The 56,708-nt window shown below is 56.2% G+C and carries 52 protein-coding genes and 2 pseudogenes (2 of these 54 only partly in view); 23 read left to right on the top strand and 31 right to left on the bottom strand.

The window, feature by feature from the left end; translation table 11 throughout:
• The 5 genes from ald to IQ241_RS04360 all read right to left on the bottom strand — a co-directional run.
• Positions 1-464, bottom strand: the beginning of a protein-coding gene (gene ald / locus IQ241_RS04380) for an alanine dehydrogenase (RefSeq protein ID WP_193905193.1). 619 nt of this gene lie to the left of the window's left edge; 464 of the gene's 1,083 nt are visible here — the first part of the coding sequence; the start codon lies at positions 462-464; its stop codon lies beyond the left edge, outside the window.
• A 165-nt stretch (positions 465-629) separates the two neighbouring features.
• On the bottom strand, positions 630-1,718 hold the full coding sequence (gene mutY, locus IQ241_RS04375; protein ID WP_390622416.1) for an A/G-specific adenine glycosylase: 1,089 nt from the start codon (positions 1,716-1,718) through the stop codon (positions 630-632).
• A gap of 128 nt (positions 1,719-1,846) precedes the next feature.
• Positions 1,847-2,140: a DUF760 domain-containing protein gene (locus IQ241_RS04370; RefSeq protein ID WP_228021369.1), complete on the bottom strand. Its 294-nt coding sequence runs from the start codon at positions 2,138-2,140 to the stop codon at positions 1,847-1,849.
• Positions 2,141-2,335: 195 nt separating this feature from the next.
• Positions 2,336-2,578 (bottom strand): 2Fe-2S iron-sulfur cluster-binding protein, encoded by a 243-nt coding sequence (locus tag IQ241_RS04365; RefSeq protein WP_193905191.1) that lies wholly within the window; start codon positions 2,576-2,578, stop codon positions 2,336-2,338.
• A 67-nt stretch (positions 2,579-2,645) separates the two neighbouring features.
• Positions 2,646-2,924: a DUF2470 domain-containing protein gene (locus IQ241_RS04360; RefSeq protein WP_193905190.1), complete on the bottom strand. Its 279-nt coding sequence runs from the start codon at positions 2,922-2,924 to the stop codon at positions 2,646-2,648.
• Positions 2,925-2,993: 69 nt separating this feature from the next.
• Between IQ241_RS04360 and IQ241_RS04355 the strand changes: the two genes are divergently transcribed.
• Complete coding sequence (locus tag IQ241_RS04355; RefSeq protein WP_228021368.1) at positions 2,994-3,404, top strand: hypothetical protein; 411 nt, start codon at positions 2,994-2,996, stop codon at positions 3,402-3,404.
• Between the two features lie 17 nt (positions 3,405-3,421).
• Here IQ241_RS04355 and IQ241_RS04350 read toward each other — a convergent pair whose 3' ends face one another.
• Entirely contained in the window at positions 3,422-4,012 is a 591-nt protein-coding gene (locus tag IQ241_RS04350; RefSeq protein WP_193905189.1) for a pentapeptide repeat-containing protein, read from the bottom strand.
• Positions 4,013-4,295: 283 nt separating this feature from the next.
• On the opposite strand from IQ241_RS04350, the gene IQ241_RS04345 reads away from it, so the two are divergent.
• A complete protein-coding gene (locus IQ241_RS04345) occupies positions 4,296-5,537 on the top strand; it encodes a DUF3747 domain-containing protein (RefSeq protein WP_193905188.1) in 1,242 nt (413 codons plus the stop codon).
• Between the two features lie 89 nt (positions 5,538-5,626).
• Here IQ241_RS04345 and IQ241_RS04340 read toward each other — a convergent pair whose 3' ends face one another.
• Positions 5,627-6,523, bottom strand: a complete 897-nt coding sequence (locus IQ241_RS04340; protein WP_193905187.1) for a methyltransferase domain-containing protein — start codon at positions 6,521-6,523, stop codon at positions 5,627-5,629.
• 145 nt (positions 6,524-6,668) lie between these two features.
• On the opposite strand from IQ241_RS04340, the gene IQ241_RS04335 reads away from it, so the two are divergent.
• Entirely contained in the window at positions 6,669-8,003 is a 1,335-nt protein-coding gene (locus IQ241_RS04335) for a TrkH family potassium uptake protein (protein ID WP_193905186.1), read from the top strand.
• A 41-nt stretch (positions 8,004-8,044) separates the two neighbouring features.
• Here the strand turns inward: IQ241_RS04335 and IQ241_RS04330 are convergent, their stop codons facing one another.
• Together IQ241_RS04330 and gyrB are read right to left on the bottom strand one after the other, a co-directional pair.
• Positions 8,045-8,764 (bottom strand): biliverdin-producing heme oxygenase, encoded by a 720-nt coding sequence (locus IQ241_RS04330; protein ID WP_193905185.1) that lies wholly within the window; start codon positions 8,762-8,764, stop codon positions 8,045-8,047.
• Positions 8,765-9,244: 480 nt separating this feature from the next.
• On the bottom strand, positions 9,245-11,182 hold the full coding sequence (gene gyrB / locus IQ241_RS04325) for a DNA topoisomerase (ATP-hydrolyzing) subunit B (protein WP_193905184.1): 1,938 nt from the start codon (positions 11,180-11,182) through the stop codon (positions 9,245-9,247).
• Between the two features lie 172 nt (positions 11,183-11,354).
• On the opposite strand from gyrB, the gene miaA reads away from it, so the two are divergent.
• A complete protein-coding gene (miaA, locus tag IQ241_RS04320) occupies positions 11,355-12,287 on the top strand; it encodes a tRNA (adenosine(37)-N6)-dimethylallyltransferase MiaA (RefSeq protein WP_193905183.1) in 933 nt (310 codons plus the stop codon).
• Between the two features lie 45 nt (positions 12,288-12,332).
• Here the strand turns inward: miaA and IQ241_RS04315 are convergent, their stop codons facing one another.
• The 6 genes from IQ241_RS04315 to IQ241_RS04290 all read right to left on the bottom strand — a co-directional run bounded on the left by IQ241_RS04315 (position 12,333) and on the right by IQ241_RS04290 (position 16,995).
• Positions 12,333-13,166: a carbon dioxide-concentrating mechanism protein CcmK gene (locus IQ241_RS04315; protein ID WP_193905182.1), complete on the bottom strand. Its 834-nt coding sequence runs from the start codon at positions 13,164-13,166 to the stop codon at positions 12,333-12,335.
• An 87-nt stretch (positions 13,167-13,253) separates the two neighbouring features.
• Positions 13,254-13,826 (bottom strand): LbetaH domain-containing protein, encoded by a 573-nt coding sequence (locus tag IQ241_RS04310; protein ID WP_193905181.1) that lies wholly within the window; start codon positions 13,824-13,826, stop codon positions 13,254-13,256.
• A gap of 9 nt (positions 13,827-13,835) precedes the next feature.
• Complete coding sequence (locus IQ241_RS04305; RefSeq protein ID WP_322743573.1) at positions 13,836-15,878, bottom strand: ribulose bisphosphate carboxylase small subunit; 2,043 nt, start codon at positions 15,876-15,878, stop codon at positions 13,836-13,838.
• A 28-nt stretch (positions 15,879-15,906) separates the two neighbouring features.
• Complete coding sequence (locus IQ241_RS04300) at positions 15,907-16,209, bottom strand: EutN/CcmL family microcompartment protein (protein ID WP_193905179.1); 303 nt, start codon at positions 16,207-16,209, stop codon at positions 15,907-15,909.
• An 8-nt stretch (positions 16,210-16,217) separates the two neighbouring features.
• Positions 16,218-16,556, bottom strand: coding sequence for a carbon dioxide-concentrating mechanism protein CcmK (locus IQ241_RS04295; protein ID WP_006454499.1), 339 nt, complete (start codon positions 16,554-16,556; stop codon positions 16,218-16,220).
• A gap of 130 nt (positions 16,557-16,686) precedes the next feature.
• Positions 16,687-16,995 (bottom strand): carbon dioxide-concentrating mechanism protein CcmK, encoded by a 309-nt coding sequence (locus IQ241_RS04290; RefSeq protein ID WP_039726333.1) that lies wholly within the window; start codon positions 16,993-16,995, stop codon positions 16,687-16,689.
• 350 nt (positions 16,996-17,345) lie between these two features.
• Here IQ241_RS04290 and IQ241_RS04285 point away from each other — a divergent pair, with 350 nt between their 5' ends.
• The 4 genes from IQ241_RS04285 to IQ241_RS04270 all read left to right on the top strand — a co-directional run bounded on the left by IQ241_RS04285 (position 17,346) and on the right by IQ241_RS04270 (position 24,360).
• On the top strand, positions 17,346-19,181 hold the full coding sequence (locus IQ241_RS04285; protein WP_193905178.1) for an NAD(P)H-quinone oxidoreductase subunit F: 1,836 nt from the start codon (positions 17,346-17,348) through the stop codon (positions 19,179-19,181).
• 10 nt (positions 19,182-19,191) lie between these two features.
• Positions 19,192-20,733, top strand: coding sequence for an NADH-quinone oxidoreductase subunit M (locus tag IQ241_RS04280; protein ID WP_193905177.1), 1,542 nt, complete (start codon positions 19,192-19,194; stop codon positions 20,731-20,733).
• On the top strand, positions 20,730-21,854 hold the full coding sequence (locus tag IQ241_RS04275) for a CO2 hydration protein (protein WP_193905176.1): 1,125 nt from the start codon (positions 20,730-20,732) through the stop codon (positions 21,852-21,854). Before IQ241_RS04280 ends, IQ241_RS04275 begins: the two co-directional genes overlap by 4 nt.
• 79 nt (positions 21,855-21,933) lie before the next feature.
• Positions 21,934-24,360, top strand: coding sequence for a heavy metal translocating P-type ATPase (locus IQ241_RS04270; protein WP_193905175.1), 2,427 nt, complete (start codon positions 21,934-21,936; stop codon positions 24,358-24,360).
• On the opposite strand, the gene IQ241_RS04265 is transcribed toward IQ241_RS04270, so the two are convergent.
• The 3 genes from IQ241_RS04265 to rsmH all read right to left on the bottom strand — a co-directional run bounded on the left by IQ241_RS04265 (position 24,348) and on the right by rsmH (position 27,533).
• On the bottom strand, positions 24,348-24,785 hold the full coding sequence (locus tag IQ241_RS04265) for an ATP-binding protein (RefSeq protein ID WP_193905174.1): 438 nt from the start codon (positions 24,783-24,785) through the stop codon (positions 24,348-24,350). The genes IQ241_RS04270 and IQ241_RS04265 overlap by 13 nt on opposite strands.
• Positions 24,782-26,488, bottom strand: coding sequence for a SpoIIE family protein phosphatase (locus tag IQ241_RS04260; protein ID WP_193905173.1), 1,707 nt, complete (start codon positions 26,486-26,488; stop codon positions 24,782-24,784). The genes IQ241_RS04265 and IQ241_RS04260 overlap by 4 nt, the downstream gene beginning before the upstream one ends.
• A gap of 139 nt (positions 26,489-26,627) precedes the next feature.
• Positions 26,628-27,533 (bottom strand): 16S rRNA (cytosine(1402)-N(4))-methyltransferase RsmH, encoded by a 906-nt coding sequence (rsmH, locus tag IQ241_RS04255; RefSeq protein ID WP_193905172.1) that lies wholly within the window; start codon positions 27,531-27,533, stop codon positions 26,628-26,630.
• A 77-nt stretch (positions 27,534-27,610) separates the two neighbouring features.
• Between rsmH and IQ241_RS04250 the strand changes: the two genes are divergently transcribed.
• Positions 27,611-28,795 (top strand): NAD(P)H-quinone oxidoreductase subunit H, encoded by a 1,185-nt coding sequence (locus IQ241_RS04250; protein ID WP_193905171.1) that lies wholly within the window; start codon positions 27,611-27,613, stop codon positions 28,793-28,795.
• Between the two features lie 77 nt (positions 28,796-28,872).
• Here the strand turns inward: IQ241_RS04250 and IQ241_RS04245 are convergent, their stop codons facing one another.
• Positions 28,873-29,967: a Gfo/Idh/MocA family protein gene (locus IQ241_RS04245; RefSeq protein ID WP_193905170.1), complete on the bottom strand. Its 1,095-nt coding sequence runs from the start codon at positions 29,965-29,967 to the stop codon at positions 28,873-28,875.
• Between the two features lie 124 nt (positions 29,968-30,091).
• On the opposite strand from IQ241_RS04245, the gene IQ241_RS04240 reads away from it, so the two are divergent.
• The 6 genes from IQ241_RS04240 to IQ241_RS04215 all read left to right on the top strand — a co-directional run bounded on the left by IQ241_RS04240 (position 30,092) and on the right by IQ241_RS04215 (position 36,677).
• Positions 30,092-31,432, top strand: a complete 1,341-nt coding sequence (locus IQ241_RS04240; protein ID WP_193905169.1) for an efflux RND transporter periplasmic adaptor subunit — start codon at positions 30,092-30,094, stop codon at positions 31,430-31,432.
• Positions 31,433-32,543: 1,111 nt separating this feature from the next.
• On the top strand, positions 32,544-33,065 hold the full coding sequence (locus IQ241_RS04235) for a hypothetical protein (protein WP_193905168.1): 522 nt from the start codon (positions 32,544-32,546) through the stop codon (positions 33,063-33,065).
• A 151-nt stretch (positions 33,066-33,216) separates the two neighbouring features.
• Positions 33,217-33,996: a DUF4058 family protein gene (locus IQ241_RS04230; RefSeq protein ID WP_193905167.1), complete on the top strand. Its 780-nt coding sequence runs from the start codon at positions 33,217-33,219 to the stop codon at positions 33,994-33,996.
• A 29-nt stretch (positions 33,997-34,025) separates the two neighbouring features.
• A complete protein-coding gene (locus IQ241_RS04225; protein WP_193905166.1) occupies positions 34,026-35,237 on the top strand; it encodes an ABC transporter permease in 1,212 nt (403 codons plus the stop codon).
• A 3-nt stretch (positions 35,238-35,240) separates the two neighbouring features.
• Positions 35,241-35,957 (top strand): ABC transporter ATP-binding protein, encoded by a 717-nt coding sequence (locus IQ241_RS04220; protein ID WP_193905165.1) that lies wholly within the window; start codon positions 35,241-35,243, stop codon positions 35,955-35,957.
• A 54-nt stretch (positions 35,958-36,011) separates the two neighbouring features.
• Positions 36,012-36,677, top strand: a complete 666-nt coding sequence (locus tag IQ241_RS04215) for a MarC family protein (protein ID WP_193905164.1) — start codon at positions 36,012-36,014, stop codon at positions 36,675-36,677.
• Positions 36,678-36,710: 33 nt separating this feature from the next.
• On the opposite strand, the gene IQ241_RS04210 is transcribed toward IQ241_RS04215, so the two are convergent.
• The 3 genes from IQ241_RS04210 to IQ241_RS04200 all read right to left on the bottom strand — a co-directional run bounded on the left by IQ241_RS04210 (position 36,711) and on the right by IQ241_RS04200 (position 40,099).
• Positions 36,711-37,208 carry a hypothetical protein gene (locus IQ241_RS04210; RefSeq protein WP_193905163.1) on the bottom strand — a complete coding sequence of 166 codons (498 nt, stop codon included), beginning with the start codon at positions 37,206-37,208 and terminating at the stop codon, positions 36,711-36,713.
• Positions 37,209-37,435: 227 nt separating this feature from the next.
• Entirely contained in the window at positions 37,436-39,322 is a 1,887-nt protein-coding gene (locus IQ241_RS04205; protein ID WP_193905162.1) for a DUF3747 domain-containing protein, read from the bottom strand.
• 396 nt (positions 39,323-39,718) lie between these two features.
• Complete coding sequence (locus IQ241_RS04200; RefSeq protein ID WP_193905161.1) at positions 39,719-40,099, bottom strand: DUF2834 domain-containing protein; 381 nt, start codon at positions 40,097-40,099, stop codon at positions 39,719-39,721.
• Positions 40,100-40,197: 98 nt separating this feature from the next.
• On the opposite strand from IQ241_RS04200, the gene IQ241_RS04195 reads away from it, so the two are divergent.
• From IQ241_RS04195 to IQ241_RS26135, 5 genes are all read left to right on the top strand, one after another.
• Positions 40,198-41,034, top strand: a complete 837-nt coding sequence (locus IQ241_RS04195) for a helix-turn-helix domain-containing protein (protein ID WP_193905160.1) — start codon at positions 40,198-40,200, stop codon at positions 41,032-41,034.
• Positions 41,035-41,141: 107 nt separating this feature from the next.
• Positions 41,142-43,073, top strand: a complete 1,932-nt coding sequence (locus IQ241_RS04190; protein ID WP_193905159.1) for an HAD-IIIC family phosphatase — start codon at positions 41,142-41,144, stop codon at positions 43,071-43,073.
• The gene (locus IQ241_RS04185) at positions 43,070-43,315 is read left to right on the top strand and encodes an acyl carrier protein (RefSeq protein ID WP_193905158.1); all 246 of its coding nucleotides are present in this window, start codon (positions 43,070-43,072) and stop codon (positions 43,313-43,315) included. Before IQ241_RS04190 ends, IQ241_RS04185 begins: the two co-directional genes overlap by 4 nt.
• Positions 43,316-43,367: 52 nt before the next feature.
• Entirely contained in the window at positions 43,368-45,017 is a 1,650-nt protein-coding gene (locus IQ241_RS04180) for an MBOAT family O-acyltransferase (RefSeq protein ID WP_193905157.1), read from the top strand.
• Positions 45,018-45,065: 48 nt separating this feature from the next.
• A complete protein-coding gene (locus IQ241_RS26135) occupies positions 45,066-46,595 on the top strand; it encodes an SDR family NAD(P)-dependent oxidoreductase (protein WP_193905156.1) in 1,530 nt (509 codons plus the stop codon).
• Positions 46,596-46,601: 6 nt separating this feature from the next.
• On the opposite strand, the gene argC is transcribed toward IQ241_RS26135, so the two are convergent.
• Complete coding sequence (gene argC, locus IQ241_RS04170) at positions 46,602-47,579, bottom strand: N-acetyl-gamma-glutamyl-phosphate reductase (RefSeq protein WP_193905155.1); 978 nt, start codon at positions 47,577-47,579, stop codon at positions 46,602-46,604.
• 79 nt (positions 47,580-47,658) lie between these two features.
• On the bottom strand, positions 47,659-47,865 hold the full coding sequence (locus IQ241_RS04165) for a hypothetical protein (RefSeq protein WP_193905205.1): 207 nt from the start codon (positions 47,863-47,865) through the stop codon (positions 47,659-47,661).
• Between the two features lie 19 nt (positions 47,866-47,884).
• Here IQ241_RS04165 and IQ241_RS26325 point away from each other — a divergent pair.
• Positions 47,885-47,983 (top strand): annotated as a pseudogene (locus tag IQ241_RS26325) (DUF2949 domain-containing protein); the annotation flags it as partial.
• Positions 47,984-47,995: 12 nt separating this feature from the next.
• Here the strand turns inward: IQ241_RS26325 and IQ241_RS04155 are convergent.
• On the bottom strand, positions 47,996-49,144 hold the full coding sequence (locus IQ241_RS04155; RefSeq protein ID WP_193905153.1) for a pyridoxal-phosphate-dependent aminotransferase family protein: 1,149 nt from the start codon (positions 49,142-49,144) through the stop codon (positions 47,996-47,998).
• Positions 49,145-49,282: 138 nt separating this feature from the next.
• Between IQ241_RS04155 and IQ241_RS04150 the strand changes: the two genes are divergently transcribed.
• Together IQ241_RS04150 and IQ241_RS04145 are read left to right on the top strand one after the other, a co-directional pair.
• Positions 49,283-49,774 (top strand): ureidoglycolate lyase, encoded by a 492-nt coding sequence (locus IQ241_RS04150; protein ID WP_193905152.1) that lies wholly within the window; start codon positions 49,283-49,285, stop codon positions 49,772-49,774.
• 10 nt (positions 49,775-49,784) lie between these two features.
• A complete protein-coding gene (locus IQ241_RS04145) occupies positions 49,785-50,054 on the top strand; it encodes a YciI family protein (RefSeq protein WP_193905151.1) in 270 nt (89 codons plus the stop codon).
• 49 nt (positions 50,055-50,103) lie between these two features.
• Here IQ241_RS04145 and IQ241_RS04140 read toward each other — a convergent pair whose 3' ends face one another.
• The 6 genes and pseudogenes from IQ241_RS04140 to sigC all read right to left on the bottom strand — a co-directional run.
• Positions 50,104-51,117, bottom strand: coding sequence for a chemotaxis protein CheB (locus IQ241_RS04140; RefSeq protein WP_193905150.1), 1,014 nt, complete (start codon positions 51,115-51,117; stop codon positions 50,104-50,106).
• Positions 51,118-51,147: 30 nt separating this feature from the next.
• Complete coding sequence (ftsY, locus tag IQ241_RS04135) at positions 51,148-52,878, bottom strand: signal recognition particle-docking protein FtsY (protein WP_193905149.1); 1,731 nt, start codon at positions 52,876-52,878, stop codon at positions 51,148-51,150.
• A 54-nt stretch (positions 52,879-52,932) separates the two neighbouring features.
• Positions 52,933-53,634, bottom strand: a complete 702-nt coding sequence (gene nusB / locus IQ241_RS04130) for a transcription antitermination factor NusB (protein ID WP_193905148.1) — start codon at positions 53,632-53,634, stop codon at positions 52,933-52,935.
• Positions 53,635-53,960: 326 nt separating this feature from the next.
• Positions 53,961-54,593, bottom strand: a pseudogene (locus IQ241_RS04125) (DUF502 domain-containing protein); the annotation flags it as partial.
• Positions 54,594-54,743: 150 nt separating this feature from the next.
• Positions 54,744-56,144: a magnesium transporter gene (mgtE, locus tag IQ241_RS04120; RefSeq protein ID WP_193905147.1), complete on the bottom strand. Its 1,401-nt coding sequence runs from the start codon at positions 56,142-56,144 to the stop codon at positions 54,744-54,746.
• A 205-nt stretch (positions 56,145-56,349) separates the two neighbouring features.
• On the bottom strand, positions 56,350-56,708 hold the final stretch of the coding sequence (sigC, locus tag IQ241_RS04115) for an RNA polymerase sigma factor SigC (protein ID WP_228021367.1). It continues 910 nt past the right edge of the window; 359 of the gene's 1,269 nt are visible here — the last part of the coding sequence; its start codon lies beyond the right edge, outside the window; its stop codon occupies positions 56,350-56,352.

Here is a 56,708-nt window from a genome sequence, read left to right as displayed (position 1 = left end):
CCGCGCCCGCCCTGCTGGCGTTCTAAGTAGCGAGCACCAAACTGAACGGATAGCCGTCCGGCAATAATACTCATCGGGGTAAGCAGCGGTCGCTGACCCGCGATTTCGACGGTTTCATACGCGATCGCGCTCACCCCGCTAGCAATCAGCGCCTCAGTCAGCGCTCGGTTAGCCGCTAAATGCAGGTAGGTAAACAAAATTTGCTCTTTTTGGATCAGCCCATACTCGGCTGCGAGCGGCTCTTTGACTTTGACTACGAGCTCTCGCTGCCACGCAGCTTCAGCTGTTTTAACCAGCTCGGCCCCAGCAGCTTTGTAATCGGCATCGGTAAAGCCCGCTCCCAGCCCCGCCTGACTTTCTACGAAAACCCGATGTCCCTGCCGGTTTAGTACCTTCACGCTATCGGGACTCAGCCCAACCCGAAATTCCTGATCTTTAATTTCTTTGGGAATGCCGATTTCCATACGATAAAACCTCAGGGATCGCTTAGATCCTATTGTGGGCGTCAGGTTTGCTGCCTAATAAGTACCGGATTTAAGCAAGTCTAAGAGACTACTTAATCATAATCACCCGAGCTCGGGAGCTGTCATCCGATTATGCCATTCTGATCTGTCTACAAGTTGTTCAAATTAAGAGGTTTTGGTAGAGCCTGCCGCCATCCGCCGGAGCGCAGTGATGATCTGGCTATTGGCCTTGGGGAAAGGGTATTGGTCAATTTCTGCTAGGGTCACCCACTTTACTTCCTCGGATTCGAGCGGCTGCGGAACTCCGCTGAGGTGATTGCAGTTGAAAACGTTGAGCGTGACTTTGAAATGGGTATAGGTGTGGTCAATTGTGATTAGGCGATCGCGCACCTCAATTTCAATCCCCAGCTCCTCTCTAATTTCCCGGCGGATGCAGTCCTGGACTAATTCGCCTGGCTCAATCTTACCGCCGGGAAATTCCCAAAGGCCGCCCAGCAGCCCTTCGGCCCGGCGACGGTCGATCAGGATCTGACCTGCGGCATTATAAATGACGGCTACGCCAACTTTTTTATGCGGCAGCGGGCGGCGAGATTCGGTCATCGGCAGCTCTGACTGGGCATTTTGATTGTACGCCTCACAGTAATTTTGCCAAGGGCAGAGCAAACAGGCGGGACGACGGGTGCAGACCGTCGCCCCCAGATCCATTAAAGCCTGATTGAAATCTCGGGGATGGGTCTGCGAAACTAGCCTTTCGGAAAGCGCCCAGAGCTGGTTAAGCGCTCGGTTGGGCGGCTGGGGCAGCGCAATCAGCCGAGCCAACACACGCTTTACATTACCATCAAGGATAGCGACTGGCTGGTTAAAGGCCGCGCTAAGAATACCGCCAGCGGTTGTGCGGCCAATCCCCGGCAGGGCCAGTACGGTCTCAAACCGCTGAGGAAACTCGCCGCCTTCGGCACTGAGCTGTCGAGCGGCCCGGTGCAAATTTCGGGCTCGGGCGTAGTAGCCCAGACCCTCCCAAGCTTTGAGCACGGTTTGCTGGTCGGCTGCCGCTAGCTGCTGAAGCGTGGGAAACTGGGATAGCCAGCGGCGATAGTAGGGGAGTACGGTCTTAACCTGGGTCTGCTGCAGCATGATTTCTGAAACCCAGATCGCATAGGGATCGCGGGTCTGACGCCAGGGTAGGCTGCGGCCATGGGCACGATACCACCGTAGCAGCAAACGCCGCAGCTCTTCCACAGCAAAGTTCGGCAGAAGATTTGCATTTTCTGCCGAACGATTTAGAGTTGGGCCAATATTGGCTTCTGGCAAAATTGGGTAAGGGTTAAAGGCTACTTAGGGCGAGAGCCCTCAAATAGCTTAAGCTAGCTGTAGCCTAACCTCTACTCGATGTCGTCTAAACTGCCTGTCTGACCAATAGACTGTTCAAAGGCCAAGCGCTGCTCAGCGCCTTTGAGGAAATAGCCGCTCATGATGGCCGAGGCCAGCAGTCGTCCTAGATTTTCGCGGCTGGTGGTGACCGTTACATCAAAATCTTGGGGCGGCAGCCCCCCTAACAGACCCAGAACGTTGTGCTCAATCACCTGCATCACTTCAGCCGAGGCGGGACGAGATAGCTGCGAAACCGTTTCCGGTTCCATGGCTTGAACGTAGTGGAGGAGGGCGTTCTCTTTCAAAGATTTGGCTCCTAGATATTCGGGGACTTGGCCGGGTGCGTTATTCACTGTATTAACCTCTCACTCGGGCGGAATGCTACCTTTGCAAGGCAGCCTTATCACTTCTTATTGCTGTACTGTCAATAATTTAACAAACCCTTAGGATTTACCGGGTGAGTAGAACCGTACCAGATTGTGAGGGGTTTACCGCGATCGCTACCAGGTCGGGTCAAAAAACAGGTTGACCTCTAGCTCAGCCGGGCTGCTGGGGACAGCCGTTAGGCAGGCACAGCAGGGCTCAGCTTGACCCGTCATTTCCACCTCGCAGGCGTGGCAGGAGCCCATCAGGCAGCCCGTCGGAATCGTGACTCCAGCCCGAGCCGCGACCTGAAGCAGAGGCTCGCCGGGCTCGGCCAGCACTGTGACGTCGTCGGGCAGGAAGTGGATCTGGAGGGGCATGGGTGATGGCGTGTTCGCGAAGCGTCGCCGTAGGCGTTAGGGGGGATTCCTGGCAGGTGCGGGTTAGCTATTGGGGACGGTCAGTTTTGAGCATTTCAACTAGCGTGTGGTGAGCGTCCGCAGCATCTTTCAAAGTATGATCGAATTCGACCCGTACGGGCACCGTCTCACCTGCAACTTGGGCGGTCAGATCCATGCCCTGGGGGTCGATGGCGGTCATTGTGGCGGCAGTAGCAGATTGGTGCGGGCCATAGCGCTGGGCATAGAGCAGGACGGCACTGGCATGGTCCTTGTTCATATGCTTACAGATGCGATCGCTAATTGCCGGCGTAATCGGTTCTGACATGGAAAATCCCTTAAACTACTAATCTAATGTTCTGAATGTCTTGATCATTCTGGCTTTCTATTCATTCTGATGATATCTTCACCACCGGCGAATGTTGAGCATCCCTGGCCAGCGGGCTTCCTGTTTGAAAGCCCTGGCGCTCATTTTACCTATCGGGTTGTGGGTCCCTGCTGTCGGCTGTTTGATCGCGAGCAGCTACCCTGGCCCTGCTGTCGCCTCCAGTGGAAAGGTAAGGAACCGAGCTGGCGGCGGATTGGGCGACGGTTAACGGTCGATCTGGCCAGCCGGCGGCATCCGTCCTACTGTGTTGAGATTGTTGGACAGGGCTACAGCAGTGAGCCATTCGTGACTACATTGTATACCGTCACCTTTGCGCCCGAATTCCAGCTCTGGTGGCATACGCCGCGTTCGGCGCTTACAGCTACCGGAGAACTGCTACCTTCGCCAATTTCTAATTCCCAGCTGGCGGGGCAGCGCTGAGGGGGCCAGTATTTCGGCTAATATTCTTCAATTGCTTCGGGCACCTCTACCAGGCAGGCGCGGCGGTATTCAAGGCCGGTCCAAAATATCGCACCGCAGAGCTGAGCGTCAGAAAAATAAACCGTGCGGAAAAGAGTGGCCTCGAGATTAGTGCCCTGCATCAGTGCGCCTACAAAAATAGTTTCGTCCAAATAGGCTTCCCGCAGGTCGGTCTGAGTAAAGTTAGCGTTGGTGAAGTTGGCCCGCTCCATGATGGCGTAGCGCATGTCGGCCCCTTCAAAGTTGACCTCCCGGGCGCTGGAATAGGCAAAATTGGTGTCGTATAGATTGGCCCCTTCTAGATTAGCTCCGTCGAGTAGCGTATGGAAAAAGTTCGCGCTCTCTAAATCGGCACCGCGCAGGTCGGCACCAGAGAGGTCGAGCCGGCGAAAGTCAGCCCCGTCTAGGTCGCAGCCAACGCATTCGTTGGTGTCAATCAGCCGCTGAACATCCTCGTCGTCAGCGGCAGTGGCGGCCTGAGCCAACCCGACCCAGAGGACTGTGCCGACCAGTAAAGCGACCCTAGCGCGATCGCAATTCAGTATCCAGTACATTATTCCTTTAAACATGGCCTTCCAACATAGTAGGAATTGACTCTAGCACTGATTGCCATGGTGTCAGATCCGATGCCATAGCGGCAAGAGGACAGCAGCGCAAAACTGACCCGAGACCAGTGCAGCAGCAGCCAGTAGCTGTCAAAAAACGTAACCTCTGGGGGTGCTGTTCCCATATTATCCCGGGTTCTGTAGCTGATAGTATAAACGAGCTTGAAAGCCGCAGCCATGCTCTAAAGCTGTTGGGGTGACTACCACGCTGCTGCGTTTTTTAATTAATTTTAAGGACAGTTCGACCATGAAATCTTTTCGTCTAACCGTAGTGGCCTTAGCAGCCACTACCCTGGGGACATTTGGCAGCCTGAACGCAGCCCTGGCACAGACCTTTGGCAGTACAGAGGTCGATTCGAGTGACTTCGTTTTAGTCGCTTCGCCAGCGGGCAGCCTTTCACGTAATCCGCAGCTGATGATCATCGAGCAGCAGACCGATGCTCGTCCCTGCTGGAGTGAAACTGGGAGCAACCCCACCCAGATTGAGCCGCTCCTGCTCAACTTTGACTTTACCGGCATCTGTGGGCGAAGTCTCGACAGCAATGGCTATTCGATTCGCACCGCCGATGGCGATATGGGCAGCCGCTTTAACCTGACGATTCAAGAGCAAGACGGACAGCTGGTGCTGCTAGGTACCCCCAGCACTTTTCCAACTAACCCCTATCGCAACGCACCGGCTTTCCGGATCGGACAGGCAAGCGGCATTGCCCCCAACGGCTTTACTAAACTGACGCTAGATCCGGGCTGGCGATTGGCCAAGCGAACCACGACTGACGGCCGCGTTCTGGGACATGTCTATCTCACCAACGACATGCCCATTGCTCAAATTTTAGAAGCGGCAGGCGACGGCGAAGTCGTTGCTCGTCCACCGGCGCCAGGGGCAGGGGCCGGAGTCAGCTTCCCAGATGTTCGCGGCGACATCTATGCGAGTGAAATTGACCGCGCGGTTGAAATTGGCTTTATCGCGGGTTTTCAGGAAGACAATACCTTCCGGCCTCGGGCTAACCTAACGCGCGAGCAGCTAGTGTCGATGATCTTTGAGGCGCTCAACAGCCAGGAAAATCTCTCAGTAGCCCTGCCCAATCAGGTGACGAGCAATCCCTACAGCGATGTCGCCCGCGATCGCTGGAGCGCGGCTAAGATTGAGTTTGCGAAGCAGAGCGGTATCGTCAGCGGCTATCAGGATGGGACCTTCAAGCCCAGTCAGCCGGTGACCCGGGCAGAGTTAATGGCAATTGTCCGGCGGGCGGCAGAATATAGCCGTAAGCAGCGGGGACTGACTGAGATCTTGCCCTCAACCCAGGCCGCCCGTTCTTTCTCTGACATCCAGGGGCATTGGGCAGCACCGGTAATTTCGAACCTGTCTAGCTACTGTGGCATTGCCACCCCGCTGAATGAGACCGGTAATAATTTCCAGCCCAACGCCAACGCCCAGAGAAACTACGCAGCAGCGGCGATTGTGCGGTTTTTAGACTGCCCTAACAGCTAGGCCCAAGGGTTAGTCCGAGCAGCTAGAAACTTCTTACAGAAAGGCTTTGAAACGATCCGACCGGACAGCTTCAAAGCCTTTTGCTTTGATTATGCTGCTTTTTTGCCTGCCAAAATGCCGTAGCGCAGCAGACCACGGCTGAACCCCTGGGACATTAGCTGCAGCGAGAACGCCCCCTGTAAAGGAGCCCCCCCGGAGCGCAGCAGCGCTTGAAAGGTAGAGGGTTCAAAGGCAGAAGCGATGACGTCGCCCCAGAAGGGCTCGACAGCGGCAGTCCAGTCGGTAGTGCTGAGGTCGGTAAAGCCCAGGTCTGATGCGATCGCGCCATATTCCGGCAGCGAAATCACATAGGGCAGACAGTAGGCCCGATAGATCGCCTCTAGATGGCGCTGCTCGTCCGCCGTCAGCGGGCCTGCCAGCGAGTCCGTCGGACGGTGACACCAGGTCGCCATCAGGAATAGCCCGCCGGGCTGTAGCAGGCGATAGCTTTCCTGCAAAAACTGGCGCTTGTCGGGCATATGCTCGCCGCTTTCCATCGACCAGATAAAGTCAAAGGTCTGATCGGCAAAAGGGGTGCTCTGAGCATCTGCCACCTGGAAGAAAGCCTGAGTCCGGCTGGGGGCATTCGCAGTTTGAGTTTCAATGGGGCTGAGCGGAATACCCGCCGAGCCAGCTCGGGCCGCAGCTCGCTCGGCCTGGACCGGACTGAGGGTAATGCCAACTGCCGCCGCTGAGTATTTTTGCGCTAGGTAGAGGGTACTGCCGCCGATGCCGCAGCCTACGTCCAGAATCGTTTGGGGCGATCGCACTCCTCCCCAGGCCAGCAGCGTCTCGATTAGGTCAATCTGAGCCTGCCGACGACCTTTACGCTGCCGCCCGCTGGGGCCATAGTAGCCATGGTGCATATGCTCTCCCCAGACCTGCTCCCAAAGTCCTGAGGACTGGTCGTAGAATTGCTGGATGCGCTGTTTCAGGTCTGCTGACATGGGGTAGCCTCACTTTTGATCGCGTTTGTGACATTAACAGTGATGATGGAATGGAGCAATGCAGAATTCTCAGGAAGTCGGCAGCTACCTCTAACGCTAAACAGATTGCTTGAGCGCTTTTTCAGTTCTTCCGTACTACCCATAGATGACCGTCTCTAGAACCATTTGCCTAGGCTTTCTCACCTTAATTACCGTCGGCACGCTGCTGCTGATGCTGCCCCTAGCCACCGCTGGTGAGGGCTGGAATAATCCGATTGTGGCCCTCTTTACCGCGACCTCGGCTGTCTGCGTCACTGGGCTAATCGTGGTCGATACCGGATCTTATTTTTCTCCGGTGGGCCAGGGGATTGTGCTGCTGCTGATTCAGCTGGGCGGGCTGGGCTATATGACAGCGACGACGCTGCTGCTGCTGCTGCTGGGGCGGCGGCTAGCACTGCGCGACCGATTGGCGATGAAGCAGACGCTGGATACAGCAGAGATGGCCAACATTAGGACGTTGGTCATTTCAATTATTTCAATGACGCTCGTGTTTGAGCTAACCGGCGCTTTTTTGCTGCTGCCCGTATTTCGTCAGGACTATGGTTCTGGACAGGGGCTCTGGCTCGCCCTCTTTCACAGCGTCAGCGCGTTTAACAATGCTGGCTTTAGCCTGTTTGAGGACAGCCTGGTGGGATATGCGCGATCGCCGTTACTCAATGCTGTCGTAGCAGCCCTGATTATTATTGGCGGGATTGGCTATCAGGTAATTATGGAAGGGTTTACCTGGCTGCGTCATCGCGTCAGGGGCAGCCAGGAGCGAACGGTCTTTTCTCTTCATTTTAAGATTGTCACGAGCACGTCTCTGGCGCTTTTGCTGATAGGCGCGATCGCGCTATTTCTAACCGAGTATGACAACCCCGCCACGTTGGCTGGCAAAAGTTTTGGAATTAAAGCATTACTCGCCAGCTTTCAATCCGTTGTCACGCGCACCGCTGGCTTCAACTCCGTTGATATTGGCGGCATGGAAAAAAGTTCGCTATTTATCGTGATTGCGCTGATGTTTGTCGGCGCCAGCCCCGGTAGTACCGGCGGCGGGATCAAAACGACGACGCTGCGAATTTTGCTGAACTGCACCCGAACGGCGCTGCAAGGCAAAGAGGAGGTGACCTGCTACCAGCGTCAGATTCCAGGATTCAGGATTCTCAAAGCCGTGGGCGTCGTGGTTGCCTCGGGGTTTACCGTCATTACGATCACCACCTTGCTCTCGCTCACTGACCCAGAAACAACGTTTATCAGTACGCTGTTTGAAGCGGTTTCGGCCTTTGCGACGGTGGGGCTATCGACCGGGATTACCGCCGACCTGTCGGTCTTGGGGCAGATTGTCCTGATTACGACGATGTATACCGGGCGAGTCGGGATTTTACTGCTGATGGCGGCCCTGCTGGGCGACCCCAGTCCTAGCGCCATCCACTACCCCGAAGAAGATTTGCTGATTGGGTAAGCGGTATGCAGGCAGGGGCTGGGTAACCCAGCCCCTGCTGCTTATCCGTTTTCGGCCGCCAGCTCGGTGCTGCCGCGACGCCGACCGCGGGTCAGGCTGTTGAATAGCATCTGGCCAATGGCCTTAACCAGGTTGCCTTCTAGCTCTTCAAACAGCTTCATGTTGATCCCGAAGGCATCGTTGGCTTCCTCGACGATCGCGTCTGCCGTTGCTTCATCTACGGGGGCCGAGTCTAGCGAATCGCGATACTTTTGCTTAAACGCTTTTTCATCGCTAATGCTGTCGAATTCATAGAAGGCGACACCCTCACCTTCGCTCAGGTTCATCGCTCGCTGGGCAATTTTCTTGAGAATCTGTCCCCCGGAGAGGTCACCCAGGTAGCGGGTATAGGAATGGCCAACCAGCAGTTCCGGCTGCCGATCGGAAATTTCTCGGATTCGCTCGACATAGGTCTGGCCAGCGGGCGATAGCGAAATTTGCTCTCGCCAGTTCGGACCGTAATAGTAGGTGAGATCCTCTTCTAGCGCTGCTTTGCGGTTGAGCTCTGGAAAGTAAATTTTAGAGACTACAGGATGGTGCTGATGACGCTCCATCTCCTCTTCCATCGCCGAATACACGAAGTAGAAGTTGGCTACCAGCTTACGATAGGACTTCTTCTCAACTACGCCCCGCAAAAAACATCGGACAAAGCCGACGTTCTCCGCCATGGTGTGCGCTTTCTTCGTGCCCTCGCGGAGCTTGGTTGATAGATTGCTGCTCATGCTAAGTCTCGCTATAGATCTAAAGCTGATTAAACAAAGTTTTGGCTTGGTTCTGGCAAGCGCTAATAATTCCAGCCGCTCTGAACCGGCGGCTAATCCCGGTGGTCAATCCCTTTAGCGCACCAACCGCCGGTGAATCATCATATTAAAGGGTGTAAATTGCCATGATTGTTACAATAGCTCGTTTTAATGAGCGTTTCCGTTAAAAAATATTGCGCCACTCCCAGCCCAACCTTGCTAAGCCATTGATCAAAGTCAAGCAAAACCTACTTTTCAGCGGGCTTTGCTTGAAACTAGGGTTTTGCGCTGAGTCCGCTTAGGATCAAGGATTTAATAAGATGCACAACTCCCGAGCCCTCATCCCCAACCCTTCTCCCGGGGGAGAAGGGGGCCGGATCTAGCTCCCTCTCCCCCGGGGAGAGGGCCGGGGTGAGGGCCGCGAGACATGCACAAATGATTAAGTTATTTAATTCTCGATCCTTAGATATCTAGGTCAGCGAGCTTCAGTCGGGGACCGTAGGTCTCAATAAACTCACGCCGGGGGGCAACGCGATCGCCCATCAGCACCGTGAAGATCCGGTCGGCCTCAGCCGCATCCTCAATCTCAACTTTTTTGAGTGTTCGGCTTTCAGGATTCATCGTCGTATCCCACAGCTGAGTTGGCATCATTTCACCCAGGCCCTTAAAGCGCTGAATGTTGTAGTTGGCATTGGCCGGAAATTCGGCAATCCGCTCGCTGAGTTCGCGATCGCTGTAGCAGTAGGCATGGCTACGACCGCGCTCGAGCTTGTACAGCGGCGGGCAGGCGATATAGACATAGCCCTGATCGACCAGCGCCCGCTGATAGCGGTAGAAGAAGGTCAGCAGCAGGGTGCGGATATGAGCCCCGTCCACGTCGGCGTCGGTCATCAGGCAAATGCGGTGATAGCGTAGCTGAGAGGCGTCAAATTCTTCGCCCTTAATGCCTAGCCCCAGAGCCGTAATCAGCGCCTGGACTTCGGTGTTTTTGTAGATTTTGGCATCGTCTGTTTTCTCAATATTAAGGATTTTGCCCCGCAGCGGCAGAATGGCTTGAAATCTGCGATCGCGACCCTGCTTGGCGCTGCCGCCCGCCGAGTCGCCCTCGACGATAAAGATTTCCGACTCGGCCGGGTCGCGAGAGCTACAGTCGGCCAGCTTTCCCGGCAGGGTAGAAGACTCCAGCACCGACTTACGGCGCACCAGATCGCGGGCTCGCCGGGCCGCTTCAGCCGCGTTGAACGCCTGAACGGCCTTTTCTAAGATGGCGTCGGCCACGCTGGGGTTGAAATCAAGATATTCGCTCAGCGCCTCACCCACCAGCGAATCGACGATACCACGGACTTCGGTATTGCCCAGCTTGGTTTTCGTCTGGCCCTCAAACTCAGGGTCGGGAACCTTGACCGAAATAATCCCGGTCAGGCCCTCGCGGATATTTTCCCCAGCCAGGTTCGACTCGCTGTCCTTGCGCTTGTTGCGCTTGCGGGCGACGACGTTGAGCGTCCGGGTGAGCACCGCTTTGAGCCCTTCTAGGTGAGTCCCCCCGTCGATTGTCCGAATGTTGTTGGCAAAGCCCAGCAGATTGTCCGAAAAGGCATCGCTGCACCACTGGAGCGCCGCCTCTACCTGCACCCCGTCACGCTCCGACTGGACGTAGATAATGTCGTCGTGGAGGGGCTGCTTATCGTTGTTGATGTAGCTGACATACTCGCGGATGCCGCCTTCGTAGAAATAGCGAGTGACCCGCGGCTGGTCTGCCCTGATCAGCTCCAGCCGATAGTCGGTAAAGGTAACATCGACGCCAGCATTGAGATAGGCGAGCTCTCGCAGCCGGGCTGCGATGGTGTCGTAGTCAAACTCCGTCGTCGTGGTAAAGATCTGACTGTCTGGCTTGAAGCTGACAGAGGTCCCTGTCTGGCCACTGGTGTCTTTCTTGGTCTTTAAGCTGCCAATGGGTGCTCCCCGCTCAAATCGCTGGGCATGCACCTTTTGGTCGCGCCAGACGGTGACCTCGACCCATTCTGAGAGGGCATTGACGACTGAGACGCCGACCCCATGCAGTCCCCCCGATACCTTGTAACCGCCGCCGCCGAATTTGCCGCCCGCGTGGAGTACCGTCAACACCGTCTCCAGCGCCGACTTGCCAGTGCGCGGATGCACATCCGTCGGAATCCCTCGACCGTCGTCGGTGACGGTGACGGAGCCATCGGGATTGAGGGAAACTTCGATATGATCGCAGTAGCCCGCTAGCGCCTCGTCTACGGCGTTGTCTACGACTTCGTAAACGAGGTGGTGCAACCCCTTCGGGCCGGTGCTGCCGATGTACATGCCAGGTCGCTTACGGACGGGTTCAAGCCCTTCTAAAACCTGAATCTGCTCAGCACCGTAGTTGGTTGTCATGCTAGTCGGTTCTCCTGTGGTCGGTTTTTAGCCGCTTGAATTGCAAAAAACGATCATTCACCTGCAAATTCTAGCACATTGGCTTTACAAGCGGTTTTAGAGCAGTTTTAGCGCACTTCTAAAAAAGGGATGGATCGGATGTATTTTAAAGTATTGGTCATTTGCCTCGTTCTTGAATTATAGATCACCAGTACTCATTGCGATTGTGGGGCCGACCGCCGCGGGTAAATCCAGTCTGGCGTTAGAACTGGCAAAACGGCTTGAAACGATGGTTTTGAGCGCTGACTCTCGCCAGGTCTATCGCGGCTTTGACATTGGCACGGCCAAACCCAGCCCAGCCGAGCGCCAGCAGGTTCCCCATCGACTGATTGACATCTGTGACCCCACCGAGACCCTGACGGTAGCAGAATATCAGCGTCTGGTGCAGCATGAGATTAGTCAAATCCATACCCAGGCCGCAGCAATACCGCTACTAGTAGGGGGCACGGGTCTATATATTGACGCGGTCACTAAAGGACTGCGAATTCCGCCGGTGCCACCTCAGCCTGAGCTGCGATCGCAGCTGCAAGCCCTCGACCAGCCCCAAATCTACGCCTGGCTCCAGCAGCTAGACCCCACCGCCGCCGCCCGCATCCATCCCCACGATAAAGTCCGAACCCTGCGCGCCCTGGAAGTCTACTACGTCACCGGGCAGCCGATTTCAGCCCAGCAGGGCAGCCAACCACCGCCCTATCCCATTCTCTCGATTGGGCTAGACTGCCAGCCCCCGGAACGGCTGCGAACTCGCATCGCCCAGCGAACTCAGCAGATGATCGAGCAGGGCTTCGTGGACGAAGTGAAGCGGCTGAGCGCCCAGTACGGCAGCGATCATCCCTTACTGAAAACGCTGGGCTATGCCGAAATGCAGCACTATATTGCCGGTGCGATCGGTTTAGCAGACGCGATCGCGCTAACCGTACAGCACACCTGTCAATTCGCCAAACGACAGCGCACCTGGTTTCGCAAGATCCCCCAAACTGAATGGTTCGATCCCAACTCAGAAAACCTGACAGCAACCGTATGGACTCGGGTCGAGACTTTCCTAAAAGCAGAGTATAAAAACTAACCCCCCTACCCCTAACACCTACGGCGACGCTTCGCGAACACTCCCCTACTCCCGCCGTTCCGGCGGTTCCGGCAGCGGCTCCCGCTTCTCTAACGGCTCTTCCAGCGGCTCTTCCAGCGGCTCCTCCAGCCGTTTTGCCGGCGTCTCCACCTCAGGCGTTGCCGCCGGAACGAGCTCTTTCTGCCGCTCTTCCAGGTTAAGCGGCAGGCGTATGGGCTGGGGTTCCTTCACCGGCTCCTGCTTGGCCTGCGGCAGGCTGCGCTCTAGGTCACCAAGCGGTCTAGGAATCACCATCACTGCGTTGAGTTCGCCAATCCGTTCGGCTTCGTGCATCCCGGCTTCGACCGCGATCGCAACGTTTGACAGCGAGCCCTGAATAATAATGGTGCAGAGCCCCTCGCCGATCGTCTCATGGGCTAGCAGGGTAATCTCAGCGGCCTTGGTCATGGCATCGGCGGCTCCCACCATGGCCGGAAAGCCTCGGGTTTCCAACAGTCCCAACGCGCCGCTGCTGATGGTGCTGCCGACCTGCTGAAATTCTTCTAGCCGCGCACAGATGGGCAATACCGCCTCTAGATTGGCCATCGGTCGAGGAATCAGGGAGGCCGAAACAAACTGGCCAAACTGCTTGGCGGTCTCCTCACCGGCTTTGACTGCCATCCGCACATCGGCGACGCCGCCCCGGACAATAGCCGTGCAGTGGCCCCCGCCGGTTTTTTCATAGCCAACTAGATAGACGTTGGACGACTTCATCATGGCGTCGGCGGTGCCGATGATAGCAGGAAAACTGGTGGTCGAGACCATGCCCAGGGCCGTATCTTTCAGCCAGTGGCTTGGAGCGGCGACTGGCTTCGCAAGGGGTCTGGCGTTGGACTGCATAGGGGCCTCTAGAAAACGATGCGCATTTTACTATTCTAAAGACTCAATGTTAACCATCGCCTGATGCCCCAGTCTTAATTTGCAGCCTTAATTTAAGGGCTGCCGGTGGGGAAATAAGTTAGAGAGCAGCTGGTTGACCTGGTCACGGCCATAGACCTGCTTGCTTTGTCCATTGGTTTGGGCCACTGCTGCACCATTAGTCTCAGGTCGTGACTTGGCCACAAACCCATTACTTGTCCCGTTGTTCGCCCCGTTACTAGCCTGAGCAAAGCCATTTGCCCTGGCAGAAGACGGCTGGGATGGAACCGTAGATACCTGTCCTACTGCCACTAAAGAACCGGCTGCTACAACTTCACCCGGGCCGATAGCCGGGTCGATCAGCGTTGAAGCTGGGCCAATACAGGCGCCTGCGCCGATTTTGCCCTGGCCTACGACTAAGGCACTAGCACCCAAGCTGACGCTATCTTCCACCCGGAGTACTCCGCCCCGTGCCTGAAAAACCACTCCCGCTCCTAGGCAGGCATTAGCCCCGATCACAATTTGGCTGCCCGCCTCGGCTTGCAAGACAACGCCCGCCGCGATCGCAGCCGTTGGGTCAATGGTGACATCGCCTCCGCAGCAGTAGTGGGTATGGCTGATCAGGTGCAGCGGCGATTGCATAGCGCGGCGTTATGGACGCTGAATAGTCGTCTCTAGAATTCTACGCTTGGCTTGCGGATCGATGCCAATCAGACGGACATAGTGACCCTGGTGCTGCGCCAGCTGGGTACCCAAAGCCGCGATTGCCTCAGCTGGTCGGGCAGCGGTAATCGGCTGACCGGTTTGCCAAGCCCCGCTGCGATAGCGCCGCTGGTCGGCATATTCGATGTTGATGCGATAGCCTTGATTGATCAGCTGCGTCACTTGGTTCATCAGGTCGGGATCGAGGCTGTGGCCGCCGCCGTTGCCGTTGCTGTTGCCGACCCGGTCAATGCCCCGATTTGGCGGAAAGTCATACTGCGGCGGCTCGTTGTAGAGCGGCTCACGGGCGGCTCGGTCGCCCTTTAGATCTATTGTCTGGCCCGGCTTTTGAATGGTCGTTGCCGCCGACCGGCGCTTGGCTTTGGGGTCAATTCCAAAAATTCGCACATAGCGGTCTGGATGTTGCGACAGGAAACTTCCTAGCTGCCGCATCGCCGCCGATTCACTGCCGGACGAAATCGTCTCACCGGTTTGCCAAATGCCGCTGCGATAGCGCCGCTGGTCGGCATACTCAACTCCTATTTTATGACCCTGGCGAAGAATCTGACCGACCTGCTGGGCCGTATCGCTGCCCAGGTTAGCAGAGCCGCCGCCCTGAGCGCGAGAGCCGCTAGTCGGCTGATGAGAAGCGTTGCCAAATCCCTGCCCCCGAGTCGCCGCTGCGCCTGAGGAGACCGGCACATGTACCGACTTGCCATCGGCCCGCTGAATCGTCGTCGTCGCCACCCGCCGCTTGGCCCGGGGCTCGATGCCAAACATCCGCACATACTCGCCCTGGTGCTCATCCAGACAGTGCTTGAGCGCAGCCAGCACCTCTGGCTCCCGGCGAGACTCAATCGGCGAGCAAATCTTCCAGACGCCGCTCTTATAGCGACGGGGGTCGGCATGCTCGGTGCCAATCTGGTAGCCCTGCTGGAGCAGATCGCGGACCTGCTGCACCACTTCAGAATTGAGCCCGTTGGCGCCGCTGCGCGATGAGCCGTTGCTGTAGCCGCCGCCCGCCCGACCGGAGCCGCCCGATCGGGCGGACTGGACTGAATGAGTCTCAATATGGATTGGCCCATCTGGGCGCTGAATCGTCACCGTACCGACTCGCTGCTTGACTTTGGGGTCGATGCCGAACATTCGCACATATTCGCCCTGGTGCTCGGCCAAGCAAGATTCCAAAGCCGCGATCGCTTCTGGCTCTCGATTAGAGCGAATCGGCGGGCAGGTTTCCCAGACGCCGCTGCGATAGCGCCGTTGGTCGGCATGTTCCATGCCAATGCGATAGCCCTGGCTGAGGAACTGTCGCAGCTGCTGAATAATTTCCGAGGTTAATCGTTGGCTTTGCATGGTCCTATTTTCGGGATATGGAGTAGAGGGTTGAACAGGGCGGGGCTGATGGTGTACCTGAATGGGTACTGTATAGATGTTTTGGGACTTGGCCTTAGTCTGATTCAGACGGCTACCGAATACTTCATGCGCAAAAGATCGATCGGCGTCCTTTACATCTGGCAGCTGGTCGGCCTGTTGCTGCTGCGTAATGACGCTGCCTGAAGCAACATATTTACCGGGCGGAATCTCGACGTCTTGAACCAGGGCATGCATCATGACGATAGCACCCTGGCCAATCCGAGCGTTGAAGACCGTAGACCTGAAGCCGATAAAACAGCCTTCACCGATGTAGGCCGGTCCATAAACCAGAGCCTTGCAGCCCAATACGGTCTGCTGCCCCAGCCAAACGCTGTAGGGACGGTCATTGTCCCCTAAAACCCGGCTTTCGCCCAGCCCTTGAATCGCTGCGCCGTCCTGTACTCGGCAGCTTTCGCCGATAAATATGGGACCCTCTGAGCGAATAAAAGCGCCTGGGGCCACCGAGGTTTCTGCCCCAACCTGGACAGCGCCCTCAATCACCGAAAACGAATGGATGTAAGCGGTCGAACTGATCTGGGGACCCTTCAACAAGTTCGACCGAGTGGTAGAAGCCACGTTCTGGGCTACCATTGAACCCAACGCCTCACCTAAAGTCTTCTCGTTTGTCGTAAAGCATGCCTGTGTCCAGACTAACGGTATCAATGATGGCGATTACCGCCGCATCCACGGGCTTATGGAGGTGTCTCTCCTGCTGACGGGCACCGCTGCCGCGGCTAATCAGCACCCATTCACCAATACCGGCACCCACCACGTCGGCGGCAACTTCGTATTCCTCTAGGGAGTTTCCCGATTCGTTCAGGAGCTCTACTACGAGCAGCTTTACGCCTTGCAGACTGGGATCTTTACAGGTGCTGACAACGGTCCCTCTCACCTTGGCTAAACGCATGGGGCAGGCTATCTGCCATAGGGGCGAATGCCGCTGACGCTCTCGCGGAACTGCTCCACCGCCTCGGTGTAGCGAATCGGTAGCACAAACTCCAAATTTTCGTGGGGCCGGGCAATGATGTGCGTCGAGAGCACCTGGCCACCGTTGACCCGCTTGACGTTTTCTACCCCAGCGGCGACAGAGGCCTGCACCTCGGAAACATCGCCTCGGACAATCACCGTTACCCGTCCACTACCAATTTTTTCATAACCGACCAGCGTCACCCGGGCTGCTTTCACCATCGCGTCAGCCGCTTCAACTACCGCGGGGAAGCCCAGCGTTTCTACCATTCCTACTGCGATCGCCATTGTACTTTCCTAACCTTTTCCCAAAAATGTTCTAACTTTCATCAAATCAAACTCATGGGGCGTTTGACTAAATTCAGTCACTATTCAGTCACTTGCCCAAACGCCCCTATTTTTCAACAGCTGCCCCGCGCTAAGTTCGGAACTGCTCTACCGCCTCGGTGTACCGAATCGGCAGCACAAACTCCAAATTTTCGTGGGGCCGCGCAATAATGTGGGTGGAGAGTACCTCGCCCCCATTCACTCGCTTGGCCGATTCAATTCCGGCTGAGACAGAGGCCTGCACCTCAGAAACGTCTCCCCGAACAATCACGGTCACCCGACCACTCCCGATCTTTTCGTAACCCACCAGCGTCACGCGGGCTGCTTTTACCATCGCGTCAGCAGCTTCCACAACAGCGGGAAATCCCTTAGTCTCAATCATTCCTACGGCAATAGGCATTGTCGAATTATCCTCCTATGTAACCTTAAGAATACGGGGCTGCCGCCCCTTTGACAATATAAGCTGCAATGATTGCTGCTAATATTGATGATTATTAAAACTGATGTAGATTTATTGCTATCGAGTAACGTTTGTGCATATTCCCCTGTTCGCTAATTTGTTGATTGATCTGCGGCTCAAGGGGCATAGCCACGGCATCTTGACCCATCGAAGCGTCTCGAAATTCAGGTAATATTAAGCACTGGGTGGGAATGAGTTACTTATTTTCATAGCTATTTTTAACTGTCAAAGGCCGTCATCGCTAATCCTGTTCTGCCCCGATTGATCATTCACGCCCTGATGCAAGAGTCATGATCCAATCCCTCATTTACGGGAGCTGGCTGCTCCCGCTCTATGGTTTTTTTGGGGCGCTGCTGACGCTGCCCTGGTCCATCGGGCTAATTCGCCGGACCGGGCCGCGTCCAGCGGTTTATATCAACCTGCTGATGACGACTGTGGCCTGTGTGCACGGCAGCCTGGTCTTTTGGGGGCTGTGGAATACCGGTTCGCAAGAGCTGACCTGGCAGTGGGTGCAGGTCGCAGATTTAAACCTTTCAATCTCGCTTGACCTGTCAATCCTCAATCTAGGTACCCTTGAGCTAATTGCGGGACTCAGCCTGCTGGCCCAGTTTTTCGCCCTGGGCTATATGGATAAAGACTGGGCGCTGGCCCGATTTTTTGCCTTAATGGGGTTTTTTGAGGGGGCGATGAGCGGAGTGGTGTTGAGTAGCTCGCTGTTTTCGGCCTACTTTTTGCTAGAGCTGCTGACCCTGTCAACCTATCTGCTGGTAGGGTTTTGGTATGCTCAGCCGCTGGTGGTGACGGCGGCTCGGGATGCTTTTTTAACCAAGCGGGTGGGTGACGTGCTGCTGCTGATGGGGGTAGTTGCCCTTTCTGGTCTGGCTGGCAGCTTAAATTTTAACGATCTTTACGAATGGGTTAAAACGGCTGACCTGTCTACGACCAATGCAACGCTGCTGGGGCTGGCGCTGATTGCTGGACCGGCGGGCAAATGTGCTCAGTTCCCACTACATTTGTGGCTGGACGAGGCGATGGAGGGCCCCAACCCGGCCTCAATTTTGCGGAACTCCGTCGTCGTGACCTGCGGGGCCTATGTGCTAATTAAGCTGCAGCCGGTGATTGTCCTGTCGCCGATTGCCCTAGATGTGCTGATTGCGATTGGCGTAATTACGGCAGTGGGAGCTTCGCTAGTTGCAATTGCGCAGATCGACCTGAAGCGAGCCCTCTCCTATTCCACCAGCGCCTACCTGGGGCTGGTATTCATCGCGGTGGGCACCGAATGGCCAGGGGTAGCGCTGATGCTGCTATTTACCCATGCCGTAGCCAAGGCGCTACTGTTTATGAGCGTGGGCGCGATCATCAGTACGACGAACAATCAAAACCTGACCGAGATGGGCGGGCTCGGGTCGCGAATGCCAGCGACGGTGCTGGCCTTTACGACTGCCTCCCTGGGCATGACCGGGCTGCTGCCGCTGGGCTGTTTTTGGGCGTTTCGGCTGGGGATGGATTTTCTCTGGCAGGAGCAGCCGCTGCTGGCGGTGGTGTTCCTAGTGGTCAACGGGCTGACGGCGATGAACCTGATGCGAGTGTTTCGGCTGGTGTTTTTGGGCGAGCCCCAGCCCAAAACCCGGCGCGCGCCTGAAGTCAACTGGCTAATGGCGCTGCCGATGGTGACGCTGACGATTTTTGTGTTGCTGGTGCCGCTGGTGATGGCGCGGATGTCTCTGCTGCCGCCGTGGCAGTATTTGAACATTCCCATTGTAGTTGTGCTCGTACTCTCGGGGCTGGTTGGCTTTGTCGCTGGCGCGGCGATTTCGCTGAATAAGGTGTGGTCGCGATCGCGGCGGCGGACGCTGCGGCTGCTGCAGGATGTGCTGGCCAATGCGTTTTACACCGGCTGGCTGTATCAGGTGACGGTGGTGTTTGTCGTCGATCAGTTTTCCCGGTTTAGCAGCTGGTTTGACCGCTATGTCGTAGATGGCGCGGTCAACCTAGTTGGCGTTGCCTCGCTGGTCAGCGGCGAAGGACTTAAATACAGCGCCTCGGGCCAATCGCAGGCCTACATTTTGACGATTGTGATCGGCGTTGGCCTGCTGGGACTGCTGTTTACCTGGACGCTGTGGTAGGAGAGCAAACATGCTGAGTGCACTACTCTGGATACCCCTGCTGGGGGCACTAATCATCGCTCTCTGGCCCAGCCCGCTGTCATCGACCCGCGTCCGCGTCGGGGCGCTGGTGACGCTGGCCATCACGCTGGGCTGGACGCTCTATCTGGTCGGCCAGTTCGACGTTCACAACCCGGAATTCCAGTTCTCCGAATATTGGCCCTGGCTCCAGTCGTTAGGGCTGAGCTATCGCCTGGGGCTGGATGGCCTGTCGCTGCCGTTGGTCTGTGTCAACAGTGGCCTGGGGTTGGTGGCCGTCTACAGCAGTGCCGATACGGTTCACCGACCCCGGCTGTACTACTCCCTGCTGCTGATCATCAGCAGTGCCGTAGCCGGGGCATTTCTAGCCCAAAACCTGCTGCTATTTTTCCTGTTTTATGAGCTGGAGCTGATTCCGCTCTATCTGCTGATTGCGATTTGGGGCGGGGCGCAGCGCGGCTATGCGGCGACCAAGTTTCTGATCTATACGGCCCTGTCTGGCGTACTCATCCTCAGCGCCTTTTTAGGACTGGTTTGGCTCAGCGGGGCTGCGAGCTTTGACTACAGTTCGACCCTGGCTCAGGGGCTGCCGCTGGCGCAGCAGGTGCTGCTGCTGGGGGCACTGCTGGTCGGCTTTGGGATTAAAGTACCGCTCTTTCCCTTTCATACCTGGCTGCCTGATGCCCACGTCGAAGCGTCAACGCCGGTCTCGGTGCTGCTGGCGGGGGTGCTGCTAAAGCTCGGCACCTACGGCCTAGTGCGCTTTTGCCTGGGGCTGTTCCCGACGGCCTGGCTAGCGCTAGCGCCCTGGCTGGCGGGCTGGGCCGTGGTCAGCGTGCTCTACGGTTCGCTGGCCGCGATCGCGCAAACCGATATGAAAAAAATGGTTGCCTACAGTTCGGTGGGTCACATGGGCTATATCCTGCTAGCCTGTGCGGCGGCCTCACCGTTAAGCGTCATCGGCACCGTTTTCCAGATGGTGAGTCACGGGCTGATTTCGGCGCTAATGTTTTTGCTGGTCGGGGTGGTTTATAAAAAAACCGGCACTCGCGACCTGACCATTCTGCGCGGGCTGCTGTCGCCGGAGCGAGGACTGCCGCTGATCGGCAGCCTGATGGTGCTGGGGGCGATGGCTAGCGCTGGGATTCCGGGGATGGTCGGCTTTATCTCAGAATTTTTTGTCTTTCGCGGCAGCTTTGTCGTCTTTGCCCCGCAGACGCTGCTCTGCATGATTGGTTCGGGTCTGACGGCGGTCTATTTTCTGCTACTGGTGAATCGAGCCTTTTTTGGCCGACTGACGATTACGGCGGAACCACCAGAGCCGCCTATCGACCCGATGCTGCCCGAGGTCAGCTGGCGCGATCGCGTTCCGGCCCTAGCCTTGGTCGCGCTAATTATTGCCTTTGGTCTCCAGCCGGGATGGCTCACCCGCTGGATCGAAGCCTCTAGCTTCCAGTTTGTCGAACCGCCCCAGATCACCGCCGTAGCTCCCCCAGCGCTGCTCACCGACCCCCCGACGCCACCCCGCCGATGAAAAAAGCTCGAATCAATCCCCAAATCACGACCTATGTCGATCGGCTCTTGCAGGGCAAAACACTGCTGCCCGAGAGTCCTGAGAATTTGATTGAGGTGGTGGGCGTATTGGCCAGCTACGGTATCGTGCTCGATGCCTATTCAAAAAATCTGATCTTTATTGCCGACCAGCAGTTTCTAGTGCTGTTTCCCATTTTCAAGTATTTCAACGGCGAAATTAACCCTAGCAAAATTCTCAGATATTTCTGGCACGATCGGATTAACTATGAATATGCCGAGTACTGCATGCGGACGATGCTCTGGCACGGCGGCGGTGGCCTCGATACCTACCTGGATTCAGACGTCTTTTTAACCCGCTGTCGGGCGGCGATCGCGGCCAAGGTCAGGGGAAATCTGCTGATGCGATCGCTCAATCGCCTCTTTCCCGACTTTCTCCCAGAGCAGGTGCGACAGCTAGCCTACTACTCCGCCCTGGGCCAGTTCTGGCGGATTATGAGCGATATGTTTAACGACCTGGCTGATAAATATGACCAGGGTAAAATTCAGTCCATCGGGCAGGTGGTTGAGCATATCAAAGCCGGGCTGGTTGCCGATGCCGCGACGCCGATTACCTATGCGGTGAATATTGACGGCCAGCGCTACGAGCTGATTCCTGATTCGGCGGGGCTGACCTTTTTACCCGATACGGCCATTCCCTACGTCGAGACCATTTTCTTTCGCGGCACGCCCTTCTTCGGCACGGTCTCCTACAATGCCCAGGCCCAGCAGATTTCTCCCGACCAAAGCCGATTCGACTACGGGGCGCTCTATGCCGACCCGATACCGATCGGCGGTGCCGGCATTCCCCCGACGATGCTGATGCAGGACATGCGCCACTATGTGCCCGACTACCTGCACCAGCTCTATCAGCAGACGCCGCGGGGCGAAGCCGATATCCGGGTGCAGCTTTGCCAGAGTTTTCAAAAGTCGATGTTCTGCGTCACCAATGCGGCGCTGAACGGCCTGCTGCCTTTTCCAAAAGAAACCGACAATCCAGAAGAGCAAACGGCCAATCGCAAATTTCTCAGCGAGTGGGTGGAGCGCCTAATGGACTCGCGGCTAGACGTCGTCCAAATCGTTTAAGCAGCTTCCGAGGAATCCTCTCCCAGATTTAGAAAATTTGGCCTAAGCTCGAAGAGATAAGGATTTAAGGCTTTCGTCCATGACTCAGCTCGCCCCAGACCCTCAGGCAGCGGCAGCTCCCGCAGCGTCTCTAAAGGCGGCCCCAAAGGTTGACCCAGAGGCTGAAACGACAGTTTTAGACGTCGGCGGCATGATGTGTGCAGGCTGCGTCAGCGCGGTGGAAAAGCAGCTAAAGCAGCAGCCGGGGGTCATTTCTGCGACGGTTAACCTGGTCACCGAGGTGGCGGCAGTGGACTATCAGCCAGGGCAGGCCGATCCGCAGGCGCTGGCCCAGGGGCTGACGGACGCAGGCTATCCCAGTCAGCCGCGGGCAGGCGGGGCAGCTGCTCTATCCGCAGAGCGCAGCTGGGCGGAGCGCAAGCAGCAGGAACAGCAGCAGCAGCTGGGAAAAATCGCGATCGCGATTCTTCTCCTCGCCCTCTCAACTATTGGCCATCTCAAGCATTTCGGCTGGCTAGAAGTCCCCATACTCAGCAGCATCGGCTTTCACTGCGGCCTGGCGACGCTGACGCTACTCTTTCCGGCCCGCGAAATTTTAGTAGACGGGGCGCAGGGGCTGCGGCGGGGGCGACCGAATATGAATTCGCTGGTCAGCCTGGGGGCGTTCAGCGCGTATCTCACCAGTGGCGTGGCGCTGCTGTTTCCGGGGCTGGGCTGGGAGTGTTTTTTTGACGAGCCGGTGATGCTGCTGAGCTTCATTCTGCTGGGGCGAACGCTGGAGCAGCGAGCGCGGTTTCGGGCGGCTGACGCGCTGCGATCGCTGATTTCTCTCCAGCCCAGCCGGGCCCGTCTAATTGCCAATCCCCAGGCCGAAGGCGAGTCGTCCAGCGTCGATATTCCGGCTAGCCAGGTACAGGCGGGGGAATGGCTGCGGGTGCTGCCCGGTGAAAAAGTGCCGGTAGACGGCGTGGTGGAGACGGGGCAAACCACAGTAGACGAGTCGATGCTCACTGGCGAGTCAATACCGGTGACCAAGCAGCCGGGCGACGATGTTTCAGCAGGGACGCTGAACCAGACGGGCGCGATCGCGCTCCGAGTCAGCCGCACCGGCGACCAGACGACCCTGGCCCAGATGATCCATCTGGTGGAAACAGCCCAGACCCGCAAAGCCCCGATTCAGGGCCTGGCCGACCGGATTTCGGGCTACTTTACCTACGGCGTGCTGGCCCTATCGCTGCTGACCTTTCTGTTCTGGTACTGGGTGGGGCTGCCGCTGTGGCCAGCGGTGCTGCATACGGCGCTGGGACATTGGCATCAGGGCCATCAAATGACCCAGACGGCTTCAACGCTGCTGGTTAGCCTAAAGCTAGCGATCGCGGTTGTCGTGATTGCCTGCCCCTGTGCGTTGGGACTGGCGACGCCGACCGCAATTTTAGTCGGCTCGGGGTTGGGGGCCGAACGCGGACTGCTGATCCGTGGTGGCGACGTGCTGGAGGCGGTCCACGGCCTGGATACGCTGGTCTTTGACAAAACCGGAACGCTGACTCGCGGCCAGCCCGAGGTGACGGACTGTCTGCCGCTGGTAGCCGACCTCAGCGCCGAGCAGCTTTTGCAAATTGCGGCGACGGTTGAGCAGGGCACCCGCCATCCGCTGGCTCAGGCGATTCAAGCGGCGGCTGAGGCCCAGTCGCTAACGTTGCTACCGGCGCAGGATTTCCAAACCGATGCGGGGCTGGGTGCTGCCGCTACGGTGACGATGGACAAGCAGGACAGGACAGTCCGATTGGGAAGTCAGGACTACCTCAAACTGGCGATCTCCCCAGAGCCAACGGTCTGGGAGCCAGCAGAGGCGATGATGCAGTCCGGCCGGAGCGTCGTTTTTGTGGCGATAGACGAGCGGGTGGTCGGCCTGCTCGCAGTGGCCGATGCGCTCCGGCCAGAAGCGGCTGAAACTCTGGCGGCTTTGCAGGCAATGGGTTTAGACGTGCGAATGCTGAGCGGCGATCGGCAGGCCGCAGCGCTGGCGATTGGGCAGCAGCTGAATTTAGCCCCGGGTCAGATTCAGGCGGAGGTGAGCCCAGCGGACAAGGTGAGCGCGATCGCAACCCTGCAAAAAAGCGGTCAGCGAGTGGGCTTGGTCGGCGACGGCATCAACGATGCTCCGGCTCTGGCCCAGGCCGATGTGGGTATTGCTCTCAACTCCGGCACCGAAGTGGCAATGGAGACCGCCGACATTGTGCTGATGCAGAACTCGCTGACCGATGTACTAGCCGCCATCTCGCTGAGCCGGGCGACCTTCAACAAAATTCGGCAGAATCTGGCTTGGGCCTTTGCCTATAACTTAGTCTGCATCCCAATCGCGGCTGGGGCACTGCTGCCAGCCTTTGGCCTTGCGCTCAATCCTGGCTTTGCCGGAGGGCTAATGGCCCTTAGCTCGATTACGGTTGTGCTAAATTCGCTGCTGCTGCGCTGGCAGCCGCGCCAGACGCTGACTCAACGCGGGTAGCTGACCCGGGGGACCAGCTCCTTGCCCATCCTGAGACAATTCTGCTCTCCCCCAACCCTGAGCCGATACTCTACCGTATCCATAATTCGATGCAAAATCAGCCAGCCATAGCCCCCTTCCTGGAAATTAGTCGGCTCGGGGGGAACATATTCTTCCAGACTAAAGCCCTCACCCTGATCCCAAATTTCCAAGGACAGGTTCTGATCTTTAAGCTCAATACGGAACAGGACAGGTATCTCCGTCTTGCCCTGGTGGGCATGGCGCACAGTATTTGAATAGACTTCCACAATCACCAGCCGCAGCCCCTTTTCAATCTCGGACCAGTCCACTTTCTCATTGACTTCCAGCTTGAGCGACTCTAGCAGCCAGTTTTCGACTACGGACAAAAATTTCAGGTCACTAGGAACGATTAACTCAGTCTTCATCGCGGCATCAACTCCAGTGACAAAATCGTTTGGTCGTCTTCCTGTTCACCGGCAGGCTGATGGATATGGGACAGCAGTCGATCGAGATCCAGGGGCGTCGGCTGCTCCTGAATCAGCTGCCATAGCCCGACCTGATTGAGCATTGTCCCATCGTCATGACCGTTTTTAGCTGGCAGGCTGGCTTCTGTGATGCCGTCGCTCGTGAGCAGCAAAACATCTCCTAGAGAGAGCTGGAGCTCCCCGGCAGTCGCCTTCCACTCGGGTAGAATTCCCAGCGGAACGCCCCGCACATCCAAGTAGGTGGGGGAAACTGCCGCTGTCCCTGTTGCTCCTCGCTGCTGTGCCAGCTGGTAGTGGGGCCAGACTACCGGATAGACGTGGCCAGCATTGGCGTAGACTAGCCGATGGGTGCGATAGCTATAGCGAGCCAGTACCATGGTGATGAAGCAATTGTTGGTAACTAGGTCGTCTAGCAGACTCTGATTGAGATTGCGCATCACGCTGTCGGGCTCTGGCGACTGCTGTGACAGCTCGCGCCGCAGCACGGAGATAGCGCTCGCCATAAACAGCGCCGCTGGCACGCCCTTACCCGAAACGTCGCCAACCGCAAGCCAGATATCTCCCTGAGGCTGGACAAACACCTCATAGAAATCGCCGCCGACCTGCCGTGCGGGCTGACAGCGGGCCTGAATTTTGATGCCGGGCACCTCGGGCCAGTGCTGGTGCAGCAGGTTATTTTGAATTTGTCGGGCTACCTCTAGCTCAGCCCGCATCTGCGTCGTTTGCTGCTGAATTTGTTGGTACAGCTTGGCCTGAGAAATGGCTAAGGCAACCTGTTCAGAAACGCTAGCGAGTAACCCGGAGGTGTCCTTAATCCAATGCGGGTCTTCGCCTCGCTTATACAGACAGATTGTGGCCAGGTCGGCATCTTGAGAGACAAAGGGGGCTGTCAGCTTAAGCGCGGGCTGCTGATCTAGCAGAATCTGCTCAGAGGTGACTGCGAAATCTGAATGCTGTCTTGCAGGCAGATCGGGGTTTAGGCAGTGGGCCATGGTCGGGGCTTCATTGCTGGTTCGGCAATAGGTAAACAGGCCCGCCGTATTGACGGAGGCGTTACCCGCAGATCCATTGGCTCGGAGCAGTTCTGCCGAGTAGAGCACGGCCAGATCGGCGCTGAAGGTTTCTCCCAATGCCTGAACTACGGTCTGGAGGGTGCTTTCGTAGTCCAGAGAACCCCGAATAGCCGTCATCACCGAATTGATGATTGACTCCTGCTGCAGAGCGCGCCTCAGAGTACGGGTACGCTGCTTAATCACCCGGTAGGTTTCGGCCGCCTGCTGCACGACGCCCTTGAGCTGCTGGGGATTCCAGGGCTTGGTAATGTATTTGAAAACTTTACCGGCATTGATCGCATCGACCAGATCTTCGGCGTCGGTGTAGCCAGTCAGCACAATCCGAATCGTGTCAGGAAAACGCTCGACCGTGCGGCTGAGAAATTCCGTCCCGTTCATCAGCGGCATCCGCTGATCGGAAATAATGATGGCGGCTTCACCGTTCTGATCGAGCCAGTCGAGCGCCTCGGCTGCGCTCTTGGCTGCAAAGACGTCAAAGTCTCGCCGAAAGGTGCGCTGGAGGAGGTCTAGATTATCGGGCTCGTCATCGACGACAAGCAGTCGAAGTTTTTCTACTGCATCAAGAGACATTGAGCTTTTCGCCGGGTTTTGCTAGAGCTGAACGAGGCCCCTTTACCCAGGCTTTGGGTAAAGGGTACCTGTAATATACCCAGTCTGAACCCGCTGGACGCGGTCGCAATCAACAATTCCACTTGATTCCTTCAGAGGGCTACTCAGGCGGCTTGCGTTCGCCAATCCTGAGCTTAGCTGAGCGTGATCGCGGATTCTCCGAAATTTCTGCTGACGTTGCGACGATTGGCTTTTTGGTGATCACTTGAATGCGCTCGTCGCCCCGCAGGGTATGTTTGACGATCCGATCTTCCAAGCTGTGAAAGCTGATCACAACCAGGCGTCCGCCCGGCCTGAGCCAGTCCGGCGCTTTTGCTAAAAAGGTTTCTAGCCCGGCCAGCTCCTGATTGACAGCAATCCGCAGGGCCTGAAAGACTCGGGTAGCGGGATGAATTCGACCGTGGCGGTATTTGGCCGGGACGCTGTAGGCGATCGCGTCGGCCAGTTCTACGGTGGTCTGAAACGGTCGCTGCTCGACGATGCGCCGGGCAATCCGTCGCGACAGCCGTTCCTCACCGTACTGGTAGAAGGTATCCGCCAGGGCCTTTTCTTCCCAGTGGTTGACGATTTCAGCTGCGGTCAACGCCTGCCGCTGATCCATCCGCATATCTAAGCTTGCCGACTGGCGAAAGCTAAAGCCGCGTTCGGCCTGGTCGAGATGGGCCGAGCTAACGCCTAAATCGGCTAGAATGCCGTCGAATTTTAGGCTGCCGGGCGCATACTCGGCGAAATTGCCGCGCCAGAAGGAAACGCGATCGCTAAATGCCGCCAGCCGCTCCTGCGCCGCTGCCAGGGCCGCCCCATCTCGGTCAATCGCGACTAGCTTAATTTCACCAGTCGGGACGGCCTGCAAAATCAGGCGGCTGTGGCCGGCGCCGCCTACTGTCGCATCCAGATACCGCCCGCCCGGCTGAGGCTGAAGGGCCGCAATCACCGGCTGACTCAGGACTGGAACATGGGAAAAAGGCGGGTTTCCTTCCTCAGACAAAACTTCAGGCGATACCATACAATAAGTGAGATTTCGACGTTGAATCTTCAGCGTAGACGTATCAGAATAAAACCGTAAAGGAATTTGACTGAACAATGACAAGGCTCGAAACCAGAACAGAGCCCATGGTAATCAACATGGGTCCGCATCACCCCTCTATGCACGGGGTTTTGCGACTCATCGTTACCCTAGACGGAGAAGATGTCGTTGACTGCGAACCGGTGATTGGTTATCTCCATCGCGGCATGGAGAAAATTGCCGAAGCCCGTACCAACGTGATGTTTGTGCCCTACGTCAGCCGGTGGGACTATGCGGCGGGCATGTTTAACGAGGCGATTACGGTCAATGCGCCCGAGCAGCTGGCCGATATCGAAGTGCCCAAGCGGGCTAGCTACATCCGCGTGATCATGCTAGAGCTCAACCGCATTGCCAATCACCTGCTCTGGCTGGGTCCCTTCCTCGCCGACGTCGGAGCCCAGACGCCCTTTTTCTACATCTTCCGCGAACGGGAGATGATTTACGACCTGTGGGAAGCGGTTTCCGGGGCGCGGCTGATTAACAATAACTATTTTCGGATCGGCGGCGTCGCTGCCGACCTGACCTACGGCTGGATCGACAAGTGCCGCGACTTTTGCGACTACTTTCTGCCCAAGGTAGACGAATACGAGCGACTGATTACCGACAACCCAATCTTCCGCCGCCGGGTCGAAGGAATCGGCGTCATCACCCGCGAAGAGGCGATCAGCTGGGGCTGCTCCGGCCCAATGCTGCGCGGTTCTGGCGTCAAGTGGGATCTGCGCAAGGTTGACCACTACGAATGCTACGACGATTTTGACTGGGATGTGCAGTGGGAAACGGCGGGCGACTGCTTTGCCCGCTACATCGTCCGCATCCGGGAAATGCGCGAATCGGTGAAGATTCTCTATCAGGCGCTGGATATGATTCCCGGCGGCCCCTTTGAAAATCTGGAAGCCAAGCGGATGGCAGGTGGACCAAAGTCCGAGTGGAATGACTTTGAATATCAGTTCGCTGGCAAAAGGATTCCGCCGACCTTTAAGATTCCCGAGGGCGAGCACTATGTCCGGGTTGAGACGGGCAAGGGCGAGCTGGGTATCTTCATTATCGGTGAGGACAATGTTTTCCCCTGGCGCTGGAAGATTCGTCCGCCCGACTTTAACAATCTGCAAATCCTGCCCAATCTGCTGCGGGGGATGAAGGTAGCCGACATTATGGCCATCCTGGGCAGCATCGATATCATTATGGGCTCGGTAGACCGATAGGTCTTCTAGCTTTTGAATCTGGGCGCAGAGCGGACTTGTGAGAGCCTGCTCTGCGTGTTTTTGCTGGCGCCCATTGACTATGAACGGCGGGGTACATCGACCCACTGCTGGGTTTCATGAGATCGGTGGGTCAAATCCATCAGCAGCTGAGAATAGAAACCGTCCTGGAGGGAAGGCGATGAGGGCCGACCCGCGTCGATGCAGCTGACCCAGTGATCGACTACGCGGATGAAAGGTGCAATCCGTCCGTCCTGATAGATTTTAGGAAATGCCAGCTGCTCTGGAATCGGCACTGGTTCTAGGGCGGCGCCTTTTTTGCTAGCCAGCAGCTGAAAGCCGTTGACGTAATCCGTCTGGCTGCTGTTACCGAGGACGAGAGTACCGCGATCGCCATATACCTCCAGCCAGTGCCCGCGCCCGGCGTAGGCCACCGCGCTGAGCGTCACCTGGCAGGGCGTGCCGTCTGCCAGCAGCAGGGTCAGAGCGCAGGTATCATCGGAATCCACTGGCTTTTGCTGGCCGCTGGCGGGGTCAGGCCGAGTTGGAATGGACGTGCTGAGCTGGGCCTGGAGCCGCTGCACTGGGCCAAACAGCCAAGCCACATAGTCAAACATATGGGAGCCGATCGAGCCTAGAGCGCCGCCGCCGCGCGATTTTTGGGCATACCAGTTCCAGGCACGCTCAGGATTGGCCCGGCTGGAGGCCAGCCAGTCGATCTTGACCAGCCGCTTTTGACCGACATAGCCTTCGGCTAGCAGCTCCGCAAACCCCTGCCAGGCGGGAATGAAGCGAAATTCAAAGTCGGGTACAGCAACCACGCCCTGCCGCTGGGCTAGCGCGGCCAGCTGTTCGGTCTCTGCGGCCCGGAGCGTCATTGGCTTTTCTAGCAGCAGGTGCTTACCCGCTTCCAGCACTGCCGTTGCCATTTCAGCATGGAGAAACGGCGGTGTGGCCACGGTGACGGCCTGAACCGCGTCGAGCGACAGAATTTCTGCCAGGGAATTGCAGGGGTGAGGGATGCCGTATTCCTGAGCAATCTTCTCGGCCTGGGCGCGATCGCGATGGTACACCGCTGTCACCTCAGTCCGATGATGGGCCTGTAGCCCAGGAATATGAACCTTCTGGCCAAAGCCGGTGCCGACTACTGCTACGCCGATAGAAGCCTGAGTCATCTTCGTTTCTGATCCGTCAATTTCTCGTTTCTCCAGGTTACAGGCACATGCCCGCCTGACGGTCACTGTGAAAGTCTTTATCCTGGATTAGGGGAACCTCCCTTTCTTCCCAATTTTGCGCTAAATGCATCTGCCCCTGATCGGAAAACTCAAGCGTCCTCGGCCCTGGCTGATTGGGCTAATCGTTGTCGGACTGCTGGGTGCTGGCGCGATCGCGTTCTTCATCCTGCGCCGTCCGGCCCCCTACGATGTGGCCGAACTCACCGTCCCGGTTGCCGCAGAAGGAATCACTGTACGAATTACGGCAAGCGGCGATGTTGAACCCATCCGCACCGTCAACCTCAGTCCTAAAGCGGCGGGAATCGTCGAAGAGCTCTACGTTGAGCAAGGGGATAGGGTACAGGCGGGGCAGATTGTCGCCCGGATGCGGAGCGATGAGCTAGAGGCTCAGATCGTCCAAAACCGGGGCAGTTTAGCCGAAGCTGAGGCGGCCCTGCGAGACGTGCAGCAGGGCTCTACCCCGACTGACGTGGCCCAAGCCGAAGCCAACCTAGCCGCGGTCGAAGCCCAGGTGCGCGATGCCCGCGCCCGGCTGGATTTAGCCAATGAGGATCTGAACCGCAATCAGCAGCTGGCTGACCAGGGCGCGATCGCGCAAAACGAACTAGACCGGGCCGTCAGCGAAGTTCGGAGCGCTCGGGCTAACCTGGAACAGACCCAGTCCCGGGTGGCCGAAGCTGAGCAGCGGCTGGCTGACCTCCGCAACGATCCAGATCCAGAAGACCTGGATCAGGCTCAGGCACGGGTTCGCCAGGCTCAGGGACGGCTTCAGGCGATTCAAACCCAGGTCGAAGATACGATTATTCGCGCTCCCTTTGGCGGAATTGTGACTCAGAAGTTTGCCACAGAGGGGGCTTTTGTGACGCCAACGACGTCGGCTTCTGAAGCGTCATCGGCGACCTCGACGGCGATTATTGCGATCGCGGATGGCTTGGAGGTTGTGGCTGAAGTTCCCGAGGCCGACATCAGCCGGATTCAGATCGGACAGGCGGTCGAAATTCAGGCCGATGCCTTCCCTGAACAGCTGTTCGAGGGCGCGGTGCGGCTGATTGCTCCCGAAGCCATCGAGCGGCAGAACGTCACCGTCTTCCAGGTGCGAATTCGGCTGATCACCGGGGAAGACCGGCTGCGCTCTAATATGAACGTAACGGTTGCCTTCCTCGGTGATCAGCTCGACGATGCGCTGGTTGTGCCCGCCGTTTCGATCATTACCCAGTCTGGTGAGACCGGCGTTTTAGTCCCTGGCGAAGATAATCGGGTCGAGTTTGTGCCGGTGACGCTGGGGCCGCAGGTGGGCGACCAGATTCAGGTTTTAGACGGGCTGGAGGCGGGCGATCGCGTTTTCATTGACCTGCCGCCGGGTCAGCGGCTAGAAAATCTTACTTTTGGTCGGGAGCGATCGTAATTCCGCTTGATGAAGCTGGTCAGGACTTAGATATGCTGATCAAAATTTTCGCTACTCTGGAGATAGGATTGACGTGCACTTGTAGATAGATCTTAGAAGGCTGGTTCCCCGCCCTTCTCTTTAGTCACTCCATTCCCTTACTATTAACCGTTTCAGAGACTTCTCTCTCAACTTTTATCAGTCAGCCAGCTAAGATCACTAATCTTTCGCTAAGATAAGATTTAAGAAATCATTGGCGCAGCAACATGGATTTAATTACAGTACTGCTTATACTTTCAGGCACTGGGTTAGCTTGGGTTTTAACTATACACGGAAAGAACATTTGGTATTCTTTATGTGCTGAAGCGTTTCTGAAACAACAACTCACCAATGATGTGGTTGCAGAAACTTTTCGAACTAAAGATAGTTCGCAGACAGCCAGAAATCTCGACCCACTCTATTGGATCCTTAGATTAATACACGATCGAATATATCAAAGAAACTTAGACGTTGAATATATTTCTCCGGAAGAAGACAGTTAGCTTAGAGAGCTTTCTTGCACTTTAGATAGAGACTATTTTGATATAGGTATGCAATTTTGAATCTATAGAATCATGCTTCAAAAGCAAAGTAATGAAATCACTGAAAAGGCTGACCGCTATAGGATTGTTGACTGCTGCGCTTCCTGTAGCGTTTGCTTCTCCATCTAGTGCAGGTACGAGATCGACGACTATCTACAGCGCTAGTAATCGATCCCCGCTTGGAGAACTTCTGCTCAGTTGCACTATTAACAGAGCAGAAGGAGCAACAAGAGTCAACTATCGGATAAGACCGTCTACGCTTTATCCATTAAACCGGCTAGAAATGCGTGTAGATGTACGACGCCGAAACATTTTCTTTGTTCCTGTTGAAGAGTCGTATAACGTTCGACCATCGACATACTCGCCGCCAACGCAATACGTTTCTGAAACCATCCGAATTGAAGGAACCAACTGGAATACAGCTTATGTAACTGGAAAAGGTACAGGTATATCAGCACGAGGTGTCGCGGGATATATTATAGGACCGCGTGAAGAGGTTGCTTGCGATTAGTTGACGTGTAATTTTTGATTGAGGATATTTGGAGAAGAAGATGAGAAAATTAGCGATTGCAACAGTCACTGCCATTCTAGTACCAGCAGCAACCATCACCTCTGCCCAGGATTCAGGACTAACACCTGAAAATGCCGTAAGTCAAATATCTCAAGCAGCCGCTGATAGAGATCTATCTAAGATTCAAAGCTTCTGTAGAGGGAACAGCGAAGAGCTTGCTCTGTTTTTCTGCAACATTTCTGAGCAAGACTCTGAGGTTGTTGACTTAGTATTGCAAAGCTATGCCAATTTAGCCACATCTGGTGAAAGGCAGATTGCTGAAAACCAAGCAAGAATTCCGGTAGTTGCTTCTATTGGTAACGAACAGGGTGAGGAAGCCATGCTGGTTTTAGCAAATGAGGGTGGTTCTTGGTACTTGTTTGACATTGTTCCAACAGAATCTAATGACAATATTAGTAATATCGAAGAACAGTCGGAAGCAGAATCGAATAATTCGTCTGATGGCGAATCTTTAGATGATACACCAACTAATGTAACTCCATCAGAGTCAACCACCGAATAATCGAACGATCAAACAAACCCTTCGGCTTACCTTTAGAAAATCTCACTTTCAGCCACGAGCGTTCCTAACCTTTGCTTAGAGCCTGCCAGGATTGCAGTCCAGCTTCTTTCAATTTTCGCTACTCTAGAAAAAGGATTGATCAGCCCCGCGGATGCCTTCTCCCTTTCCTGGCATGGATCCCTACCTCGAGCATCCCGAAATCTGGCCGGGCGTTCATCTGCTGCTGATTTCGGCCCTGGCTGAGTTGCTAACGCCAATTCTCCGACCTAAGTATGCGGTGTCCATTGAAGTTCGAATGTACAAAACGGCTGGAGAACAGGCCCTACTGGTGGATATTCCCGATGCCGTAGTCCAGCGCTCTGACCGAGTAGGAACGACGCTCTCTGTAGCAGAGCCCGCAAGTCAGCCGATTTCGGTCAGGCTGCCGATGCCTGAAAGCGTCCGTCAGGGGTACTTAGAAATTCGAGAGGTGGCCACTCGGTCGGTCGTTGCAGCCATAGAACTTCTTTCCCCTGTCAATAAACGACCCGGCCAGGGACGGCAGACCTACCTGACCAAGCGAGAGCGCATTCTATCCAGCAATACTCACCTGGTAGAAATCGATCTGCTGCGAGCGTGGAAACCGATGCCGATACTGATGGACGAAGATCAGCAGCACTACTGTATTTTAGTCAGCCGTAGCGAAGTGCGACCCGTTGCCGATCTGTATACCTTCAATTTGCAGGACGCTGTCCCTCTGTTTGCTTTGCCGTTAGCCGAGGGAGATAGCGAGCCCACCGTTAACCTCAAAGCACTGTTGAATCAGATTTACGATCGCGGTGCCTACGACCTCAAGCTCGACTACTCAGCAGCTGCCGTACCACCCCTATCCTCAGCTGCATCAGTCTGGGCCAAACAGCATTTATCTACCCATAGCGCCGAATCACCCTGAGCAAATCGCACTAAACCCACACTAACCCAATGGATTTTACCGAAAGTTTCAAAATGGCGGCCAAGACCCTCGCGGCCAATAAGCTGCGCAGCAGCCTGACGATGCTGGGAATCATCATCGGCAATGCCTCTGTAATTGCCATGGTCGGCCTGGGTGAAGGCGCACAGCAGTTTATCAACGGCCAGCTGCAAAGCCTGGGGCCAAACGTGCTGTTTATCATTCCAGGCAGTCGTGAGACGCGGGAACTGGGCGGCTTAGAAGTACCGCGTAATCTGGTAGTGGCCGATGCCGAAGCGATCGCGACTCAGGTTCCTTCGGTAAAAGCCGTCGCGCCCGAAAATAGCACTCAGGGCGTGGTCAGCTACCGCAATCGGAATACGAATTCAACCATTGTGGGCACGACCGAAGACTTTTTGACCGTGCGCAGCTTTGAAGTTGAGAAGGGGCGGTTCCTGACGCCGCTTGACCAGCGTCGGAATAGCCTAGTAGTGGTGCTGGGCAACCAGCTGGCCGAGCGCCTGTTTGAAGGGGAAGCGGCCTTGGGAAAGCAGGTTCGGATTAGGGGCATTACCTTCGACGTGGTCGGCGTCTTAGAGCAGAAGGGGTCAAGCTTAGGGCTGAACTATGACGACTCGGTGATGATTCCAATTACGACCTTGGCCAGCCGCATTGTCGGGCGCACCTCTCCCTATGGGATTGAGGTTAGCTTCATTTCAGTTTCTGCCAACAGCCAGGAGAGTATGGATACGGCAGAATTTCAAATCACTAACCTGCTGCGGCTGCGGCATGGCGGAGATGACTTTTTCATTAATAGTCAGGACACCTTGCTAGAGATTGCCGATACCGTCACCGGGGCGCTGACGCTGATGCTGGCCGCGATCGCGAGCATTTCCCTGGTCGTCGGCGGCATTGGGATTATGAATATCATGCTGGTCTCAGTCCGGGAGCGCACCCAGGAAATCGGCCTGCGCAAGGCGATTGGCGCGTCTCAGCAGGATATCCTGGTGCAATTTTTGATTGAAGCGATTATCCTCTCTGCCCTGGGCGGCCTAATCGGTACGGCCCTCGGAGCCAGCAGTATTTTAGTAATTAGCGTCCTATCGCCCTTTGAAGCTGGGGTTTCGACCAGCGCGGTCTTAGTCGCGGTCGGCGTTTCCGGTGGGATCGGCCTGTTTTTTGGCGTGGTGCCTGCCCGTCAGGCCGCCAGACTCGACCCGATTGTTGCCCTGCGGAGCGCCTAACCCATGCCAGACCTGATTCGCTTTCAGAACCTCTCCAAGGTCTACGGCTCGGGTAATACCGAAGTCAAGGCGCTTTGGCAGGTGAGCATGGCGATCGCGCCGGGCGAATACTGCTCGATCATGGGTCCCTCAGGCTCCGGCAAGTCCACCGCCATGAATATGATTGGCTGCCTCGATCGGCCCAGCTCGGGAGAATATTTCTTTGACGGGCAGGACGTGGGCCAGCTGGGTGAGGCCGATTTGGCGCTAATCCGCAATCGTAAAATTGGCTTTGTGTTCCAGCAGTTTCATCTACTGCCGCAGCTGACCGCGCTGGACAACGTCAGCCTGCCGATGGTCTATGCCGGTATTTCGAGTGCCGTGCGTAATGAACGTGCCGCTGAGGCGTTAACTCAGGTCGGGCTGGGGCAGCGGCTGCACAATCGGCCTAACCAGCTTTCGGGGGGACAGCAGCAGCGAGTCGCGATCGCCCGCGCGATCGTCAACCAGCCTTTACTCATCCTGGCCGACGAGCCCACCGGTGCCCTGGATACTCAGACGACTAAAGACGTGATGGCCATTTTTGAACAGCTCAATGCCGAAGGCATCACGGTGGTCATGGTCACCCACGAACCCGAAGTGGCCCAGCTCACCCATCGCGTCATCTGGTTTCGCGACGGTCAGGTCTTGAACGACCATATGTCTCCTGAAGATATGCGGCAGACCGCCTTTTTCACCTAGAGCAACTCGGGCAACTCGGGATACTGTAGATCCTGTTGGAAGCTGGGCTACTCCATGAAGCCATTCGTCGATTTCGTCCTTGCCAGCATCGCGGCGCTCTTTCCCGTGATTGACCCGATTGGCAGTGTGCCAATTTTCCTGGTGCTGACGGCAGGGGTTCCCCCAGCGCTTCGGCGGCGGTATGCCTGGAAGATTGCGCTCAATGTAATCTTGCTGCTGGTGCTGTCGCTGCTGATTGGCGGCAGCGTCCTGCGCTTCTTTGGCGTCTCCCTAGAAGTGGTGCGCATTGCCGGCGGCATCGTTGTCTTCCATGCGGCCTGGCACACGATGAACTCGGAGCCGAAACTGTCTAACTTAGAAAACGAAGCTGCCGTCCACCGCGCGGGCGAGCATAAAGACATTACCTTTATGCCGATGACGCTGCCGCTGCTGGCGGGGCCGGGGTCGATTGCGGTGACGCTGGGGCTGGCCGCCCAGGCAGGGCGAGGATTTTCGGTCGCGACCGTACGCAATCTGGGAGCCGTAGCCCTGGCCATCGGACTGATCGGGCTGGTGATCTTTCTGGCCCTGCGCTCCTCGACTCTGCTGCTCAAATGGCTGGGGGCAGGCGGCATTCAGGCCCTGAGTCGGCTGCTGGGCCTGTTTGTGATGGCGATCGGTGTACAGCTCATTCTTAACGGGCTAGCGGACTGGGTGATCTCGCTCAATCCCAAGTTGTGAAATCTTTCCGAAAATTGGGCTCAAACTTTCGGTCTAAAAATCGGGATTATGCTCGTAGTCTAGGCATTTCTCGTCTTCCCACTGGCGACCGCTGGCCTCACAGTCTGCCTGATTGGTCTTAAAGGGAATTTGGGTGGGATGAAAGGTATCTTCTTCCGCTGCCGGGTCGGGGGCGGCAAAGAGCTGAGACTGCTTCAGCTGCACCAGTCCAGCAATGGCACCGATGCCGAGTAGAATACTTGCTAGCAAGGTCGCCGGGACTAAAAGCACGTTGGCCTCCTGCTTCAGCCGGTCGTGCGATCGCCCCTCAGCTCCGGCCAGCAGGACGCAGTAGATGCTCCGGCCCGGCAGCGGTACAGACAGGCGCAGGTCAACAGCGTGTTTTTTATCGATGCGATTGCCCAAAGCCGTCCGCAGCGCTTCCACCTGGGCCTGGCTGAAGGTCGCTCTGACTTCCGGGTGGACCCGTTCTAAAATGCGTTCAGTCAGATCAGGCTTGGGCTGGTCAGACTGGGCTGGCGGATTGTTCATAGCAGGTGCGGCTGAGGACTCTTTAGAGAATGCCCGCATTTCAGTCATGAATGGCGGTTAGGGTTTGAAAATTTTAGTCCCATGCAACCGTTTTCTGAAAGTACCGTAGCGGGTTGCTTCGATTGAGATTTGTTCCCGCTCAAGCTCAGCCACCTGACGGTGAAGTCGTTTACGAAAGCTCAGTCGTACAGCTTGACCAAGTCAGGTAGTCTTGCTGGCCACGCTTACTATTGCACCCCGAGGTATTGCAGAATGCCATCGGCGATCGCGTCTGCCAGATCTCTCAGCTCAGAGTCATTCCTGAACCGGGCCGCATCTTCACTACCCGTCACAAAACCCGTCTCGACCAGCACGGCTGGCATAGAGGTATTCCGCAGAACGTAAAAACGGGCCTGCCGAACGCCGCGATCGCGGATATCGGTCTCCCGCAAAACAGTGTTATGAATCGTCTGGGCCAGCCGCAACCCCGAGGAGTAATAGTAGGTTTCTAGCCCGTTGACTTCGGGTCGGCTGAGGCTAATGGCATTGGCATGAATGCTGACAAAGATATCGGCATTGGCCCGGTCAGCAAAGTCAACTCGCGGCTCTAGGTCAATTTCCACGTCGCTAGAGCGGGTGAGCAGCGCTTGAATGCCCCGGTCTGCGAGCCGTTCTTGAACTCGCCGGCTGACAAAAATATTGATATCTTTTTCCCGCAGGCCGCCGATGCCAATCGCGCCGGGGTCGCGGCCGCCGTGTCCCGGGTCAATGACGACGGTCAGCTGGCCCTGGCGAGGGCGAGGAATCGACGGGCTGGGGGTGCGAGGCGTGGATGCGACCGGCGGCGGTCCCGCTGAAGGGGGTGTGCTGCTCGTAATAATTTGAGGAGACAGGTTGGCCTGAGAGAGCCGATCGCGAATCAGCTCAGCCCGAGCCTGCTCGCGAAATATCCCGACCTGGACCACAGACTGCCCGTTCACGGTAGCCCGAAATGCACTCGACTCAATTGCTCTGACGCGGTTCAGGGTATCTGGTCGCGTATTCGGAACAATGACTTGATAGTAGGCCTGGGCCGACGGCGAGGTCGGGCGTCTGGGTGCTGGACTCGGCGTAGCGGGAGCGGTTGGCGGCGTTGGCGGAGCCGCGATCGCGCCCCGACCCTGCACCACCCGAGCATTGAGATTGGCCTGAACTAGGCGAGCCCGCAGCGCTTCAGCACTGGCCTCATCCTGAAAAAGCCCTACCTGCATGACCTGCTGGCCATCCAGCGTCGTCTGAAATGCTCTAGGCTCAACCGCCTGCACCCGCCGCCGCAAGATCGCGGAGCTGCTAGGTACAACCACCTGGTAGTAAACATCGTCCCGCTCCCTGGGATTACGCCCCGGTGAGTCATCCCGGTCTGGCGGTGTCGGCAGCGGCTCCCGGGTTCGCGGCAGTCGGCGCTGCGCGATCAATGTTGACGGTGCAATGCCACCGATGCCGGCGACCAGGGTTGGGTCTGCCGAGACCGAGCCAGCGCTGGCTGAACTTGTCCCTGGTATCGCCGTCCCCACCGCGGCCTGGGCGACCGTCTCAAAACTCTGATCGCTGGTGACGTAAATATGCCCCAGGGGCTGGCCGTTGTAAGTCCGCCGCGTCAGCTGCCAGCTAGGATTAAGCTCCAGCTTGACGAAATCCATAGCGCTCCCCTGGCTGCGGCCCAGCTCCAAAGTTGGCAGGTTCTGACTCCGCGACGTTAGCCTGCCAGGCCGCGCTAATAGCACCAGGTCATCGCCTCGCTGCACCACCTCCAGCCGATAGCGGCTGTTAAAATCCTCGCCGCCAATCCGCAAGGAGTAGCCGTTGCTGTCTCCACTCCGACCGCAGATACCGCTGAAGTCAAATGCCAGCAGCAAGGGCTCGATCGTCGTTGGCGTACCGGTCTGCTCGCGCCAGCAGTCGCGCTCGTCGCTCAGCTGCTGAAGCAGCAGCAGCTGATAAAAGCGCCCATCGTCAACCGGTTCAGCCACCGCCACAATCTGGCCTGAGTCAATCGCCTGCTGCCCAAACTGGCCAGCTGAGGCTTCTGTAACCGCGATCGCGCTTCCTAAAATAGCGGTTGTCAGCGCCGTCAGTTGGCAAATAGCAGATTTCATGTCCCCGGCGATTGGCATAGTGGGTAGAGTCAGATTTGGTTTTTGACAGCCTAAACAGTGAACCCGCTGGCGTACTGCCTATACCGTGATAAGCAGAGCGCTCGCATTTTAGGATAGGACTATAGCAGGTCCTGATGCGTCTGGGGCGACAGAACTTTATTGAGGGGCTTTTCTGTATTGGCGGATTTATCTTATGTGACTCCTTTTGTTTTGTCACATCTTCCTGAAATACTCCACGGCTTTGCTTGACAAAGTCGTAAAAATGTGAATCAAAACAGGTCGGGGCTGCATTCAAAAGCGAGAGCAGCAGCCTGTCACTAGGCTGCTGCTCTTATTGCAGAAATTTTGGCGATGTCAGGTTTGATGCTTTGAAGTCAGATTGTCAAAGTGCTTCAGTCAATTTTCTACGGCCTCTGTATGCATAAATCCCTCTCGCATATAGAGAAAGAGCGGCAGCGAACAGCAGAGTCCTACCGTTAACCCTAAAGTGATATAAGCAGCTAACCAGATTCGAGAAATTCCCAATCGCTTCAGCTCCACGAACGCAAAGCAGAAAAAGACTGCTTCTGAAAACAGTAGGTCAGCGACAAACGTGGACGAAACGCTATTGGTCAGGGCCTGCGAAAAAAACGTGTGAATTGAAATGTTCCCCTGTTGCAGATATTCAAAGCAAACCACCCAGGGTAGGATGGCTCCGACCAGAGCAAGCAATAGATAGACTGTCCTCAGGTTGAACGACCTTGCCTGAGCAGAGGCAGAGAGTTGAGTAGGTTGCATAGTTCAGTGCTTGTAAAGTACACCCCGATTGTGGCGACTAGACATAATAGAATCAATTACCTGACAGGTAATCGAGTTCTGTATCGGCGAGGTTTAGGATGTTCCAAGCTTTCGAGCAGGCTGCTCCCCAGTCAGTTAATACCTTTGGTCAAGCGCTCAAATACTGGCGTAATCAGCGCGGGCATAGCCAGCTGTCGCTTTCTCTGGCCAGCGACGTTTCTCAGCGACATATCAGCTTTTTAGAATCGGGCCGGGCTCAGCCCACCCGTACGATGGTCAAGCGTCTCGCAGCAGTCCTGGAAATTTCTTTACGGGAGCAAAACAAGCTACTCACGACCGCCGGGTTTGAGCCGGTTTACTCAGAACTAGACCTGGCTGCGGCAGAGATGGCTCCGGTTCGTCAGGCGATCGCGTTTATGCTGCGTCAGCAGGAACCCTATCCCGCCTTTGTGATAGACCGCTATTGGCAGCTGGTCCAGGCCAATCAGGCCGCCACTCGCCTGATGGACTGGCTGCTTGAGGGGACAACGCTGACTTCGCCAGCTCAGCCGCTCAATTTAATGCAACTGATGCTCGATCCGCAGGGACTCAAACCCTACGTTGCCAATTGGGACGCGATCGCGCCCCATCTGATCCAGCGTCTGCGTCGAGAAAGCCAGGCTGGCCCCGGTCAGCCCAATGAAGCCGTTTTCAAAAAACTGCTCGCTGACTTTCCTGCCGCGGTAAGCCAGTCACTTCCCGCTCCAGACTGGAATCTGCCGCTGCTCACCGTAGATTTCAGCAAAGCTAACCGTTGCCTGAGCTTTTTTACGACGATCACCACCCTGGGGACACCCTACGACATCACCCTCCAAGAGCTGCGGATCGAAAGTATGTTTCCAGCCAATCCATCGACCGAACAGGATATGCAGAGTTTGCACCAGGGGGAGAGTTGATAAAGCCGTTAAGCTTTTATAAAGCTGCTCTATAGAAACGACATCAATCCTTCCCACTCCAATCAGGCGCGTGGCAGAATTGAGCCTGATGGCATTTGATCAATCCCATGCACGATCTTTACTGGCTCACTCAGCCTTCCCAGTTCAAAGCAGAGATGAGTGCGGCAAAGGCGCATGACGATCCCTACGAGCAGCTTCAGGCCCTGGGCGCGATCGCCAAGCACAATCTCGACTTTACCCAAACCATCCGCCTCGACCGCCGTCTCCAGTCGCTGTACAAGCAGATCGATTCCAAAGCAATGGGGCTGCCGAGTATCCGGTTAGCTATCCTAGCCTCTGCCACGGCCGATCATCTCATTCCATCCATCCGAGTCGCGGCGCTGCGGCGCGGTCTGATCGCCGACCTCTATCTAGCGCCCTATGGTCAGTACCGGCAGGAGATTTTGAATCCGGCTTCAGCGCTGTATCAGTTTGCGCCAGATGCGGTGCTACTGGCCCTTAACGCCGCCGAAGCGGGTATTCATCTGCCCTTGGGGGCTGGTGAGAATGAACTGCAAGACCGGATTGCCGCCCGGGTTGAGGAATGGGCCGGGCTCTGGGAAGTCATCACCGGACAGCTGCAGGCGGTGACCCTGCATCAGACGATGGTTGTTCCGGTAGAGCAGGTCTTTGGTCAGTATGATGCGCTGGTTCCAGCCTCGCCTGCTAACATTCTGACTCAGCTCAATCAGCGCCTGCGATCGCACGCGGCCCGCCACAAAACTACCCTGATCGAGATCGATCGCCTGGCCTCAGCCGTCGGCAAACAAAGCTGGTGCGACGCTCCCCTCTGGCACCATGCCAAGCAGGATGTTTCGCCCATCTATGCGCCACTCTACGGCGACTCCGTCGGCCGCGTTTTAACCGCTATCCGCGGGCTGTCGCGCAAGTGCTTGGTGCTTGACCTAGATAACACCCTCTGGGGGGGCGTGATTGGTGACGATGGCTTAGAGGGGATCGTGCTGGGTCAGGGCAGCGGCGTCGGTGAAGCCTATCAGTCCTTTCAGGCCTATGTAAAGTTGCTGAAGGAAAGAGGTATCATTCTGGCGGTATGTTCCAAAAACAATGAAGAGACGGCCTTAGAACCCTTTTTTCACCATCCAGAAATGCTGCTGCGCCGGGACGACATTTCTATCTTTGTCTCCAACTGGGAGGATAAGGCAACGAATATTCGTCGGATTGCCGCCGACCTGAATATTGGGCTAGATTCCCTGGTCTTTTTCGATGATAATCCGGTCGAGCGGGGAATTGTGCGCAAGTACGAGCCTGCGGTAGCGGTGCCTGAAGTTCCTGACGATGCCGCCTGGTATAGCCGCTGTCTCTCCGATGCGGGCTACTTTGAGACCGTCAGTTTTTCCGCTGACGATCGACTCAGAACCGAGCAGTACTTGGCCAACCGTCAGCGCCAGACGCTCCAGCAGAAAACCCAGAGCATCGACGGCTTTCTGGCCCAGCTAGAGATGACCATGAGCGTTGCCCCCTGGGACGCGGTCTCGATTCCCCGGGTAACGCAGCTCATTAACAAGAGCAATCAGTTTAACCTGACCACCCGTCGCTATACGGAAGCGCAGGTGAGGCAAATGAGCCAGGATTCAGATATCCTTACCTGGCATGTACGCCTGAAAGACAGCTTTGGCGACAACGGTCTGATCAGCGTCATTATTGCCAGACCTGAGCAGGCCGGCGATCGGCAGTCCCTCAAAATCGATACCTGGCTGATGAGCTGCCGGGTGCTGGGCAGGCAGGTTGAGCATGAAGTCCTCAATCTTTTAGCGACCTACGCTTGCGGACAGGGCTACGACCGGCTTGTAGGAGAATACATCAGCACGCCCAAAAATAGCATGGTGCGCGAACACTATTTGCGGTTAGGATTTACCCTGCTGTCCGAAGATACTGACGATAGCGGGATCGTTCACAGCCTGTGGTGTTTAGAACTGAAAAAATTTAAGCCCACAAAAACATTTATCCAGTCTTCATTTGACAGTAAGGAGTCAGCATGAGCCGAGAAGATATCTACGCGCAGCTCGTCCCCATCTTTCAAGATATTTTTGACGATGACGATATAGAAATTGAAGACGGTACGACAGCCAAAGATATTGACGGCTGGGATTCGCTAAATCATATCAACCTTGTGCTCGGGGCCGAACAGGAGTTTGGCGTTAAGTTCAAGACTTCTGAGGTAGCCAAGCTACAAAACGTAGGCGAGTTTGTCGATTTAATTGGCCTCAAGCTCAGTAAGTAATTCATTTACCTTCTCCGTAGACCAGCCAGATTAGCTCTAACCTGGAAAGGCAATGCTGTTTAATTCTTACGAATTCATATTCCTCTTTCTACCGATTTCCGTCGCTCTTTTCTATGGGCTCAATCGGTTGGGCAATAAGCGCTGGCCCATTGTCTGGTTGGTCGCCGCATCTTTGTTTTTTTACGCCTGGTGGAATCCGCCCTATCTGATTCTGCTGCTGCTGTCGATTGCGATTAACTATGGGCTGAGCGTCGCTTTGAACAGGGCTTTCGTCGCTGAGCAAGAGCGAAAGGGTAAGCTAATCCTGTGGGTAGGCGTCCTCTTTAATCTCGGGCTGATTGGCTATTATAAATATTTTGATTTCTTTCTTGGCAACGTCAACCAGGCTGTGGGGACTTCCCTACCGCTGCAAAATATTATCCTACCCTTAGGAATTTCCTTCTATACCTTCCAGCAGATTGCCTATCTGGTTGACTCATTTGAAGGCGAAACTCAGGGCGAGCGCTTTTTAGACTACTGCCTATTTGTCTCATTTTTCCCTCAGCTGATCGCCGGGCCGATCGTCAATCATCAGGAGATGCTGCCTCAGTTTTCAAAGCGCTCTACTTTTCTGTTCAAACACGAGGATTTGTCAGTTGGGCTCACTATTTTTTTTATTGGCCTATTCAAAAAGGTGATCTTTGCTGACCAGATTTCACTCTATGCTTCTCCAATCTTCAGCGCCGCTGAACAGGGCATTCCCCTCACTTTTTCTGAAGCTTGGATTGGTGCTCTAGCCTATAGCCTGCAAATTTATTTTGACTTTTCGGGCTATTCCGATATGGCCATCGGTGCAGCTCGGATGTTTGGGATTAAGCTGCCGCTCAATTTCAATTCGCCCTATAAGGCGTTCAATATCATTGACTTCTGGGCCAGGTGGCATATGACCCTAACCCGGTTTTTGACCCGGTATCTTTATAATCCCATTGCTTTGTTTATGTCGCGACGGCGACTGCAGCAAGGTAAAGCATTGATTAAGCGAGGTGTCGGCAGCCCTGCGGCTTTTGCCGAACTGGTAGCCGTACCAACCCTGGTGACCATGCTGCTGGCCGGCATCTGGCACGGTGCCGGCTGGCAATACATGATCTTTGGCTTGCTAAACGGCAGCTATCTGACCCTCAATCACGGCTGGCATATGCTACAGAAAAAGTTTGGCCGCAATTTGAAGCAGGTGAGCTGGTATGAGCAACGGCTGGGACAGCTGGTCACCCTAGTCGCCTGGATCGCTTCTTTAGTGTTCTTCCGAGCCGTTAACGCCGGTGCGGGAATTAGCATGCTGAGCTCGATGTTTGGATTCCGCGGCATTTCGGTTCCGCCTTCCCTAGAGGGCAAGCTGTCGGTGTTGAAAGCCTTTGGCTTTAGGTTCGATGGCATGTTCCATAACGCTTTGCTAGAGCAGGCCGCGGTTGGGCTAGGACTGATTTTACTGCTGTTTATCGTCGCCCTGTTTTTTCCCAATACACAGCAATGGATGGCCCACTATGAACCTGGGCTGGGCTACGATCATCGCGCTGCGCTAGCGCAGCGTCCAAAATGGCTGATTTGGTTAGATCGATTTGAGTGGCATCCCACCCACAGCTGGGCATTGTTTACCGTTTCTTTGATGGTGATCAGCGTATTGAACCTCTCTAACGTCAGCGAGTTCATCTATTTTCAGTTTTGATGGCTGACGGGTTATCGTCATGTCTATGCAAACCGCCGAATTAATGCGATGGCAGAGAAACTCATTTTGAATTTTTCGACTGGTGATGTGGAGCTGTTTAGCCAGGCCAGCCGCGATCGCAATCCGCTCCACCTATCGGCCGACTACGCCCGGAAAACGCCCTACGCCCAGCCGGTCGTCTTCGGCATATTAGGTGCCCTGTTCTGTTTTGGGTACCTGCCCGACCGACCCGGATACCAGCTCTGTAAGCTTAAGCTAGAGTTTCCTGGGCCGCTGTTCGCGAATATTGACTATGGGCTGGAAATTTCGGATCAGGGTGAGAAAGCGATCGCGAAAATCTACGACGGCAGACGCCTGCTGCTAAAGCTCGTGGCTCAGTTTCGGCCCGGTTCACCCGTGGCGAATAGCCTACTCGCTAACTCGGCCTCGAATCCTGAAGTCCCCTTCCGCTCGGCGGCCGCTCAGTCTGACTCGGCTGACTGGGCAGCCGGGAAGCGTCTGAGCGGCAGCTATAGTCCTGCTCACAAAGCATTTCAAACGCTCATGGCGCGGATGAATGCGGCCAAGAAAGGATTGGGCGAAGTCCAAGCTGCGGCACTGCTCGGGTGTAGCTATCTGATTGGGATGGAGCTACCCGGACAGCAGGCGCTGTTTTCTAAGCTATCGCTCGATTTTTCAGCTTGTCCTCAGAAGCTAGACAGCCCGCTAGAATACGAGCTTGAGATTGCTGACTTTGACCTCAGGTTTAATTTACTCCGACTCAATGTGGGCTTTACTCAAGCCGCAGCCCCCTTTGCCTCAGGCGAACTCCGCGCCTTTGTGCGCTCGGATTCTCCGGTGAGTACGGTAGCGGCGATCGCGCAGCGTCTGCCGACTTCTAGCCAGTTAGCGGGGAAGGTCGCTTTGGTGACGGGGGCGAGTCGAGGGTTGGGAAGCGCGATCGCGCAGGCTTTAGCTTTTCAAGGCTGCACGGTTCTGGCTAATTTCCACAGAAGCCAGCCTGAGGCCGAAGCGCTAGCGCAAAGCGTTGCCAATACGGCGGGTCAGATTATCCTGATGCAGGGAGATGCCAGCGATCTGGCCTGGTGCCAGTCTGCCAGGGCCAAAATTGAGCAGACCTGGGGCAGACTAGACATTCTGGTGTGTAATGCCTGTCCGGCAATTTTACCGCTCTGGCTAGAACCTTCAGCGATTGAGCGTGTCAACGACTACGTCAGCCGCAGTCTGGCGCTGATGAGCGTGCCTATGTCCGGGCTGCTGGGCCTGGTTCCTTCAGGTGGGCGAACCGTCGTTCTATCCTCTGTCGTAGCGGTTGATTCGCCTCCATCCGACTGGCCCCACTACGTCAGTGCCAAATGTGCGATTGAGGGGCTGACCCGGGTTGCCGCAGTAGAGTATCCCCAGGTCGGTTTCCTGATGGTGCGTCCTCCCAAGCTGCTGACTGACCAGATGAATACGCCTTTGGGACGAGAAGGTGCGCTGTCTACCGAATTGGTGTCCGCGAAAATTGTAGAGCGACTTGCTCAGCCGCTTGAGGCTGGCAGGGCTGCTATTCTATCGGATTTTGCCCCTAGCTGATGCGCTCTAAGCGGTTTCCAGACCTGCTGATTCTGGCAGACCCAGCATGATATTCAGGTTCTGCACCGCTGCTCCCGATGCCCCCTTACCCAAGTTGTCGAGCCGAGCAATGAGCAACGCCTCCTGGCTTTCGTCATTTGCAAAGACAAAGAGCTGAACCTGGTTGGTCTGATTGGCAGTCTTCGCCTCTAAAAAGGTGCCGTCGCGGAGAACGCTAGGCTCGCTGTAGGGCGCAACCTGCACAAACGGTTCTGCCTGGTAGTGCTGAGCCAGCGTATCGTGGATTTTCTGACCTGTCGGCGGACTGTCCAATGTCCACAGCGGTAGCGGAATCTGTACTACCATGCCCTGCTTAAAGTCGCCGACCGCAGGGACAAAGACAGGCGTATGGCTGAGTCCGGTATACTGCTGCATTTCTTTCACATGCTTGTGGCCAAAGCTGAGGCCGTAGGGGCTATAGGGCTGAATCGACTCAGTCCCAGCTGCTTCCGCATGGAAACTCTCGTACTGGTCAATTAGCTTATTTCCGCCACCGGAATAGCCTGAAATCGCATTCACCGTCACGGGAAAATCGGTCGGGATCAGGCCTGCCGAGACCAGTGGAGACAGGCAGGCGATGAAGCCAGTGGGATAGCAGCCCGGATTGCTGACCCGGCTGGCCGACGCAATTTTAGAACGCTGGTCCGCCGTCAGTTCGGGAAATCCATACACCCAGTCATCAGCGGTACGATGGGCCGTACTAGCATCGAGGAGCTTGACCGATGGCTGAGTTACCCAGCTGACCGCCTCGCGGGCGGCGGCATCGGGCAGGCAAAGAATGGCTACATCGGCGGCATTCAAGAGCTTAGCGCGCTCAGCTGGGTCTTTACGATGGGCTGGGTCAATACTGATCAGGTCAATATCGCTGCGCTGGGAGAGGCGGGTATAAATCTGTAGCCCAGTCGTGCCGGCTTCACCATCGATGAAAACCTTGGGATTGCCCATCACTATGTCCTCCTGCCATTTGCCCTATCGTAGCGGACAGCTGGGGCCGGAGAAAAATTCAGGCGTAGGGATTCTGCCTTTAGCGATTGGCCGCTGAGGGGGTGGAAGATTTCTGAGTGGCCGCGGCATACTCTGCCGAACCTACCAGGAAAAGCTGCTTAGCCGCTTTAGGCTTGACTGGTTTTTTAGCGTCGGGATAGTAACGCTTAAACGCCGTTAACAGTCCTTCAATCACCTGGTGGTCCTGATCGGTGTCTAGCCGCAGCTCGACCAGGCGCTCAGGCACGATCGCGATAGAGCACTGTCGCTGCGATCCCGGGCCGCTGCCGATGGTGCTATGGCAGTACGGCCTGGTGACAATATCGCAGCTTGAGCAGATCTATGACTGGCTAGAGACAGCCTAACTTCAGATCTGGCTAGCGGCTGAGCAGAACCCGGTGGGCGGCAGCTAGTCCGCTGCCGGGGCTGAATCGCTCGTATCCTAGCTCCTGCAGGGTGGCTTCGAGCGCGCTGACGGCGGCGAGAATGTCGCGATCGCAAACAAAGCCCAGGTGCCCAATCCGAAATAGCTTGCCCTTGAGGTGGTCTTGCCCTCCCGCCAGGGCAATGTCAAAACGCTTTTTCATCACGGCTCGAATCTGCTCGGCATCGACGCCGTCAGGCAAAATCGACGTTACTGCTGGGCTAGCGCAGTCATCGCCGGCAAACAGGGGCAGGTTCAACGCCTTAGCGGCGGCTCGGGTTGCCTGTTTATGCCGCTCGTGGCGGGCAAAAATAGCCTCTAACCCTTCCGCTTTCATCATTTCCAAAGCGGTGTGCAAGCCAAAGTAAAGGTTAACCGGTGGCGTGAATGGCGTGCTGTTTTTAGCTGCGGTCTTGCGATACTTGCCTAGATCGAAATAAAACTTGGGGATCGTGGCCTGTTCGTAGGCTTCCCAAGCTTTCGGACTGACGGCGATAAAGCCCAGACCTGGGGGAATCATAAAGCCTTTTTGAGAGCCAGTGGCCACAACGTCTAGGCCCAGCTCGTCTACAGGGAGGTTGTATGCGCCCAGGCTAGTCACAGCATCGACGATAATCAGCGCCTGGCCGTGGGCCTTGACGTGCCGGTTAATCGTTTCAATATCATTCAGGACGCCGGTTGAGGTTTCGCTATGGGTGACGATTGCGGCTTTGATCTGAGGATTGCTCTCCAGCGCTGTCCGAAACGCTTCGGTATCGAGCGGCTGGCCCCAGTCTGCGGCAATCACCTGGACGTCTAAACCAAAGGCTTTGGCAATTTGGACCCAGCGATCGCCAAATTTACCATTGCTGCCCACCAGGACTTTATCGCCTGGGCTCAGAAAGTTGATGATCCCGGCTTCTACAGCGCCAGTGCCGCTCGCTGCTACCGTTAAAACATCATGCTGGGTTTGAAAGAGCCACTTGAGGTGGTGGTTGACCGTTTCAATAATTTGAGAAAATTCGCTGCTGCGGTGGCCGATGGGATGCTTTGCCATCGCCAGCAGCACTTTCTCAGGCACCGGAGTCGGCCCTGGGATCATCAGCATTTGCTTATCGTCCATGAGATTCGCCTGAATATTCAACTGAGGGGTGCATTCTTCAGAATGGCATAACTTGCTATCGGTGATCCGATTTTTTCAGAGTCTCCTAAGGTAGGAGTCAAGCACCTGCATAGTACCGTTTGTCCGGGGAATGCCACTATGAGTCAGACTGCGACGCTAAAGCCGCTGCCAGCCATACCCATAACTTCTGAGAACTTTCAACCCTTTGGCCAGGTGATCTGGCCTCAGCCTGACAGTAAATCGTACGACCTCAACGATGCCCAGCTCCGGTTAGAGGCCGGGACACCCCGCTTTTATCTGATGCATCTAAGCCCGAATGGCCGGCGGTTTCATACGATTACCCGACACCGCCGCTGTACCCAGTGCTTAGGATCGCTAAAAGGCCGTCACTGGTGGCTTGCCGTCGCTCCACCCAAGGACTCAGATCAGCCAGAACCAGAGGATATTCAGATATTTCAAATTCCGGGCGACTGCTTCGTCAAGCTCGCGCTAGGCACCTGGCATGCGGGTCCCTACTTTGAGGGTGAACCGGCCAGTTTTTATAACCTGGAGCTCAGCGATACGAATATCATCGATCACCAAACCTGTGATTTGATAGAGACCTACGGGTTAGAATTTCAAATCCTGTAACGGAAAGACAATGCCAAAATACGTCCTGTGGGGCAGCTACTGTGACAATGCCCTAGAAAAAAGAACGCCCTACCGGGAAGCCCATCTAAAGGGGCTGAAAACCCAAAAAGACCGGGGCATTCTCCAAGCGCTAGGGCCGACGGTTGACAATACTAGGGTCTTTGGGATCTACCAGGCTGAGGATAAAGCAGCCGTCCAGCAGCTGATCGAAGCCGACCCCTATTGGCAAAACGGCATCTGGACAGACTATGCGGTCTATGAATGGAATCAGGTCTTTTGAGCAGGCTCTGAGCCGTTCACTGCCTGCGGGCAGCACCTGTCTATAGATTTCATAAATTCAGCGGCTTATCTTGCAGCAGCAGTTCGCGAATGACCTCGGCATGACTGCTAGATTCTTCAGCTTGCTGTCGGTAGGTTTTCGATGCACTCGGTCGCCCTCGATTCTCTTCGTCACGGGCCATTGCATGGCATAGCATGGCCCGCTCTTCGAGCGTCCGCATGGCCTCCCAAAGCGCCTGTTCTAAAGCGGCATCTTGGCTAGCGGCTAAGGCTTTGGCGGTAAAGCCGTGACCCATGTGGCAACGATAGCGACGCACTTTGTCAGTGTCAATTTGCCACAGTGGCCCGTTACATTCTGGACAGCTATAGGGTACGAGATGCCCTAACCGGTTTTCGCTCGCAATATCGCTCATCGTATGCTCGGCAATTCTGGCTTCGGTGATAATGTCACTGGGGATCTCCGAGATCGGCTGGGCGGGTTTATGGACCAGTTCTGTCAGGGTTTTCCCTAGCCGGGATAGCGGCAGCTGATAGTCCACCTCAACGGCTGCTAGCGCGTTTTTCGGCATGTCTGGATGGAGCGCGTCTGCGGGGTCTTGCACAATAGCCGTACCGCCACAGCGCTTGACTGCCAGCAGCCCAGAGGTGCCGTCGTCGAGATACCCGGTGAGCACTACGCCGATCACTCGGGACTGGTACGCGATCGCGGCTGAGCGAAACAGCGGATCGATAGCCGGGCGATGGCGATTTTCCCGAGGGCCTCGATGTAAACAAACGCGCCCTGGCTTAACCAGCAGGTGATAGTCAGGTGGAGCTACGTAGATATGCCCCAGCCGAATTGGCTCGTCGTCTTCTGCGGTCTTAGCCGTCAGCGGGCCTGCCCGGTCGAGAATGTGACCCAGCTGACTGGGCGGCTCGGTTGGAATATGAATTACCACAAACAGCGCTGCCGGAAGGTCGGCTGGCAGCAGGGCAACCAGCTTCTGTAACGCTTCGACTCCGCCTGCCGAAGCGCCGATCACAACCAGGTCACAGTTTTGAGTAGAAGAAGATAGAGTTTGCATGGAAGATTAGGATCCTATGTTCTCGGCCTGCTAGCCGCTCAGCAAGGCTTCAACAAACTCGTAGCTCGAGAAGGGACGCAAATCCTCAATGCCCTCACCCGCGCCAATAAAGCGGATGGGCAAGCCGAGCTGCTGCACCACCGCCAGGGCAACGCCGCCGCGAGCGGTGCCGTCTAGCTTGGTGAGGACGACGCCGCTGAGCTGGGCTGCCTCAGAAAAGACCTGAGCCTGGCGCAGGCCGTTCTGTCCGAGGGTGGCATCCAGCACCAGCAGGGATTGGACATCGGCATCGGGGGCCTTTTTGTCAATAATGCGGCGAACTTTGGAGAGTTCGTCCATTAGGTTCTTTTTATTCTGCAAACGCCCGGCGGTGTCGATTAGCAATAGCTCTGTTTGGCGCGATCGCGCCGCACTAATCGCATCAAAGACCACCGCTGCCGGGTCGGTGTTCTTCCCAGGGTTAGCAATCACCTCCACATCGCTGCGCTGACCCCAGACCTTGACCTGCTCGACCGCAGCCGCGCGGAAGGTATCTGCCGCTGCAATCAGGCAGCTAAAGCCGGATTTTTTAGCGATATGGGCAATCTTGCCAATCGTCGTGGTTTTGCCTGCGCCGTTGACGCCGGTCATCAGCCAGATGCTCAGGGTGTCTTTTTGAGGCGTGAAGGTAAGATTGTGCTCGCCCTGCAGCGGCGCGTCGAGCATGTCGCGTAGCAGCGACTTGAGGTACTGGATGGCCTGCTCGGGCGGCAGCGTCTCCTGGCGCAATTGCGTTTGGAGAGACTCAATAATATAGTCTGTAGCGGCGACGCCGACATCGGCCTGCAACAGCAGTGACTCGATTTCCATCACCGCTTCGTCATTCAGCGGTCCCTGGCCGACGATTGAGCGCAGCTGGTTGACTAGACCCCGGCGGGTTTTGTCCAATCCCTGGCGCAGCTTGTTGAGCCAGGTAATTTCTTCGACGGAAATTTGGTCGGGTCTGCGACCCTGAGCAGCGAGGACTTCTGCCGACCAGAGGAAGGCATCGTCGAGGTCTATGTCGAGGACGGGGGCTGCTGCCGGTTCCGGTTCGGGCTCGGGTTCGGGTGCCGGTTCGGCAATCGCGGTCGCCTCTAGCCGCTCCAGTCGCGCCTCACGCTCGGCCTGGGCCTGCGCCCAGAAAGGGCGAGGAGCCGCTTCAGCGCTGGCTGGCTCTGCCTGTGACGATTCATCTGGTGCTGCTGCTGTTTCAGGAACTGCTTCGGTAACGGTTGCTGCGGTAGGGGTTATTTCCTCTGGCTCAGACCTGTTTGCTTCAGCTACATCTGCTTCGGCTACAGCGGGCTCTGTCGCGGGTTCTTCTATTGCCGACTGATCCGCGATCGCGGGTTCGGCGGCTGTAGCAACCTCAGGCGTCTCGCTGGGGTCGGCTTCGTCAGCCGCTTCGGGCGGTGCCGCTGGAGATTCGGCTTCAGTCTGCACGGCAGGCGCTTCTATCGCTTCCGCGGACGCTGCCGGGGCTGATGTGGCTTCTGAAACGGCCTCTGGGTCAGCTTCTGGGACGACCTGCGGTTCGGCGGTAGCCGCCTGCCGTTTCTGAATATTTTGGTAGGCGGCTTTAGCCCACTTGAGCCGTTCCTCCGCGCTTAGAGCCGCTGGATCGGACTCAGACGGGCTAGATTCATCCGCTTCAGCCCTTTCTGAGGTCTCCTGCGCTTTTGAAGGGGACGGTTCCGCAGGTTCTTCATATTTACGCCGAAACCAGTTGAAAGGTGCCATTGCCGATTTTCCAAGCTAACTTATAGGTCTCAAAGGTGAGCTAGACCAAGCTACCTAAGAGTTTACCTTGTCTGCCTTGTCTGCTGTGCCTGCCGCCAGACCGCGTCGCTGTTCATCCAGCCGCTCGGTCAGCCGTCGCATAACGCCATTGATAAATCGGTACCCCTCATCATCGCTGTACCGCTTCGCCATTTTGATTGCTTCGTCAATGGCGACGCGCTTGGGAACGCCCAGGTAGAGAATGTCAATGGTGGCAATGCGGAGCATGTCGCGGTCAATCCGAGCCAGCCGCCGCACGTTCCAGCCCACCATGGCCGCATCCAGCTGGGCGTCGATCTCGCTGAGGCTTTGGCTCCAGTGGGTCAGTAGCTGGCGGGCATAGGTCTGCACTTCGGTTTGGTTAGCCAGCTGAATGAACGCGGGCAGTTCCAAAGTCGTCCCCAGGCGATTGATCGCGGTCTGTGTCAGCTCAATCGCTTCGTTTACCATGGCTCGGGCACTGCTGACCTCACTCGCGCGGGTTTCGCTTTCTAACAGCTGCCGACTGCCGCGCTGAAGTTCGCCAGAGGCAACCTCTAGGGCTTCTTTAGCATCGCTGCTCAGGGTTTGAATTGCCGCGTTGAGCAGCTTGTCCAGGGTCTGCGATCGCACCGCCAAATTTTTCTCCAGCTCCCGGTCACCGCCGGCCCGGCTATGATCAGACAGCTGACTCATCCCTAGCAGGGCGAGTTCACGAGCGATACTGCGGGACTCCATAAAATTCGGGGCTGATAGAACTTAGCTATCTTAGCAGTCTGGTTTGGGTAACGAGAGCATACGCCAGAGCCAGGTTATCTGGGATCTTTTAGGACCCTATTGTCCGTCTGTGCGCTAGCGACGGGCTCTGCCGGAGCCGGTGAGGCTGAATCAGCTGCTAAATCGGAATCAAGTTCAGCGTCTAATTCGTGAACTTCAGATGCTGTATCAGAGTCTGGCTCAGGGTTGAAAGCTGCATCAGCAACAGAGTCGGGACCTAGCTCAAGATTTAGCTCATGGACTTCAGTCGCTGAATTTTCGCTGTGTAAAACCGCTTGGATACGCTCGGCTGGGATAGCTGAAGCGAGGTCGGGACCAACAATGCCGCCGGAAAGTAGTACTTTGAACGCTTCCTCAATCGAAATTGACAGGTTGATCACATCGCTCTCGGGAATCACCGCATACCAGCCGCTGGTCGGGTTGGGCGTGGTAGGGATAAAAACGCTCAGCATTTTGTTGGGCTGGGTGGTAGTCATGGCCCCGGTGACAAACGCGATCGCCCATAGCCCCCGACGCGGATATTCCACCAAAATCACCCGCCGAAACCGGGTTTTAGAATCTTGCAGGACGGTTTGCAGCAGCTGCTGCAGCGTTTTGTAGACCGAGCCCGCCAGCGGAATCGACTGCAAAATGCGCTCGCCCAGATCCAGCAGCCAGCGACCGGCAATATTCCGCGCCATCAGGCCAATTAGCAGAATGGACAGCAGCGGTACGGCAAACCCAATCCCCAGGTTGATCAGCGCGATAAAGAAGGGGTTTAAACCTGTGAACGGATTGAGCTGCTTGGGAAACTTCGTTAGAAACCGGATTACCCAAGTCGCGATCGTAATCGTCAGCCAGATTGTGGTTGCTAGCGGAATGATGACTAGCAAACCCGCAATCAGGTCGTTCTTCAAATCTTGTTTGAAATTTTGCAGCACCTGTTATCCACCCCTGATCGTCGGATTTAGCCGTTGGGTTGTCGCTATCCGCTCGCCGTCGCCTTCATCCTAGATACTTTACATTCTAAAGGCAATCCGGTATTGGCTGTAACCATGAACAGCTCATCGGGGATCGCCGATCGGGCTGTTCTAGATGCCGAGAATGTATTTGGCTAGATTTAGGTAGATCAGGACGCCTAGAACATCGACGACGGTAGTGATGAATGGGGCCGACATCAGGGCCGGGTCGAAGCCGATGGTCTGAAACAGGAAGGGTAAGGCCGCTCCCGCGCTGGAGGCCAGGATCGAAATTGCCACCAGGCTAGAGCCGACAATAACCGCCACGGCTAGGTTTCCCTGGAGAAAATAGGCCCAGACCGTGACTACTACTCCCAGCATAAAGCCGAGGAAGGCACCCGCGATCGCTTCTCGCCGAATCACCTGAAGGGCATTGCGCAGCTTTAGCTCAGCCGTATTCAAACCGCGAATGACGACAGTTGAGGACTGAGCGCCAACGTTGCCGCCGGTGCCAATCAGCAGCGGAATAAAAGCTGCGAGTACCACCACCTGCTGCAAAACCGCTTCCTGACTGCTGATGATGGCCGCCGTTACCGTATTCGTCACCAGCAAAACCGACAGCCAGACCACCCGCTTTCGCGCTACGGCCAGCAAATTGGTCTGAAAGTAGTTGTCGCCGCCCGACTGGACGCCGCCCAGAGCGTAGATATCCTTAGTCGCTTCTTCTTCTAAAATGTCGATCACGTCATCGACCGTGATGATCCCCACCAGCCGCTCTTCCGTATCGACCACCGGCACCGCCAAAAAGTCATACCGCTGAATCAGCCGGGCTACTTCCTCCTGGTCGGTATCGGTCTGGACGGAAATTACCTCGCGGGTCATCAGTTCGCCAATCGTCTGGTCTGGTCGGCCAATCACCAGCATCCGCAGCGAAAGAATGCCGGTCAGCCGCCGGGCCGCATTGGTGACGTAGAGGTAGTAGACGGTTTCACTGGCGTTGGCCATCGCCCGGATCTGGGTGAGGGCACGTTCAACCGTCCAGTTCTCTTTAAGCGAAATATATTCGGGCGTCATCGCCCGCCCGGCGGTGCCCGACCCGTAGCCTAGCAGCAGAGCGGTGGCCCGGCGCTCCTGCGGGCTCAGCTGCTCAATCAGCCGCCGCACCACCTTGGCGGGCAGTTCGTCAAACAGGCGGGCGCGGTCATCGGGCGACATCTGCTCGACGATGTCTTGCAACTCCTGCCGCTTAAATTCTTCGATCAGCGCCTGCTGAACGCTGGAGTCCAGATTTTCGTAAACTTCAATCGCCTCGGCTTTGGAGAGCAGCCGAAAGGCCATCGCCTGCATCGTTTCGGGCAGCCCTTCGATTGCCTCGGCAATATCGGCAGGCTGCACCGGCACCAGCAGCGCCTTGGCTCCTGGAAAATTATTTTGCTCCAGCATCGCTTCTAGCTGCGATCGCACCAGTTCTTGCAGCTCGTTGCGATTGAAGGTTTGGGGCCTGGCGATGTCAGATTCAGTCGTATCGGTCAAAGCTCAGTCCTAATCAGCACAGTCCGTTTCCAGTCTAGTCGGCAGACAGGCTTATAGATAGCAGAGTCTCTACTCAGAGGGGACAAAACCTCAAGAACTTGACCAAAACTTTAAAGCAAGCCGATTGAGCATTCAGCCGTCGGAGTCTGTAGGCAGCTCGCTACCAACGACGGCTCATCGCTTTGAAGTCAAGACAGACTGAAACCTAATTCAAGGATTCTAGATAATCTCGAACGCGGTTGCGACGCTTGGGCTGACGCAGCTTTTGCAGCGCTTTGGATTCAATCTGGCGGACTCGCTCGCGTGAAAGGTCCAATGCCCGACCGATTTCTGCCAAAGAGTAGGGTACGCCGTCGCCCAGGCCAAACCGCAGCCGGATTACTTCCTGTTCACGGTCCGTCAAGTCTGTCAGCAGCTGGTGCAGATCGCGACTCAGCGCTTCGCGCATGAGCGTTTCTTCGGGAGAAACCGCCTCTGTTTCCAGCAGGTCGCCCAGCTCAGTATCGCGATCCTGACCCACCTTAGTTTCGAGCGAAACGGAGCGGGGCACCTTGAGCAGCACTT

It is taken from the genome of Vasconcelosia minhoensis LEGE 07310, assembly GCF_015207255.1.
GTDB classification, from domain to species: Bacteria; Cyanobacteriota; Cyanobacteriia; order Phormidesmidales; family Phormidesmidaceae; genus Vasconcelosia; species Vasconcelosia minhoensis.
This window is presented reverse-complemented; position numbering and strand designations above follow the sequence as displayed.

Excerpts from the sequence above, each read along its gene's own strand:
- IQ241_RS04300 (WP_193905179.1), bottom strand. The coding sequence starts at position 16,209 with ATGCGTTTAGCCAAGGTGAGAGGGACCGTTGTCAGCACCTGTAAAGAT.
- IQ241_RS04355 (WP_228021368.1), top strand. The coding sequence starts at position 2,994 with ATGATATCTTCACCACCGGCGAATGTTGAGCATCCCTGGCCAGCGGGC.
- IQ241_RS04240 (WP_193905169.1), top strand. The coding sequence starts at position 30,092 with ATGCATCTGCCCCTGATCGGAAAACTCAAGCGTCCTCGGCCCTGGCTG.
- IQ241_RS04195 (WP_193905160.1), top strand. The coding sequence starts at position 40,198 with ATGTTCCAAGCTTTCGAGCAGGCTGCTCCCCAGTCAGTTAATACCTTT.
- IQ241_RS04275 (WP_193905176.1), top strand. The coding sequence starts at position 20,730 with ATGAAAAAAGCTCGAATCAATCCCCAAATCACGACCTATGTCGATCGG.
- IQ241_RS04335 (WP_193905186.1), top strand. The coding sequence starts at position 6,669 with ATGACCGTCTCTAGAACCATTTGCCTAGGCTTTCTCACCTTAATTACC.
- nusB (WP_193905148.1), bottom strand. The coding sequence starts at position 53,634 with ATGGAGTCCCGCAGTATCGCTCGTGAACTCGCCCTGCTAGGGATGAGT.
- IQ241_RS04345 (WP_193905188.1), top strand. The coding sequence starts at position 4,296 with ATGAAATCTTTTCGTCTAACCGTAGTGGCCTTAGCAGCCACTACCCTG.
- IQ241_RS04285 (WP_193905178.1), top strand. The coding sequence starts at position 17,346 with ATGATCCAATCCCTCATTTACGGGAGCTGGCTGCTCCCGCTCTATGGT.
- IQ241_RS04140 (WP_193905150.1), bottom strand. The coding sequence starts at position 51,117 with ATGCAAACTCTATCTTCTTCTACTCAAAACTGTGACCTGGTTGTGATC.
- IQ241_RS04185 (WP_193905158.1), top strand. The coding sequence starts at position 43,070 with ATGAGCCGAGAAGATATCTACGCGCAGCTCGTCCCCATCTTTCAAGAT.
- IQ241_RS04365 (WP_193905191.1), bottom strand. The coding sequence starts at position 2,578 with ATGCCCCTCCAGATCCACTTCCTGCCCGACGACGTCACAGTGCTGGCC.
- IQ241_RS04265 (WP_193905174.1), bottom strand. The coding sequence starts at position 24,785 with ATGAAGACTGAGTTAATCGTTCCTAGTGACCTGAAATTTTTGTCCGTA.
- IQ241_RS04155 (WP_193905153.1), bottom strand. The coding sequence starts at position 49,144 with ATGGACGATAAGCAAATGCTGATGATCCCAGGGCCGACTCCGGTGCCT.
- IQ241_RS04180 (WP_193905157.1), top strand. The coding sequence starts at position 43,368 with ATGCTGTTTAATTCTTACGAATTCATATTCCTCTTTCTACCGATTTCC.
- IQ241_RS04330 (WP_193905185.1), bottom strand. The coding sequence starts at position 8,764 with ATGAGCAGCAATCTATCAACCAAGCTCCGCGAGGGCACGAAGAAAGCG.
- IQ241_RS04315 (WP_193905182.1), bottom strand. The coding sequence starts at position 13,166 with ATGCAGTCCAACGCCAGACCCCTTGCGAAGCCAGTCGCCGCTCCAAGC.
- IQ241_RS04350 (WP_193905189.1), bottom strand. The coding sequence starts at position 4,012 with ATGTTTAAAGGAATAATGTACTGGATACTGAATTGCGATCGCGCTAGG.
- IQ241_RS04260 (WP_193905173.1), bottom strand. The coding sequence starts at position 26,488 with ATGTCTCTTGATGCAGTAGAAAAACTTCGACTGCTTGTCGTCGATGAC.
- IQ241_RS04310 (WP_193905181.1), bottom strand. The coding sequence starts at position 13,826 with ATGCAATCGCCGCTGCACCTGATCAGCCATACCCACTACTGCTGCGGA.
- IQ241_RS04230 (WP_193905167.1), top strand. The coding sequence starts at position 33,217 with ATGCCTTCTCCCTTTCCTGGCATGGATCCCTACCTCGAGCATCCCGAA.
- IQ241_RS04280 (WP_193905177.1), top strand. The coding sequence starts at position 19,192 with ATGCTGAGTGCACTACTCTGGATACCCCTGCTGGGGGCACTAATCATC.
- argC (WP_193905155.1), bottom strand. The coding sequence starts at position 47,579 with ATGGGCAATCCCAAGGTTTTCATCGATGGTGAAGCCGGCACGACTGGG.
- IQ241_RS04290 (WP_039726333.1), bottom strand. The coding sequence starts at position 16,995 with ATGCCTATTGCCGTAGGAATGATTGAGACTAAGGGATTTCCCGCTGTT.
- IQ241_RS04215 (WP_193905164.1), top strand. The coding sequence starts at position 36,012 with ATGAAGCCATTCGTCGATTTCGTCCTTGCCAGCATCGCGGCGCTCTTT.
- IQ241_RS04210 (WP_193905163.1), bottom strand. The coding sequence starts at position 37,208 with ATGAACAATCCGCCAGCCCAGTCTGACCAGCCCAAGCCTGATCTGACT.
- ftsY (WP_193905149.1), bottom strand. The coding sequence starts at position 52,878 with ATGGCACCTTTCAACTGGTTTCGGCGTAAATATGAAGAACCTGCGGAA.
- IQ241_RS04270 (WP_193905175.1), top strand. The coding sequence starts at position 21,934 with ATGACTCAGCTCGCCCCAGACCCTCAGGCAGCGGCAGCTCCCGCAGCG.
- rsmH (WP_193905172.1), bottom strand. The coding sequence starts at position 27,533 with ATGGTATCGCCTGAAGTTTTGTCTGAGGAAGGAAACCCGCCTTTTTCC.
- IQ241_RS04145 (WP_193905151.1), top strand. The coding sequence starts at position 49,785 with ATGCCAAAATACGTCCTGTGGGGCAGCTACTGTGACAATGCCCTAGAA.
- IQ241_RS04150 (WP_193905152.1), top strand. The coding sequence starts at position 49,283 with ATGAGTCAGACTGCGACGCTAAAGCCGCTGCCAGCCATACCCATAACT.
- IQ241_RS04245 (WP_193905170.1), bottom strand. The coding sequence starts at position 29,967 with ATGACTCAGGCTTCTATCGGCGTAGCAGTAGTCGGCACCGGCTTTGGC.
- IQ241_RS04225 (WP_193905166.1), top strand. The coding sequence starts at position 34,026 with ATGGATTTTACCGAAAGTTTCAAAATGGCGGCCAAGACCCTCGCGGCC.
- IQ241_RS04340 (WP_193905187.1), bottom strand. The coding sequence starts at position 6,523 with ATGTCAGCAGACCTGAAACAGCGCATCCAGCAATTCTACGACCAGTCC.
- IQ241_RS04295 (WP_006454499.1), bottom strand. The coding sequence starts at position 16,556 with ATGGCGATCGCAGTAGGAATGGTAGAAACGCTGGGCTTCCCCGCGGTA.
- gyrB (WP_193905184.1), bottom strand. The coding sequence starts at position 11,182 with ATGACAACCAACTACGGTGCTGAGCAGATTCAGGTTTTAGAAGGGCTT.
- IQ241_RS04205 (WP_193905162.1), bottom strand. The coding sequence starts at position 39,322 with ATGAAATCTGCTATTTGCCAACTGACGGCGCTGACAACCGCTATTTTA.
- IQ241_RS04250 (WP_193905171.1), top strand. The coding sequence starts at position 27,611 with ATGACAAGGCTCGAAACCAGAACAGAGCCCATGGTAATCAACATGGGT.
- IQ241_RS04360 (WP_193905190.1), bottom strand. The coding sequence starts at position 2,924 with ATGTCAGAACCGATTACGCCGGCAATTAGCGATCGCATCTGTAAGCAT.
- IQ241_RS26135 (WP_193905156.1), top strand. The coding sequence starts at position 45,066 with ATGGCAGAGAAACTCATTTTGAATTTTTCGACTGGTGATGTGGAGCTG.
- IQ241_RS04220 (WP_193905165.1), top strand. The coding sequence starts at position 35,241 with ATGCCAGACCTGATTCGCTTTCAGAACCTCTCCAAGGTCTACGGCTCG.
- IQ241_RS04190 (WP_193905159.1), top strand. The coding sequence starts at position 41,142 with ATGCACGATCTTTACTGGCTCACTCAGCCTTCCCAGTTCAAAGCAGAG.
- IQ241_RS04200 (WP_193905161.1), bottom strand. The coding sequence starts at position 40,099 with ATGCAACCTACTCAACTCTCTGCCTCTGCTCAGGCAAGGTCGTTCAAC.
- IQ241_RS04235 (WP_193905168.1), top strand. The coding sequence starts at position 32,544 with ATGAGAAAATTAGCGATTGCAACAGTCACTGCCATTCTAGTACCAGCA.